The sequence below is a fragment of the Paenibacillus dendritiformis genome, from assembly GCF_015845845.1.
In the GTDB taxonomy this organism is placed as follows: domain Bacteria; phylum Bacillota; class Bacilli; order Paenibacillales; family Paenibacillaceae; genus Paenibacillus_B; species Paenibacillus_B dendritiformis_C.
The window spans coordinates 1-57671 of record NZ_LDIG01000133.1 but is presented as its reverse complement, the minus strand read 5'-3'; the positions used below and the strand labels follow the sequence as shown (position 1 = coordinate 57671).

Genomic DNA, 57671 nt, shown 5'->3' with positions numbered 1-57671 from the left:
GGCGATAAGCAGCGCACCGACGGGCATGAGCACATTCGTCACGGCGAAGTCGGCCGCGTCGAACAGGGACAGGCCGAAAATACGCGCATCCGACCAGACGCCGAACGACAAGGCGGACGGGATGCCAACGATGAAGATAAGGATGCCGAACAGCCAGCTCATCCGGGAACGCTGTTGTTCGTTTTTGGAAAATCCCGATACCAGAATCTCCAGCATGGAGAAGGCCGAGGTCAAGGCCGCGAACAGGAACAGCGCCAAAAATAACACGATAAACAAGCCGCCGAACGGCAGTTGTTCAAACAAGGCGGGCAAAGTGCCGAACAGCAGGCCCGGGCCTTCCTGTGGCTTCATGCCCAGCGCAAATAAGGCCGGGAAGATCGCAAGCCCCGCCATCAGCGAGGTCAGGACGTTCAGGCCGACGACAGAGACCGATGATTTGAGCAGCGATTCCTGGCGGCTCAGGTAGGAGCTGTAGGTCACCATGACGGATACCCCGACGCTGAGACAGAAGAACGACTGTCCCAACGCATACAGCACAGCTTGTCCCGTCAGTTTGCTGAAATCAGGCTGAAGGAAATAACGAAGCCCCTCGCCCATCCCGGGAAGAGTCAGGGAACGGATAATAAGCACGAGGAATAAAATGAACAAGCCCGGCATCAGGATGCGGCTTGCCCGTTCGATCCCCCCCTTTATTCCGCGCGCGACCACCGCGATCGTAATCAGCATGAAGACGAATTGCGCCGCTACTGCGTACCACGGATTGGCTACCGTCTCCGCGAACAGCGCATCGTAATCGCGGCCGTTGGCGAGCAAGCCGCCGACTATGCCGCGACCTGCATAGAGCACAATCCAGCCGCCAACGACACTGTAATAGGATAAGAGCAGGAAGCAGGTTCCGATTCCCAAGTATCCGATCCAGTGCCATTTCGATCGCGGCGCAATGTCCCGGTATGCGGATACGGCTCCCCGCCCGGTGCTGCGCCCGATGGCGAACTCCGCCAGGAGCAGAGGCAGTCCGATGCCCAGCGTAAATATCAGAAAAACAACAAAAAATGCGCCCCCGCCGCTTGTCGCGACGACATTGGGGAATTTCCAGATGGCCCCGAGCCCGATCGCCGATCCGGCCGAGGCCAGTATAAATCCGAGTTTCGAAGTCCACTGCTCTCGAGTTGTCATTACTGCCTCCTGTTGTCAATCTGTGTACGAATATTGCCCGCTCATACCGGCAGCCAGTTCATCCCGTGTAAAAACACGACCAGGACGATAACCGGCAAAATGAAGCGAAGCATGAAGACGTACACGGCCAAGCCTTTGTGCCAGCGGCTGCCGAGCGTGTTCCATTCCTCCTGCAGGCGCCGCCGCGGATACCGGAACCCGACGAATAGCGAGATCAGCAGGACGCCAAGCGGAAGCATGACGTTCGTCACCGCAAAGTCGGCCCAATCGAATATATTGCGCCCCAGCCACTGCAGGTGGCTGCCCACGCCAAAGGAGAGGGCCGACGGAACGCCCAAGGCGAAAACACCGCCGCCGACCAGCCAGCACATCCGCGCGCGTTGCTCAGCCTTGCCCCGGGTGAATGCGGCCACGACGATTTCCAACAGGGAGAACGCCGATGTCAGGGTCGCGAATAAGAAAAGCGCCAGGAACAGCGCGATGAACAGGCTGCCGAACGGAAGCTGCTCGAAGACGGCCGGAAGCGTGATGAAGAGCAGCCCGGCGCCTTCCTGCGGCTTCATGCCGAGGGCGAACAAAGCGGGGAATATCGCGATGCCCGCCATGAACGAGGTCAGCACGTTCAACCCGACGACCGACAGAGCCGGCTTCCCGAGGGGCTCCCCTTTGTTCAGATAGGAGCTGTACGTCACCATGCAGGAGCCGCCCACACTCAGACAGAAGAAAGATTGTCCAAGCGCATACAGCAGCGCTTGCGGCGTCAGCTTGCCGAAGTCCGGCTTCAGGAAATAGACGAGTCCTTCGCTCATCCCCGGCAGGGTGAGCGACCGCACGATCAGAACAAGGAACAGGATGAACAAGCCAGGCATCATAATGCGGCTCGCCTTCTCAATGCCCTGCTTCACTCCCCGGGCCACGATAACGATCGTGATGAGCATGAACAGCGCCTGCGCCAGCACGGCCGCCCAAGGGTTTGCGGCGGTCGATTCGAACAGTTCCCCGTAATTGCGTCCATCCTGCAGCAGCGAGCCGGTCAGGCCCTTGAGGAAATAGAGCACAATCCACCCGCCGACCACGCTGTAAAAGGACAGCAGCAAGGAGCACGTCGCCATTCCCAAATAGCCGATGCCATGCCATCTGCTCCCCGGCGCCAATTCACGGTAGGCGGATACCGCTTCCTTGCCCGTATTGCGGCCGATCATGAATTCGGCCAGCAGCAGCGGCAGGCCGATGCCGAAGGTAAAGATAATAAAGACAAGAAAAAAAGCGCCGCCACCGCTGGTAGCGACGACATTCGGGAACTTCCAGATCGCTCCGAGCCCGATGGCCGATCCGGCCGAAGCAAGCACGAAGCCGAGTCTGGAAGTCCATTGTTCTTGCTGTGTCATCCGTTCTAATCCATCCTTTTTTTTCGATTGCTGTCATCCATTATAGCATAGCAACGGAATAAAGAGTCTCCTTCCCTATATTTAGAATCTGGGCGAAATTATTTCACGATAGCAAGCGCCAGACCGTCATAGGCCGGAAGCAGCGTGCTGAGCAATCGTTCATCCTGCGCGATCGCGGCATTGAATGCCCGCATCGCCTGCACGGACGGACCCTGCTTGTCCGGATTGAGCGTTCTGCCGCGGAGCATGAGATTGTCTCCCGCGATGAGGGCCCCCGGTCTCGCGAGGCGGATCGCGTATTCGAGATAGGCCGGGTAATTTTCCTTGTCCGCGTCGATAAAGAACAGATCATAACGGGCCCCTTCCCGCTCCAACTCCGCAAGCGAATGAAGCGCCTCGCCCACACGGTATTCCACCTGTTCGCCGAAGCCGGCTTCCGTAAGATTGCGCTTCGCCAGATCGGCGTACTCTTGACGCAGCTCGAGCGAGACAAGGCGGCCTCCCGGTTCCAGCCCCCGCAAAATGCAATAACCGCTGTAGCCGCCCAGCGCGCCGATTTCCAGCGCATCCTTCGCATGCGCCAGGCGGGCCAGCATCGTCAACAGGCGCCCGTACCCTTCGGGCACGGAAATGTCCCGTATGCCATGAGCCCGGATAGCCTCCTTGATTCGCTCCACGGCCGGATCTGCCGGATATAATTGTTCCAAATAGGATTCTACTGCTTCACTCGACATTTTCCATCCTCCTTGCATTTTATGATATGATGAATGCCATACAAGTACAAGTAAGAGAAGCAGAACGGAGTGTTGTTATCGAATGAATCGACCTTGGACGTTAATCGCGACCGCCCCGATGGGACTGGAGGCTGTCGTCGCGCGCGAATTGAAGCTGCTTGGATACGAGGATACGCGGGTGGAGAACGGCCGCGTGCTGTTCTCCGGAGGGCCTGTCGACGTGTGCCGGGCCAATCTGTGGCTCCGGACCGCGGATCGGGTGCTCGTCAAGATGGGGGAATTCCGCGCCCGTACCTTCGAGGAGCTGTTCGAGGGCACCAAAGCCATCCCCTGGCCGGATTGGATCCCGATGCACGGCGAATTTCCGGTTGACGGTCGTTCTCATAAATCCCAGCTCTCCAGCGTTCCCGCCTGTCAGGGCATCGTGAAAAAGGCGGTCGTGGAGCGGATGAAGCAGCGGTACCATACCGACTGGTTCGAAGAGACCGGTCCGCTATACCGGATCGAGGTCTCCCTGCTGAATGACATGGCGACGATTACGCTGGACACGACCGGACCCGGGTTACATAAGCGCGGCTACCGCAAGTTGACCGGAGCCGCGCCGCTTAAAGAGACGATGGCTGCCGCCATCATTCTGCTGAGCCGCTGGAATCCGCAGCGTCCCCTGTATGATCCGTTCTGCGGATCGGGAACCTTCCTGATCGAAGCCGCCATGATCGGCTGGAATGTCGCTCCCGGACTCCGGCGCTCCTTTTCTGCGGAGGCATGGGGCATCATCGGGGAACAGGATTGGGAACAAGCGCGGGAGGAAGCGTTCGACGCCGTCCGCGACGACACGGAGCTTCAATTGACCGGATCGGACATCGATCCGGAAGCGATTCGTCTCGCGGAAGCGGCAGCGAAGAGCGCCGGCTTCGGCCGGGAGATCGAGTTCCTCGTCTGCCCGGCGAACAAGGCGAAGCCGCAAGGAGATTACGGCTGTCTCGTTACGAATCCGCCTTATGGCGAACGATTGAACGAGAAGGACGAAGTCGAGCGGATGGTAAGAGACCTCGGCTTCATGGCGAAGACGCTGCCGACCTGGTCGTTCTTCGCGATCAGCCCGAGCCGCCAGTTCGAGCATTACTTCGGACGACCGGCGGACAAGCGCCGCAAGCTGTTCAACGGCAATATCGAATGCCAGCTCTATCAATATTTCGGTCCGCTTCCGCCGCGCAGCAAGACGCCGGCTTCGCCTTCCGGATCCTAGTCACGCCCAACCGAACACCATCTGCCCCTACAACGGCAGGCGGTGTTCTTTTATTTTTAACATTTTATGAAAATCTGATAAGATGGGAGGTACGATTATCATTCAAGGAAGGAACATGCAATGAATCCAATTCGCCAAGCCCGGCCCGATTCCGCCGGCAGGAAAAGTTCGGCGGCCGCCCTCTTCGGGTGGCTCAGCTTCGTCTTCTTCCTCGCGGCTATGATGGGGAAGCTGATCTATTTCAATCGCACGCTGGCGATACCGAATATGGCCATGGACCGGGACGACTTTTTGGTCGCCCTGGGATCGCTGCTGATTGCCGGCAGCTGGACGTTCTGGGTGAAGGAACGATGGCGCCCCCTGCTCCTGCTGCTGCTTAACTTCACCCTGACGCTGCTCATTTTTGCCGATTTGATCTATTTCCGCTATTTTCAGGACTTTATAACGATTCCCGTCCTGCTCCAAGCCGCACAGGTCAGCTCGCTCGGAGAGAGCATCGCATCGCTAATTCACGGCAAGGATGTGCGGCTGTTCCTGGACTGGATCGTCCTCATTCCGCTTACGATCGGACATGTCCGCATTCGGACCCGGGAATACCGTTACCAGCGGGCCATGTTATCCGGCCGGAGGAACGGGGGACGCATGCTGCAGCGGGTATCGGCCGGCCTGCTTGCCATCATCGTCGGCGCCGTATTGGTAGCCGTGCCGGTGAAGCAGGCGACCAGCACATGGGCGAAAGGGCTGTTCAGCTCGGTCTGGTGGAGCGCCTCCGTCTATAACATTACGGGTTTGCTCGGCTTTCACGGCTATGATGTGTACCGGTACGTGAAGGAAAATATGATGGGAGGGGCTTCTCTCTCGGAAGCCGAGATCATGGACGCGGAAGCGTGGTTCGCCGCCCATCGCCCAGACCGTCAGGGCCCGTCGTCCTCGTTCGGGCGCTATGCCGGCAGCAATGTCATTATTGTGCAGGCCGAGGCGTTCGAAAATTTCGTCATTGGCGCCAAGGTGAACGGGAAGGAAATTACGCCGAACCTGAACGCGCTTCGCAAGGAGAGTCTTTATTTCACCCGGTTCTTCCATCAGACAGGCCAGGGCCGCACCTCCGATGCCGATTTCGGGGTGAATGCCGGACTTCATCCGCTGCCGTCCGGCTCGATCTTCATCCGCTACCCGGGCCAGACCTACGATACGCTGCCGGCGATGCTCCGCGCGCAAGGTTATCGCACCGGAGCGTTCCATGCTTATGACGCCGGGTTCTGGAACCGCTATATCATGTATCAAAATATGGGCTATGACTTTTTCATGAGCAAAAAAGACTATGTTCTGGACGAGCCCGTCGGATGGACGGTCGGGGACAAATCCTTCTTCCGCCAATCGGTCGAGCGAATGTCTTCCGAGCCGCAGCCGTTCTACAGCTTCTTAATTACGCTGGCAAGCCATCATCCGTACAAGCTGCCGAAATCGGTGCAGAAGCTCGATGTCGGCCCGTACAAGGATACGATGTTCGGCGATTATTTGCAGTCGATGCATTACGTTGACGAAGCGGTCGGGGTGATGATCGCCGATCTGAAGCAGCGCGGGCTGTGGGACAAGACGATCTGGGTATTTTACGGAGATCATGACAACTCGATCGGAGAGACGGAGCCTCTCTCCTGGCTGCTCGGCCATCCCGTCAGCAAGCTTGATATGCTGGAGATGAAGAATCAGGTCCCGCTCTTCATCCATCTCCCCGACGGGGCCCAGACCGGGACGTATGATACGGTCGCGGGCCAATTGGATGTCGCCCCGACTCTTCTTCACTGGCTCGGAATCGATACGGCCGATTCCTATATGATGGGCCATAATCTGCTGCTGCCGGATCAGCGGCTCGTCGTGCTGCGGAACGGCTCGTACACGGACGGGAGCATTTTCTATGTCCCTTCCGCCGACGGACTGTTCGAGCACGGCACCTGCTTCGATTACGCGTCGCGAGAGAAGACGGATGTCGCCCGTTGCCAGCCGTACGAGGCCGAAGCGAAGCGCCGCTTGACCGTCTCGGACCACGTGATTACGCATAATCTGATCAAGCGGTTCCGCCAATCCTCTCCTGCGGAACCGTGACAAGACAGCCGCTGTCCCCGTTGACAGCGGCTGTCTTCGCCTCTCACAGGCGCCTGCATCCTGCGTCTGCCGCACCTGCCCCGCCGATCTCCTTCTCCTGACCTACCGCTCCTGCAGGAGCTCGTCCAGCTTTCGGCGCCGCTTTTTCTCCTTCCGGCGCCGCTCCCGCTCTTCCCGGCGCAGCGCCTTGGCAAGAGACGCGCACATGCCGAGCAGGACGACCGCGAACGGCAGCGCCGTCAGGATGGAAGCGGTCTGAAGGGCGTCCAGCCCCCCGCTCAGGAGAAGAACGATTGCGATCAGCGACTGAAAGATTCCCCAGGTGAGCTTGATTGGAATGCTCGGATTCGGATTGCCGTCAGAGGACATCATGCCGAGCACGAAGGTGGCGGAATCGGCCGATGTAATGAAGAACGTCACGATGAGCAGCGTGGCCAGTACTCCGAGCACATAGCCGGCCGGCAGAGCGTCGAGCGTCACGAACAAGGCGGATGTAATATCCTGCTGCACGGCCTGGGCGAGCTTTAAGCCCTCGAACATTTCCAAGTGAAGGCCCGTTGCCCCGAATACGGAAAACCAGACGAAGCTGAAGCCGCTTGGCAGGAGCAATGTCCCGAGAATGAACTCCTTGATCGTCCGTCCCCGGGATACGCGCGCGATGAACGAACCGACGAACGGCGCCCATGCGATCCACCAGGCCCAATAAAACAAGGTCCATTTTGCAATCCAGGAATTTCCGGTGAACGGCGACAGCCGAAGACTCATCTGGATAATATTTTGCAAGTAGCCGCCCAACGTCGTCGTGAACGTATCGATGATGAAGGTTGTCGGTCCGAGCAGCAGCGTGAAGACCAGGAGGCCGAGCGCAATAAGCAGATTCGTATTGCTCAATATTCGTATCCCCTTGTCCAGGCCGGTAATGGCCGACGTCAGGAATAATACCGTGACCACAATAATAATGATGATTTGAACGGTGATGTTCGACGGGATTCCGAACGTATGCCGCAACCCGCCGTTAATCTGCATAACACCGAGCCCAAGCGACGTCGCGACACCGAAGGTAGTGGCGATAATGGCTAAAATGTCAATTACTTTGCCGATGGATCCGTCCACGCGTTCTCCAAGCAACGGGTAGAACGTCCGGCTTATCAATCCCTTATGCTCTTGGCGGAAGGTGAAATAAGCCAGAGCGAGCGACACGAGCGAATAAATCCCCCATGGATGAAGTCCCCAATGGAAAAAGGAGTAACGCATCGCTTCGCGTGCCGCATCCGGTGTCATTCCAGCCGCAGTGGGCGGATTCAGGTAATGGCTGAGCGGCTCGGCCACACCCCAGAAGACGAGACCAATGCCCATGCCTGCGCTGAACAGCATGGCGAACCAGGACAGATTCGAATATTCCGGCTCATCGTCGTCCTGGCCGAGCCGGATATGTCCATGCTTTCCGAAGGCAAGCACGAAGCAGAACAAAAGCACGATCAAGGCCGTGATCAGATAGAACCAGCCGAACCGCTCCGTCGTGAAGGTGAGCGCCGCCTCGGATTGCTGCGCCATGCTGCCGGGGGACAGCAAGCCCCAGAGGACAAAGGCCAGGATGATCACGACCGATATTCCAAATACCATACCTCCACCCCCTTGGTTGTTGCTCTTGATAGCATGTAGTATGCGCAAAAAAATCCCAGACGGGTGTCTGGGATTCCGGCATTATTTTCATGATAAAGAGCGAACTTCATTCTTCACGATTTTCCCATTGCTCGCTGGTGAGAAGAGAGCTTAACCGGTCCTGCTGCTCCTCGAGCATCGCTTCGGCCAGCTCCACCGGCTGCTGGTTCAAGCTCAGTCCGGCCTGCTCGACCGCCCGTTCGGCATGCTGCAGCGATTGCTCGGCTTGTTCGACGGACTGCTCCGACGGATGAGACATCGCCTGGGATACCGCATTGCGGGCCGTCTTGACCGCATTTTGGGCCTGGGAGATCGGATTCTGCGACTGCAGGCTGGAGTCATACTTGTTCGGCATGCTGTAAGCCTCCTTCGTCTGTGTTATTCATAAGCAACGTTAGGATGTGCTCGACAGCATTTTCTATACCGAAACCTAGTGCTTGAGGAACGCCTTTGCCTTTTCGATCGCCTCGTCCTCCGTCGGCGCCGTTACATATCTTCCGTTAATATAAATAAATACCCGCTTCAGGCAATGGCCGCAGTACGACTTGCAGCCTATTTTAATTTCCGCCTCGGGATCCAGCTTCTTCACCTTCGGCAGGAACGACTTCATGCTGATATGGCGGCATTTATCACATATACGTATATCATTAGCCATGATTGCTCACTCCATCTTAATCCCTTCATCATGATGTAAAAGAAAGTCCAATGTTGCTATAGTTATTGTAAGGGAATGGCCCAGCAGAAGCAACCGGTATGGCCACAACTTCTAACGGACGGGATCGTATTTCATGACCCGTTTGGAGAACCATGGCATCAAAATCATCGTGAACAGGATATCGTCGATCGGCATAAATGGCATGAAATCGGGCATTACCCAATACAACAGGACCAGTCCGGCAAAAATCCCTTTCTCCTTCAGCGGTACCCGGGGCGAGAACAACAGCCGCGGCGCCGCTCGGAACAGCCGGATGATCCGGCGGACAGGATGCTTGCTTCCGGCCTTGGCAGACATATGATTGCGGCCCATCCGCACACCCCCTTGCCTCTAGTGTGCGCCATCCGGCCCGCGTCATACGGCCCTCCCGAGACAGTCTATTCCTCGACTTGCCCGTTCAATGCTTCCCGCAAAATCGCCGACACTTCCTTATACATTCCGTCAAAGTCATGCAATGGCAGCGGGCTGGCGCCAAGGCCGACCTCGACCGTGAAGCCGGGCTTCCGGAATCGCTGAATGAACCAATCCTTGTATCCGGCGTCACTGCCCGACAGCTTGACGGCCCGGTAACCGCTGACCGCTTGGAACCGTTCCGCCCATGTGAGCGCTTCCGGCGGCTCATAATCACGGTAGTTCCAATAAATCTCCTGTCCTTGCGTATGGAAAGACAGGGCCAGCTCGAACGAATTCCGTTCCGTATAGGAAGCGAGCGCAGCGGCCTCGGGCTCGGACAACGGATGCTCCCCGCCGTAATTGAGCGGCCCCGGGGAACGCATTCCGCGCCGCGCCCGTTCTTCCTCCCAGTGGGCCGGGAACTGATCATTCAGGTCCACGCCGCGGATGTTCGCTTTCCACCGTTGAAAGCGCCGCGAGCCCTGATTCCATCCCATGACCGGGGAATAGAACGGATGTCGAGGCGAGATGCCTTCCTGCACCAATTCGACGCCGTCCGGATTCACCATAGGCACGATTTTCAAGGCCGTTCGCTCGTAAGCGGAACGCGCATCCCAGCCGAGCCATGGCTTTCCGCTCTCGCAAGACCGTGCGTAATCTTCGATGAACTGCATAAGCAAAGCCGAAGTTATCCACTCATTCGCATGGACACCGCCATTTGCATGAATCGGCACTGGCCCGCGCCCGATACTGACGGCCAAAATCGGCTTGCCGAGGACGCTGTGTCCGATCGTTTCCACTTGGACACAGGAATAGCGGCGGCTTAATTGCTGAAGATCTTCCATTAGTTGGAGAGGGCCGTATTCCGCTTTTTTCCGAAGTGTCTCATTCGTGCACACATAGGGAATGAACACCTTCTGCCCGACCGCCAGCCGGTCCGGCGACAAGCTTGGATTCACCGAGCGAATCAGCGCTTCCGGAACGCCATGTCTGGCGGCAAGACTGCTTAAAGTATCATTTGGCTGGACGGCATAAGTATCGTACGGACGCGCCGGTACCATGAGAACATACCCGGGAAGCGCATATTGGTCGGGATCAAGCTGCGGATTGTATGCCAAGAGCGCAGGCAGATTAATCCCATGCCGGGCGCAAATACGCAGGTAGGTATCTCCAGGCTGTATGGTATAGGGGATCTGCATCGTTCGAACCTCCTTCACTTCCTCATAGATGCATATGCCCCGTACAAAGCGGACATGACTGGAGTTGCCGCATTCCAAAAGACCAAAAAAGCATGCTCTCCGCGACAAACGCGAAAGGCATGCTCTTTGGCATAAACTATACGTATAATAGCTATAAAATCTGGGACATTCGCCACACGACGGGCACGGCGCATATTTGTTCGCCCAGCCAGGCGCGGGCAATCTTCTGGAACATTTCCGGATCTCCGCTGCAAAAAAATTGGTGAACCGGCGTTTCCAAACTATGGGCGAGCTGCCCTTTGTCATGCAAAATCGTACTGATTTCCCTTGCGGTCTCTTCGGCCGAATTGATAAGTTGAACGTCCGGGCCCATGACCAGTTGAATCGCATCGGTTAAAAAAGGATAATGCGTACAACCCAATATTAATGTATCTAATGGTAAAGAGCGCAATGGTTCCAGCGATTCCCGGACAACGCCGATGGCTTCACTGGATTGGAACAAGCCTTTTTCGACGAGAGGAGCGAAGGTCGGGCAAGCCTGGCTGACAGCCTCCACATGAGGAGATAACCGCCTGAGCGCCTGCTCGTAGGCGCCGCTTCGAATCGTCCCGTCCGTGCCGATGACGCCGATATAGCCCGTCTTCGTGGCCGATAGCGCGGCCCGGGCTCCCGGATAAATGACACCGACGACGGGAACCGGAACATAAGCGCGTATCTCTTCCAAGGCGACCGCCGTCGCGGTATTGCAGGCGATTACGATCATTTTCGGCTGAAATTGGATAAGATAGTCCACGATTTGACGCGTAAACAATCTCACTTCATCCGAGGATCGGGGACCATAAGGCGATCGGGCGGTATCGCCGAAATAAATAATTTGTTCCTGTGGAAGCTGGCGCATGACTTCTTTGACAACCGTCAAACCTCCCACACCCGAATCGAGCATTGCTATAGCTTGTTGCACGAATACACCGCTTCCTTTGTCTCTTGATTGACTGACCTGTGATACCATATGTACCGCAAAGCTAAAATGTACCTCGATCTTAACAGCAATGCAGACAAGGTTCAAGTCGGCTATCGTACCATTTTCACACAGCGCAAGAGACAACAGCTACGGGGAAACGCTCCGCGCAAAGAAGCATCCCTGCTCCCTCTTGGCAAGTGCCAAGAAGAACAGGGATGGTGTGATACAGGGATGCTGTTATACATATGGAAGGGCGGATAACCTTTATCTCCGCGTAACTTCCAATTCCTTCTCCGTCTCCTCGGAAGCGGCATCCAATGTGTCGTCAAGCACCGTCAGCTCCGCTTCGTTGTCTGCCTGACGCCATTGGTTCCAGTGCTGCTGAATGCCGGCCGCTTTCTCGCGCGCAGTTGCCAGGAGATTATCTTTTTGCTCTCCAATCTGCTTCGCCAGTTGCTGTGTCTTTTCATTCAACTGCTGAGCACCCTCCGCAATATCGGCGCGCAGCTCGCGGCCCGATTTGGGCGCCAGGAGCAATGCCGCTACCGAACCCACTACACCGCCGACGAGCGTTCCGATCCAGAACTTCTTGTTGCCATTTTCCATGCTATTGCTCTCCTCCTGTCGGCATTGCTCCGGGTTCATGCCGTTGTCGGGATGCCGGCGGGGATTCGTGCCGGGACGCGCGCCGCTGCCATTCGTCCCATCCCGCCGCAGCCCATTTCAGCCATTGGCCGGGGGGCCGACAGGAACGGGAGTCCGACTCGTCCCGTGAGCCGCCCGCCTGTTCCTCCTTGCGCCCGAACCATCGCTCGGTCCTCCGCCCCCACTCCGACAGCAGCCTGCCGGTCTGGCGAAGCGCGCCGCTCCATTCATTCAACGCGCCGATCACTTCCTCGGCGGCCTCCACGGTCCGCTCGGCCTTCTTGGACAGAGCCGACAACCGTCGAATCAACCGCTTCGCTTCATACGCACACTCCTCTGTCTTAGCCAGCGTCCGCCCCAACCGAAGCAGCACGGCTATTCCAGCACCGCACAGTGCCGTCCAGGCCACGGCAGCAAGCAGAATGCTCCATGCAATCATGGCGGCTCCTCCCTATCTCCAGCATCAACCCAGGCAAATGCCCATGTTGTAATGACAGTATAGATAGTTTGGGCTTGTCTTGACACACTTTTCACGTAAAAATTAATTGCGATTGGGTGTGATGAACCCCGTACGGTGCAACTATCATAACCGTGGCCTTCCGATCAATATCCCGGTTGGTCAGATGGCATTGCTTGTGCCTTACGGTCAATGTCCCAGCCGCTCAGATGGATTTGCTTGTGCCTTATACCAATATCCCCGACGCTCAGATATGCTTTACCTCAAATTTAACGATACAAATAGATGTGGCAAGACTGTTTATCCTGCACTACGGGGATAACAAGCATAAGAGACGGACAGGGACACCCACATCCTGTGCACGGGGATATAAAAAACCCCCGGGAGTTCTCTCCCGGCGGTTAAGTTCGCTTGCGTATCCGGTATGTGCAGCGCTTGCCCTGCTCCGCGATGCATTCGGTGCGGATCACATCCGCGTCCAGCAGTTCGCGGAAGAGCGCCAGTTCGCAAGCACAAGGCTGTTTATAATGCTGGGCCACCTGCGCAATGGGGCAATTGTACTCATGCAACAGCCAGCTTCCATCTTCTTCCCGCTCCGTCTCGACCATATATCCGTTATGATCCTGAATGGACCCGAGGGCTTTGACGCGTTCCTCCAGGCTGGATTGGCCCATATGCGGGGCATACTTCTGGATTAGCGACTGCTTGCGGCTCTCGAACAGCTTCCCAATCCCTTCTTCCTCCGGCCAGACCTCCATCTCCTTCAGCAAGTCCAGAATCAGCTGATGGTATTGCTTCGGGAACTGTTCATCCCCTTGAGTCGACAGCCGGTATGTACGCAGCGGGCGGCCCATCGGCTGGCGCACCATCTCGGTTTCCAGCAGGCCTTCTTCCTCCAGCGAATACAGATGCCTGCGCACGCCCATTTCCGTCATGTCCAGCTCCACGGCCAATTGGGCGGCCGACATCGCTCCATTCGTTTTGAGCAGCATCAGCATCTGTTGGCGGGTCGACGTTTTCGTATCAGACTGTTTCAATAGTAACCACCTTTATTTGGGTTGTCTTCGTATCGACATTGTATCTTATCCCGCCGACCGAGACTAGATCATTTCTTTGGCAATGAACTGGCGGACGCCTTCGGCGAACGGCGGCAACAGCTCCGGCAGCTCCGCCAGGGCGGGATGGAGTTCCCCTCTCTTCCAGGCAGCGTAATCCTGGACGAGCGGTTTGCGAAGCCGAACGAGGCCGAGCAGGCCGTCATGCAGCCGCTCCGGTATGGCTCCCTCTTGCGATAAAATCTCTACGATGTCTTCATAGCTGCTGGCATCCCTCATCATAAATCCGTCAATCAGCAGACTGCCTACATCGGTAATCAGCTCTATGGCGATATGTAGCGCCCGTTCTTGTGCATAGGATGCGGTCAGGCTTCCATCCCATCCGTTTCGTATCGCATTCGCGGCTTCCACGATTTCGGGAACCATATTCAAGCGTTCCTCGATCTGTGCGGTCTTCACATAATACATCGCTAGCCTCTCCCTTCTCTGTCAGACGCTGTCACAGACAGCATATCGAAGCTGGACATGATTCGCAAGCACAAAAAAAGGAGCCCGCCAGCCCCTTTTCCTGAAAAACTTGCTTATTCCACGATCAAATAAGATTTCATATCATCATGACCTGTACCACACATGACTGAACAGTGAATTAAATATTTCCCCGGCTTATCGAAAACAAAGTCCTTTTCCATCTGACCGTCTTTCAAATCAATCTTGAAATCTTCAATGGCAGCACCGTGAAAACCGGATTCATTCACCAGCTTCAGGCGGACCTTTTCCCCAGCCTTGACCTTATATTCGGCCTGATCGAACGTAAAATCATTGCTCGCTACGATCTTGACAAGCTTAACGCCTTCTGGAGCTGCTTCTTCTTGCTCTGCCTTCGGCATGTTGAAGAGCAACAATCCGATGGCGAATACGCACGCGATGCTGAACAATGTGAACATTGCCCATTTTTGCATAACAGTCATACGCCCCTTTGTCAGTTACATTCGTCACCTTTTATATTACAAAATCTTTCCTGAATCTCTCAACCCTAACTTGAAATTTTCTAAATCATTTTTGAACTTTGTGACGAATTGATGAACGAAAAGAGTATTTTCTTTATTTTTGCCGTATTTTCGAGATTTCATCCGACGGAAACGCTTCAGCTCTCTTGACATTTCCGTGAATTATTGTTTATCCTCGTTATTTTTGAGGGATGCGATGAATTTTCGAAGCTTCGGCGGAAGCGGAAGACCAAGACGGCCATAGTTTTCCACGATGGAGACGAGCTCGTTCGCAAGGTAAAAGCTGATGGCGCCTTCCCGTATCCACACGGTGCCGAAGACCGTATCCACATGATGCGCCAAAATGACGATAAATAGCATCAACCCTTTGCGGGTCAGGCCCCAGAACCCGACTTCACTGCTTAAGCCCTTGCCTTCCCGCAGCGATGCGGCGATGCCGGAGATATAATCAATAGCGATAGCGATGATAAAAAGCGATAACAACGGGTTCCAGGTGCCGAACAGGAAAGCGACAATTCCCCCGAAGAGCCCGCTTAAGCTGTTCAGAGCAAGCTGTCTCATAGGACCAACCTCCTCTTGCTGCGTGATACATTATCGTATGCAAGGTCTTGTCCATCCCGCCACGGCAAGATTCCGTCCTGACAAAAAAATACGGACCGCCCTCCGCCAGGAGACACGGCCCGTATCGGCATAGATGTGATTATTATTTGAAAAATTGCGGCAAATACGCTCGATTCGCTTCCAGCATCTCATTCAGAAGCGCCTTCGCCACGCGGACGGAAGGGACAAGCGGATGATGAACCATTGCTTGCAGCGCAATTCCTCGATCTCCGGTGACTGCCGCTTCAATCGTCAACTGCTCATAGGTCTTCACCGCATGCAGCAGGCCTTTGATATGTTCCGGAACCCAGCGCGGCGGCAGCGGAATCGGGCCTTGCTTCGTGACGACGCAATTCACCTCGATGCTCGCGTCTGCCGGCAGGAAATCGTAAATGTTTCCGTTTAGCACGTTCAATGTCTGGATATCGTGCCTGTCATTGTAGATGGAGTTCATCAGATTGACTGCGGCTTCCGAATAATAAGCGCCGCCGCGTTGCTCCAACTGCTTCGGCTTCTCCCGGAGGGATTCATCCTTGTACAGCTCGAACAATTCCGTCTCGACGCGGCTGACGACGTCGGCGCGAGTTCCGTTCTTCGCCAGCGATTCCTTCATTTCCTCGAACATTTCGTCTGTCTGGTAGTAATATTTCAAATAATACGTTGGAATCGCTCCCAGGGAGACCAGGAATTCCGGATCCCAGCCCGTTGTCGGCACGTTCTTCGCATTATACGCTTTCCCTCCGGCCAACAGCTCCGGAAGCTTCTCCTCTCCCTTGACGGCAGCCGAAGTAACCCAATGAAGATGGTTGATCCCGACGAATTCCGGCAGCACCTCGGCTTCGGACACTCCATATTCCGCAGAAAGGAATTTCTTGACGTGAATCGGCGAGTTGCATAATCCGATCGAACGGACCCGGCTATGCTTCGCCACCGCTTCGGTCACGATGCCTGCCGGGTTGGTGAAGTTGAGCATCCAGGCATTGGGCGCCAACCGTTCAATGTCACGGCAGATCTCCAACAGGACGGGAATGGTTCGCAGCGCCTTCATCATCCCCCCTGGGCCTGTCGTCTCCTGACCGATAACCCCATGCTGAATCGGAATATGCTCGTCCCGCTTCCGGGCTTCGAGCAGACCGACTCGCATTTGCGTCGTGACGAAATCGGCTCCTTCAATCGCGCGCTCCCGGTCCAGCGTAAGATGGACATCAATTGGGCAGCCCGATTCCTCGACCATACGCTTTGCCAGATTGCCGACAATATCCAGCTTATGCTTGCCTTGTTCGATATCGACCAGCCACAATTCGCGGATCGGCATTTGCGCATAGTTGCGAATGAAACCTTCCACGATCTCCGGTGTATACGAAGAGCCCCCGCCAATTACTGCAATTTTCAACCCGTTGTTGTGTCCCATGTGGGTACCTCCTTCATTTTGAAAAGCAAATCGCTTTAACTTATGATCGAAGCTTATCCGGGAAAAGTGAACGACTTGAGACGTGCGTCCAGCTCCGGGCTGATGATGACTCCCGCTTCATCCATCGCGCTCAGCACCGCTCCCACGACCGGATCCGATTGCAGCCGGACGCAACGGGCCTTGGGCGCCACCCGGCTCACTTCCCGGGCGACCGCATCTTGAAGAAAAGAGCCTTTGCCCCGCATTAACACGCTCCCGATAAGGACGACATCAAATTCGTCATCCGTCATATTCAACCGGCGAATCAGCGCATTGACCGCATTGCCAAGCTCTGTTCCTTCCTCCTCCAAAATGCGCCGCGCGACGGCATCGCCCTGAGCTGCCGCTTCGAACAAGCATTTGACCAGATCCCGCGGCACGGGCACGCCATTATCGAGCACATCGGTATACATAGCCTCCACGGTTCTGTAATTCATTTCCTTAAGAACAAGCGGCGTGAGTCCCGTCTTGTCCCCCCGGCCGTCCCACTCTCGAATGACCGCCCGGAACGCCAATACCGCCAGGCTTGATCCTGCGCCGAATCCGTCGCCGAACAGATGGCCAAAGCCTCCATACTGCAATTCCTCGCCTTGGCGGTTGCGAGCGGCGCTGTTGAAGCCCGTACCGCTAATAATAACGCCGCCATATGGACGATCCGTGCCTGCTCGCATGCCGATCATCGTGTCGCAGGCAATCGCGTGCTTGGCGAAGCCCAACTCCGCAATCATCGGCCGCAGGATGACGTAATCCGGCTCGCGATCGGCCCCGGCCAACCCGAAGTAGGCATAGGTTACATCCTCATGCCTCAATCCGGCCGATGCAAGCGCAGCTTCACAAGCGGCGCGAATATTGCGGGCAGCCCCGTCCCGGTCAATCTGATGGTTTCCGTTGCCGGATAGGCCTGTGCCCAGCACATTCCCCTCCGCATCGACCAGCAGGGCGTGCGTCTTGCTCCCTCCTGCGTCGACTCCCAAGTAGATGCTCATCGAGTTCTCTCCCATTCATCTGCATATGCACCCCTCCGCACCTTCATGTGCGAATACATCATTTGTGCTATATCCCTACTTTACAATTTGATTTCCCCCATTAACTACTACTAATCTCGTGTAAACTAATATGATTTTACTGTTTTTTCTTTGTTCGCTGGTTGCGAATTTCACTTGGCGACACACCAAATAGCTGCCGGAACAGACGGTTGAAATTCGATAAATTGCGAAATCCGCATTCTGATGCAATATCAATAATTTTCTCATCCGACGATTCCAATAAATGAACCGCTTGGGTCAGCCGGAGTTGGATAAGATAATCAAGCGGCGACGTACCGACGGCCTGCTGGAACAAGGCGCTGAACCGGGACGGACTCAAATGGGTCAGCTCGGCCAATTCCTTCAGTGTCCACGGGTATGCCAGATTGAGCTCCATCGTTACAATCAGCTCCTTCAGCGCATGAATTCCGCGGTGCTTCACCGGAGCCGGCTCCCCTTCCGAGATAGCGCCGTGGCGGTTCACGAGCGCGAGAAAGCGCGTCAATTGCGCCCGGATGACCGAGGCGTAAGACGGAGCCCTCATATCCATCTCCTCCTTCATATTGAGGAGAATCGCAATCAATTCATCATATACAGGCATGTCCCGGTTGAGCAGATTGGTGAACTGTACGCCCTGTTCCCGGAACGGGCGGAGCAAATCATGGTCATAGCGCATCTCCATGGCCAGCATCCCGGGATCGAACATATGAACGTCGATGACCAGATGATCCGTCTCGAAGGCGCGATGCAGGTCCTGTCCATTAATGAGGATAATATCTCCTGCTTGAAGCTGATATTTGACGCCATTGATCACATAAAATCCTGTTCCGCCCCGGATATAATTAATCTCCAGTTCCCGATGCCAATGGAGCCGTTGAAAGCCCGGACTCACGCCTTCCGTCGTCGACACGAGGTACGGCATCGCCGTAGGCCAAATGATCGGATCCGGCATTATGGCCTTCGGCTTTTCCCGGGGTTCGGTATGTACATTCCGATCCATTCAAGCTTCACCTCCGCAATGGAAACGTTCTCCCTCTATTACAGCAAAAAAATCCAGTTCCGCAAAGAAAAACATTTCGCGTGCTGTACACAAATAAATTGACAAAGGCAATAAAAAGACATTAAGATGTAAAATGCAAAAAAAACTAAAGGGAGCAGGTGACCTACCCGTGAACTACCAACCGATTGTAAAGGAAAAGACGTTAATTGAGCGCAATGATGAAGACAACCTGTATCAAGTCAAAGTGAAATTGCAGGATGGCACTCAATGCCGCGTCATCTACAATAAAGGAGCAATTACGATCAGCCGCTTGCTCTCCATTCCTTGTCCCGTATGCAGAAAAGACTTCATTTGCTCATGTCTGAACCGCTTCGCGGAACAAATTGACAGCCAAGTTCATTTATCCGACATGCTCGCCGAATAATTGAATAAATCCTGTTGCAATCGAGGCATGTCTGTGGTACAATGTAACAGGTAACGGGGCATTAGTTCAGGGGGAGAACGCTTCACTGGCAGTGAAGAGGTCAGCGGTTCGAATCCGCTATGCTCCACCATCATAGCTACACTCGAGAACATCTGGATGAAGATGTTCTTTTTGTTATGTCTACAAGAAAGAACCCGCAAGGGTTCTAAGATGCGGGTTTTTCATGAATGCTCCCCTAAAGAATTTTTGGACAGCAAGTGGGTAAGTTCCTTCATAAACATATTGATATCCTTGAACTGGCGGTATACGGAAGCAAATCGGACATAGGCCACTTCATCGACCGGATACAATTGCTCCATCACCCGCTCGCCGATAATGCGGCTCTCTACTTCGGCATGAGCCGTATTGCGGAGCTGCTTCTCCACTTCCGACGCTATCATCTCCAGCCGCTCCACCGAGACCGGCCTTTTCTCACAAGCCCGGATCAGGCCTCGCAGCATCTTGTCGCGGCTGAACTCCTCTCGGCTTCCATCCTTCTTAATGACAATCAGCGGCGTCTCTTCAACCATTTCAAAGGTCGTGAACCGCCGGCTGCACAGCTCGCATTCCCTTCTCCTCCGGATGGACTTGTTATCATTGGCAGGCCGGGAATCCAGCACTTTCGTTCCAAGATGGTCACAAAAAGGACATTTCAAATGGTGTTCCTCCCTTCTTCCCGATCAACTCGGTTGTTATCGAAAATACCAGTCGTTACCTGTAATGAACTTAGCGAGAATGCACACAATACAATTACCAACCATAAGGAGGTGAATAGATATGGCCCAAAACAACCGTTCCAGCAACAACCTGGTTGTACCTCAAGCAACTGCAGCTCTCGAGCAAATGAAGTTCGAGATCGCTCAAGAATTGGGCATTGCCATTCCGCAAGACGGATATTATGGCAACATGGCAACCCGCGACACCGGTTCGATCGGGGGATACATCACGAAGCGCCTGGTTCAAATCGCGGAGCAACAACTAGCAGGACAATTCAAATAAGGCATTACGAGCATCGGAGCAAGCCGGTAACCCTCGGCTTGTCCGATGCTTATTCATTTCCCACCATAGACGTCCTGATACTTATCATAATAATGGATTACGCGCTGTACGTACAGCTTCGTTTCCCCATAAGGAATCTGCTGCTTCACGGTCTCGTATCGCCCGTCCCATGTCTTGTTGCGGAGCCATTTGCTTACATTGCCCGGACCGGCGTTATACGCCGCGATCGCCGCAATCCAATTGCCATTGAACTGCTTATGCAGCGATTGCAAATACCAGGTGCCGATATGAATGTTCGGGTCGATCTCGTACTTCAATTCCTCCATCGTCCATTGCGTATCCAGATCGAGCTGCTCCATCGCCCACGAGGCGGTCTCCGGCATCAACTGCATCACGCCGATGGCGCCCTTCCGGGATTCCTGCCCAGCCTGATAATTCGTCTCTACCCGAATGATCGCCGCTACGAGCAGCGGATCAATCTTATACTTGGCTGCATGCTTCCGAATCTCTTCCTCATATGGAATCGGATACATCCAGCGGCCCAGCCATTGCGATTGTACGAATAATATAAATAGAAACCCGAGAAAGAGAACGAGCAAAAAACGCTTCTTCCGCATCAGATTCATGATTCGGCTCATAGCAAGCCTTTCTGAAGCAAGAACTGTTCCACCTGCTGCCGAGTCTCTTCTATTCCCTTGCTGTTGTCGATGACGTAATCCGCCCGTTCCCGCTTCATCTCAATGTCCCACTGAGAGCGAAGCCGTTCGGACGCTTCCGCTTCGGTTAACCCGTCCCGCCGCATCAAGCGCTCCAATTGAATCTCTTTCGGGACGTAGACGACGACGATCTCCTCGAAGCGATCGGTCAAGCCGGACTCGTACAGCAGCGGCACGTCCACGACAACAAGGGATTGCGGATGCTCTTCCTCCAGCCGGCGCATCTGCGTCATCATCTCCTGCCGGATGGCCGGATGGGTAATCTCTTCAAGCGCTTTCCGCTCGGCTGCATTGGCAAATACAACGTTTCCAAGCCGTTTGCGGTCAAGCGAGCCGTCCGGCAGCAGCATGTCCGCTCCGAACCGTTCCGCGATCTGATCTAACGCGGGACTGCCAGGAAGCACGATCTCCCTGGCAATCCGGTCAGCATCAACAAGGAGAGCGCCCCGTTCCACGAGCAGACGGGAGACGGTGCTTTTCCCCGACGCAATGCCGCCGGTTAATCCGATGTTCATGCCTTCACCTCATTTATTTGCCTGCTTACATTAGGTTATCAATTTTAGCATCCCCATCAACATTAACAACAAACCTGGCAGAAATGATATTCTCTGAATCCAGCGCTGATGCGAGAACCTCATTCCCAGATGCATGCCTGCCCGCAAGAAAGCGCCGCTGAATAAAGCGATCACAAGCGCCGTCAGCAACGACGGATAGCCAAGCAGGGATGCCCCGATCCCTGCGCCGAACGCATCAAGCGACAGCGCGGCTCCGAGCCATGCCGCTTCGGCGGCGCTGATGCTTCCCGAGCGATCGATATCGGCAGCGGAAGGCGTCTTCAATATTTGAATGACTAAGCCGAGACGGCGCAGCTGGATGCGGATGAGCGGCTTCGATTCCGCCCGGCCGATCCATTTCTTCAGCTCCTGGGGAGGAATCGGCTTCATGCCGCCGCCCCGGCATCGGCCGGCTTCCGGCGGATCCTCCTTTTTGCGAAGGAGTTGGATGATCGCCCAGGCCCCGATCGCTATCAGGATAACCGATCCGGTCCACTGCGCGGCGACCGGAGATACGTACCGCACCAGGAGCCCTCCGGCCTGCATCGACAGCCAGATGAACATTCCGGAGCATATCGAAATGATTACGATCGAAAATATCGGAATACGCACGCGGCGCAGACCGTAAGTCATTCCGACTCCGAAGCTGTCAAGGCTCAACGCAAAAGCCAAGACGAACATGGACGCTGCTTGGATTAGCATCGCATTTCCCTCCCTGCTCGGCGAGAACCGGCCGCGCCAAGGCGCGGGCTTCCCGCCGGTATATCCCATCATATGGGCAACAGCGGAGAGGGGTGAATGCTAATTGGAGCGTTGGGTATGCTTCTGGCAGCGCGGGCAATAATGCGTGCCTCTGCCGCCGACGACGCTTTTTTCAATAATCTGGCCGCAGCGGATGCACGGCTCGCCTTGACGCCCGTACATTTGAAGCTGATGCTGGAACATGCCCATCTCGCCCTGTCCGTTCACATAGGATTTGATCGAGGAACCTCCGGCCTCGACCGCCTCGGTCAACGTTGCGACAATCGCTTCGTGCAAGCGGACGCATTCCGCGTCGGTCAGCTCGTCCGCCGGCCGCTGCGGATGAATGCCTGCCCGGAACAACGCTTCATCCACATAGATATTCCCGATGCCTGCCACGACATGCTGATTGAGAAGCACCGGTTTAATAAAGCTGCGGCGCTTGCGCAGCAAAGCGGTCAGCACTTCGGGCGTGAACTGATCCGAGAGCGGCTCCACTCCCAGCTTCTGCAGCGGCGGCATGCCCCATTCCTCCTCGCGCCGGAACAGATGCATCGTGCCGAACTGGCGCACGTCCTTGTACCGCAGTTCGCTGCCGTCCGTCAGATGGAAGATGACGTGGGTATGCTTCTCCACCGACTCTCCTGCCTGGAACAGGCCATAGCGCCCTTCCATCCGCAGATGGGACACCAGCGTCAGCCCGTTCAGCAAAATGCGGAGAAACTTGCCCCGCCGCTCCACTTGTTCAATCGTATGTCCGCTCAATGCGTCGCAGAACTCTTCTATATTCGCAGGACGCTGGATGATGCGGGGGAGCGTAACGGTCACCCGCTCGATCGTCTTTCCCGCCACCAGCGTATTTAATGTCCTTTTGACAGTCTCCACTTCCGGCAATTCCGGCATGTCAATCACCTCTCGTTGTCCATTATACCGAATATTGTCCTCCTGCGGAGTACTGGTCTCGATTTACTTCGCTTCGTACCAATTGCTCCCGGAGCTGACATCGGCGCGAAGCGGCACATCGAGCTTCAAAGCCGCTTCCATGACTTCCGGCACCAGCTTCTTCATCGTGTCCACTTCATCCTCCGGCACCTCGAACACCAATTCGTCATGCACCTGAAGCAGCATCCGGCTCTTCAAGCCGAGCTCCTTCATCTTGGCATCCATCTGCACCATCGCCAGCTTGATAATATCCGCGGCAGTTCCCTGGATCGGCGTATTCATCGCCGTCCGTTCCGCGAACGAACGAAGATTGTAGTTCGATGCGTTGATATCTTTGAGATATCGTCTGCGCTCGAGCAGCGTCGTGACGTAGCCGTCCTGGCGCGCCTGCTTGACGATATCGTCCATATATTGGCGCACGCCGCGGAACACATGGAAGTATTGATCGATGAACGCGGCGGCTTCCTTCCGCGTAATATGCAGGTTCTGGGATAGCCCGTAGTCGCTGATGCCGTAGACGATGCCAAAGTTGACGGCCTTCGCCTGACGGCGCATATTGGAGTCGACCTGGTCGGCGGAGACGCCGAATACGTCCATCGCCGTCTTCGTATGAATGTCCATATCGTGGATGAACGCTTCTTTCAGCTTGTCGTCGCCAGAGATATGGGCCAGGACCCGAAGCTCGATCTGAGAATAGTCGGCCGCGACAATGTGCCAGCCCGGCTCCGAAGGCACGAATGCCTGGCGGATTTGCCGCCCTTCCTCGAGGCGGATCGGAATATTCTGAAGATTCGGATACTGGCTGCTCAGACGCCCCGTCGCCGCAATCGTCTGACGGTAATACGTATGCACCTTGCCTGTGCTCTCGCGCACTTCCTTCAGCAGCCCTTCAATGTAGGTAGACTGCAGCTTGGTCATCTGCCGGTAGAGCAAGATCAGCGGAATGATGTCATGGTACGGCTCGAGCTTTTCCAGCACCTCGGCATCGGTCGAATATCCCGTCTTCGTCTTCTTGACGACCGGCAAGCCCAGCTTATCGAACAGAATCTCGCCCAACTGCTTCGGCGATCCGATGTTGAATTCCGTACCGGCCAGCTCGTAGATTCGCGCCATCGTTTCCTCGATCTGCTGCTTGAAGTTCGTGCCCAAGTCGTGAAGACTCTGCTTGTTCACCCGAATGCCCGTCTTCTCCATCTGTGCCAATACCTTGGATAGCGGCAGCTCGAGATCATAGAAGAGCCGATTCATCTCCTGCTCTTCCAGCGCCTTCTCCATCACCGGCTTCAGCAGCCGGACGAGCTTCGCCTTGCGCGCCGCATGCTGCGCGACGACCGTCTTCTCCGGCACCTTGAATTTGGCGCCTTTGCCGTATACGGCGTCATTATCCTGGGAGGACGGCAGGCCGTACTTCACCGCCACGGACTGCAGCGTAGCCGAAGCATCCTCCGGATTAAGGAGATAGGCTGCAAGATGGACGTCGAAGACGGCTCCTTCCAGCGGAACTCCCGCCCAATGAAGCACCAGCTCGTTATAGTGGAGATCATAGCCGCTTTTTGGACGCTGAACGTCTCCAAGCCACGCACGCAGCTCGGCCGCCTCTTCGCTCTGCAGTTCATCTGCCGTCACATACCAGCTCTCTTCCTCTGTCCCGACGAGCAGGCCGATGAGCTCCGCCTGATGCGGATTATCGCCATGGGCTTCCACAATCAGCACGTCAGCCGCGGCGAGCGTCTCATTTAGCCCGTCCCATCCGCTTTCTCCGGCCAGACGGACATTGAGACGCTCCGCAGAGAGCGATTCATCGACGGCCGCAGGCTTCGCTTCCCCGCCGACACCGGCTTTTTCAAGCCGCTCGATAACGGACCTGAACTCAAGCTTGCGGAGAGCCGGCAGCGTCTCGGCCTTCAAGCCGTCGAACTTCATCTGCTCCGGCGGCAGATCAAGCGGAACCTCCCGGAAAATGGTGGCCAGCCTCTTGCTCATCCGGGCATCTTCCGCATGGTTGACCAGATTCTCCTTCATCTTGCCCTTCAGCTCGTCCACATGCTCCAGCACGCTCTCGACGCTCGCATACTGATGCAGCAGCTTCAACGCCGTCTTCTCTCCAATCCCCGGAACGCCCGGGATATTATCAGAGGTGTCTCCCATCAATCCTTTCAGATCGATAATCTGTTCCGGCCTCAACCCGTACTTCTCCTCTATCTCGGCCGGAGTATACTTCTCTACCTCCGTCACGCCCTTCCGCGTAAGCAGCACGGACACGTGCCCGGAAGCGAGCTGAAGCATGTCCTTGTCGCCGGTGACGACATACATCGTCTGTCCCGCTTCATCCGCCTGGCGGGTCATCGTGCCGATGATATCATCCGCCTCGTACCCCTCCAGCTCAAAATGAGCGATGCCCATCGCCGTCAACAGCTCCTTCAGAAGCGGAAACTGCTCGGACAGCTCCGGCGGCGTCTTTTCGCGGCCGCCCTTGTACTCCTGATAGTCTCCGTGACGGAACGTCTCCTTGCCCGCGTCAAACGCGACCAGCATATGAGTCGGCTGCTCCTCCTCCAAAATGCGAAGCAGCATCTGCGTAAAGCCGAATACGGCATTGGTATGCAAACCTAGTGAGTTCGACAATGGCGGCATCGCAAAAAAAGCACGGTAAATAATGCTGTTGCCGTCGATTACGATCCATTTTTCCTTCATTAATAAACACCTCAATCCCGTCTCATGTTTTCATGATAGCATAGCGCGAACCCGAATAGGAAATCGAATATGAACGCGGCCCGAAGATCGGAAGCCAAATGGGATTCACTTACATTAACTTCCGATCTTTATAGGTCAGGTTGGCTTGCCAACGCCTTATGGCCAATCTCCCAGCGGCTCAGGTCCGTCTATTCACCCATTAACCCCCTTTTAACCATTCCGCCATTAAGCAAGTCTTCTGTTCCAGTTATTCTTAATCTCCCTCACCTGCGGTATGGGGATACTGGGCATAAGACGGTACAGATGCGAACTCGGCACGATTTCCTGCGCCGTGAGGATAATGATAATGAGTAGAGAACGGGACTGATGCAGGTTCGATTCAGTTTCCTGAGCCGAAGGATTAACGAGCGTAAGGTGCGGCAGATATGGATTCGGTTTGCTTTCATGGGCTGATGGGATAATGTGTATAGCGCACGGCAGAGACCATTCGGCTTGCTTTCCTGCGCGGTTGGGATAATGTGCATAGGGCGCTACAGATACGGATTCGACCGGGCTTTCTGCGCCGAAGGGATAACGAGAAAAAGGCGATTCAAGCACGATTTTCTGAGCCGCGAGGATGATCTGCATAAGACGGAGCACATAGAAAAACCGCCCGGATTCAGCTCCGGACGGTTCCAGCAAGAGGGCATCAACTATTCAGATCGGGACGTTCGTTGGTGACGAGATAGACGACCGACTCGCCGATATTGGTGGCATGGTCGGCAATCCGTTCGATATAGCGGCCGACGAAGGTGAGCAGCATCGCCTGGGAGGCATTGTGCGGATTTTCAAGCACGTAGCTGAGCAGTTCGCGGAAGATTTGGCTGTACAGCTGATCGACTTGATCATCGTCCTTCGCCATTTTGTAGGCCAGATCGATGTCTTCCTGGACGTAAGCCCGAATCGAATCGGTAATCATCTGCTGGACAATCTCCGCCATGCGCGGAAGGTCGATAAGCGGCTTCATCAGCGTCTGGCCTTCCATCCGCAGCACGACCTTGGCGATGTCGATCGACAGATCCCCCATCCGCTCCAGATCGCTGGAGATGCGGAAGGCGACAAGGATGCGCCGCAGATCTTTGGCGACCGGCTGCTGCGTCAAAATCAGCTTCGAGCCCAGCTCGATAATATCATCCTCCATCCGGTTCAGAGCCGGATCCTCGTTAATGATTGCCCGGGCGCGCTCCGCGTCCATCGTCTTCAACGATTCTATCGATTCGAACAGCGCGCGCTCCACATGACTGCCCATTTGTTCGAGCAGACGGCTGAGCTCATCCAGCCCCAGATCGAATTCCCTGCGCTTAATCATCCTGGTATCCTCTCCTTTTTAGCCGAATCGTCCCGTAATATAATCTTCCGTCCGCTTGTCGCTCGGATTGGAGAACAGCGTCTCCGTCTGATCGAACTCCACTACTTCCCCATTGAGGAAAAAGACGGTCTGATCCGATACGCGGGCGGCTTGGTGCATATTGTGCGTAACCATGACAATCGTATATTGATGCTTCAGTTCCTGTACCAGCTCTTCGATCTTCAGCGTCGAGATCGGATCCAGCGCGGATGTCGCTTCATCCATCAGCAGAATCTCGGGGTTGACCGCCAACGCGCGCGCGATGCAGAGGCGCTGCTGCTGCCCCCCGGACAGACTGAATGCCGACCGCTTCAAATAGTCCTTCACTTCATCCCACAGCACGGCGGAACGCAGGCTCTGCTCGACGATCTCATCCAGCTTCGCCTTGTTGCGAATGCCATGGAGCCGCGGGCCGTATGCAATATTGTCATATATCGATTTCGGAAAAGGGTTCGGCTGCTGGAAGACCATGCCCACTTTTTTGCGCAGCGTCTCCACATCGACTTCATTGCTGTAAATATTAGTCCCGGCAATCTCTACCCGACCCTCGATGCGCGTGCCGGCTATCATGTCATTCATCCGGTTCAGCGTCCGGAGCAGCGTCGACTTGCCGCAGCCGGAAGGGCCGATGAACGCGGTGACCGCCTTCTCGGGAATCGTCATCGATACGTTCTTGAGCGCGTGGTAGGTGCCGTAATACAAGTTCAGGCTGTCGATATTAATGATAGGCTTCAGATCCGTTACGGTTGTTGCCGGATTCTTCGTTATCGCCGCCGTCGTCATACGATCGTCTCCTTATCTGTTATTCTGATATTTGTTGCGGAGCAGCACGGCTGACAGGTTCATCACGATGAGCAGCGCCAGCAGCACGATGATGCCCGCTGCGGCCAACTCATGGAACGCCAGCTGCGGCCGCGATACCCAGTTGAAAATCTGGATCGGCATAACGGTGAACTGATCCAAAATGCTGTTCGGAAGAAAGGCCACGAACGTCAGGGCGCCGATCATCACGAGCGGCGCAGTCTCGCCGATTGCCCGGGACAATGCCAGGATAACCCCGGTCAGTATGCCGGAGATGGCCGATGGCATGACCGAACGGGAGACCGTCTGCCATTTGGTCGCGCCAAGCGCGAACGAAGCGTCGCGCCGCGTCTTCGGAACCGCGCGAATCGCTTCTTGGGCGGATACGATAATGATCGGCAGCACGAGCAAGGTCATCGTGAGCGCTCCGGAGAGCAGGCTGCGGTCAAGCGCCATGCCGCGCACGAAAATCGTAAGCCCGAGAATCCCGTACACGATGGACGGAACCCCCGCCAATGTGCTGATATTCAACTGGATGAACCGGGTAAGAGCGTTCTTTTTCGCGTATTCTTCCAGATAGATTGCCGCTCCTACGCCAAGAATGAATGAGATGGGCGCCATGATGAGCACCATATAAATCGATCCGACGATCGCCGACTTCATCCCCGCGGCGGCAGGCCGGCGGGACGGGTAGTTCGTGAACAAATCGGCATTGAGCCGCGACAAACCGTCCATCATAATGTTTACGAGCAGCGCCATCAGCGCCACGATTCCGATCAAGGTAGCAATAACAAAAAGAATGTGCAGGCAAAAATCGATTTTCCGCCGGGTGCTGATCTGCTTGCGGTTCGCGTCTTGTAACATCGCCATCTGTCAATACTCCTCCCTAAACCGGCGTGCAACCCAAAGCGCCAATATATTAAGCAGAAACGTAATGATGAACAGCGTCATGCCGACAGCGAAAATCGTGCCGTATTCAATGGATCCATGCGGCGTGTCGCCCAAGCTGACCTGCACGATATACGCCGTCATCGTCTGAATGCTCTCCAGCGGATTGAACGTCAGCTGCGGGGTCGCCCCTGCGGCTACCGTCACGATCATCGTCTCGCCGATGGCCCGCGAGAAGGCCAGCACGGCGGAGGAGACGATGCCGGATAATGCGGCCGGCACGACAATCTTCAGCGCCACCTCGAAGCGCGTGGCCCCGAGGGCGTAAGCCCCGTGACGCAGGCTGCGCGGCACCGCCGTCATCGCGTCCTCGCTCAGGGAGGAGACCATCGGGATAATCATGATGCCGACGACGATTCCGGCGCTGAGCGCATTGAACACGCCTGTGCTCGGGAAGATCTCCCGGATGATCGGCGTGACGAAGGTGAGGGCGAAATAGCCGTATACAATGGTTGGCACGCCAGCCAACACTTCCAGAACCGGCTTGACGATCTTGCGGACGCGATCCGGCGCGTATTCGCTCAGATAGATGGCGCTAGCCAGTCCGATCGGGATAGCGACCAGACAAGCGATGAGCGTAACCAGCAGCGTCCCTCCGATAAGCGGCAGAATGCCGAACTCCTTCGGCTGAATGAGCGGGCTCCATCGGGTGCCGAACAGGAAGTCGGCGATGTTGACGCGGGAGAAGAAGTTCCATGTCTCCGAGAATAACGTATAGACGATGCCTATCGTCGTCAGAACCGAGACGGCCGCGCACAGGAACAGCAGCACCGGCACGATTTTGTCCGACAAATGCATTCTGCGGTTACGGAACGTCAGCTTCGCTTCTTGTTGCGGGACATTCGCCTGCATATGCTTAACCTCACTTTTAGCTTCATTTACAATTCGTTAACAATCACGCTATGAAAATGTGATGTCCCTAATTCATGAGGAGAAGAGACATCACACGTTCATCATCGTGTATGACTGCTGCGTCCGAATTCCTGCGATTACTTCAACTGGTTCAACTGCTCGTCATATTTCTCTTGCGGCAGCGGCACATATCCGACTTCCTCGGCGATGCTGCCTGCCGTCTGCAGGTAGTACTCGACATAAGCCTTCACTTCCGGCTTCTCCAAATGCTTCTTGCTTACGTAAATAAGGAGCGGACGGGACAATGGCGAGTAGCTTCCGTCTTTAATCGTCTCCAGCGTAGGAGCGACTGTCGCCGTTCCGTTATCGACAGGAACGAGCTTCAGTTTGTCTTGATTCTCCTCGAAGAAGGAGTATCCGAAGTAGCCGATCGCATTTTTGTCTCCGGCTACGCCTTGCACGATGGCGTTGGTGTCCGCGCTGAACGTAATCTGGCCGTCGTTGCGGCTTTCTTGCGCCTTGCCGTTAATCTCTTCCGTGAAATAGTCGAATGTTCCATGATCGGCTCCCGGAGAGTAGATTTTGATCTCCTCGTTCGGCCAGCCTTCCCGCACGTCGGCCCACGTTTTGACCTTGGAGTTCGGCTCATAGATTTTTTTCAGCTCGTCGAGCGTGATTTTGTCGACCCAAGTATTGTCTTTGTTCACGACGATGGACAAGCCGTCATATGCTACCGTCAATTCCAAATACTCGATGCCGTTCGCCTTCGCGTCTTCCGCTTCCTTGTCCTTGATTGGGCGGGATGCGTTGCTGATGGCCGTCTCGCCGGCGATGAACCGCTTGAAGCCGCCGCCCGTGCCGGACGTTCCTACGGAGACGCGGACATCGCCATGCTCCTTGCCGAATTCTTCCGCAATTGCCTCAGTCATCGGATAGACCGTGCTGGAACCGTCGATCTCAATCGTGCCGGACAATTTGTCCTCGCTGCCTTGATTTTCCGTATTGTTAGCGGTGTTCGTCTGCGTTGATTCTGTTCCCGTATTGCCGGCCGCGTTCGAGGTATCTTCTTTTTTGCCGCCGCATGCCGCCAGCGCGAATGCCATCACTGCCACCAAAGTAAGCAGCAGGATTTGTTTGCCCCACTTTTTCAAGTGAATTCACTCCTTTGAATTGGTTCTCTCATTTTCCGATAAGTTCGCTTGCTGCCTTACAATCTGAATCTTACAGCTTGTTTGTTAAGCCTGATTTGGAAGTATGTTAACGGAGTGTAAAAATTCAAGGCTGATACGAGCCGCCGCGGATAAAATAGTTCAGCAACGTCCTCCAACGGATCCGCCAATCCGCTGCCTGAAAGGCATGACTAGGCTCGACATGCTTCGTGGCGACAGTTGAAAAATGAACCTGTCAAAGACAGACCGTGTGCTCTGTATTTCCATGAAAATTTAAAATATCCCCTTAATAAGAGAAAAAGCAGTAAGTCACATTTTTCTGCAGTATGTTATAGTGTCATAGAAATTCCCAATATTGTTGATTTGCAAAGTCATTTTTTAGGATGAAAATCAATTTTACCGGGGCATCAGAGGATTTTTAATAATGAAATAAGGTGAGATTATGGAAGAAGTTACGCTTCAAGAATTTAAATCAGAAATTTCAAATAGGGAAAATATTAAAGTGATTTTAGAAAGTATTTTTTAAGCACGAGGTCCCATAGAGTAGTCAACCTGTACTTCCAGTTTGGCAAAATTATAATAAACGACTGGGAAATCGATATTAAAAAGTGCAGGTTTTTTTGGAAAAGAAGAAAGCCTTTTTGATAAAGGATTGGGAAATCAATGCCAAGAAATGCAAAGTTTTTTAGAAAAAAAAGAGTACGTGATCGCAAGCACGGACTCCAAGACGAAACTGATTCTATACTCGGGAAAATTAATATTAAGCGGTATTGTAGTAATAATAAAGTCAATGTCCATGCTTTTTATATCGCCTTCAATCATTTTTCTATCCACTTCACCTATAATCTCCAGTTTTCCCTCGAACTTTTTATTAAGCCAGCTCTTCATGTATAATTCCCAGATTTTTCCTTCATCTGTAACCAGCAGCACTTTTTTCTTATTCATAATTTTTAGCCGCCCGGTTGCCGCTATCCGCATCGTTACTTTTGCGGCTTCTTCATCGGGCACATCGATGATTCCCAGTTTCTTTGCCCATTCGTTGTATGCTTTCTTCACGGAGAGAAAAGTTTTTTTATAAGTCTTCTTTATATACTTGCAAGTCTCCTTTTCCGGCATTATGATTTTCGGGAGAAACTTTAATTTATAAAAGGTTTGCCTGCAGTAATCAACCATGCCGTACACAAAATCTTCGTCGCTTGCTAAATCGATTTTCACTTCTCTTTCCAATATGTGAATAAACTCACTTATATAGGTATAAGCTTGTATTTTTCCCTCGTTCGTAAAAAATATAATGCCCAGTTTTTTCTCGATATCGGAAACACGAAGAGCTAAAAAAGTTAGGGATTTTTTTAGATAAATTGGATATGACTTCGCATATTGTTTGATCTTGGGGTATACGTAATTTTATCCCTTTCCCCTTTTTCGAATAGATAGAAGCGTTTTGCGGCAGTAAATCATTGAGAACTGAGATATCCTTGCGAATGGTTTTACTGGAACAATCCAGTTTTTGTTCAAGTTCAGAGAGAACAAACCACTTCTTGTCCTCAGCAAGAATCTTTAGCAATTTGATTTTGCGGCTAATATCCTTTTCCATCCTTATTCACCTTCAGCGATTTCGTCCCGCCGTCTGTCGAATCTGCCCTTCAAGGCCAGTTGCTCGAACAGTCCGGTTTGGATGAGTGCAACATTTCGTTCAGAATGAATGTTCCTCCGACCGTCAATCTATGACCTCAGCCCTACGGTACATTCTCCTCCTTTATCGTAACATACTTCCCATGCTCCAGCGACGTTTTTTCACAGGGCACCGCCTTCAATCCCGCTCCGCCATTCGCTTCAATTCCGCATGGGCTGCCTGCGCCCGCTGCTCCACGCGCTGCGCGCAGGCGTCAATCTGCGCCAGCTGCTCCTGATTATGCGCGATAGCCCGCAGCAGCTGCTCGAACCGCCCGCATGCCGCTTCTACCCCCGTTGCGGTCATTCCGACCTGTTCCCGAGTGCGCTCCCCCGTATGTAGCGCCTGATTCAATGCTTGAATCATCTGGCCCAGCGTCTCCTCGATCTGCCCGGTAGCCGCCTTCGTCAGCATCGCCAGCTTGCGCACCTCGGCGGCCACGACCTGGAAGCCCAGCCCGTATTCGCCGGCGCGGGCCGCTTCAATCGACGCGTTCAGCGCCAGCATCTGACAGGAATCGGACCAGCCGCGGATGACGCCGATAGAATCGGCTACGGCATGGGTATATTGCCGCAGATGCTCCATTTCCGCCGCCTGATCGTTCACCTGCTCCAATACTTGCTGAAAGGAGGAGGATACATGGTCGAGCGAAGTTTTGCCGGCCAGCGTCTTGTCCATCATCGCGGACGCGTGCATCTTGCCTTCTTCCGCCGCCTGCCTGACATATCCGGTCTCGCCCTGAATCGAATCGAACGCTTGGAGCGTCGATTGCAATACCGCCCTCTCCTTGCGCTCCGCATTGCGGCGCACGCGGCTGGAGAGCTCGGACAGCTGCTTGGCGGACAGCACGCCGGCATACTGCCCTCCGCTTGTCATAATGAGGCTGTCATACATCCGCTCCTCCGGACGGGACCCCGCCAGTTCAAGCAGTTGGGCCGCATCCGTCCCCCATTCCGCACAGGCCATGTCCCGATCCATCAGGCGGGATACGGGCTTCTCATGATAGAGCGCCGGGGAGAACCGCTTGCTCATCCGCTCATGGAACCGTTCGCGCATCACTATCCCGACCGGCTGCCGCGCCTCGTCCACCACAATAAGACAGCGCAGCGAGGAATCGGACAGGAACATTTCCTCGACGTCCTCGATCGGAATCTGCGGATCAATCGCCGGTGCGTCATGAACCAAATCGTCGTACTCCCGGGCGGCGGCACGATGTTCGTTCATCGAGAAACCCGTGTTCATGATAGATAATATAGGCATTGTCATATAGCAGCACCCTTTGCGTTAAATTTGTAAATCTGCATCTTTAGTCCCAATGTAGCACGGGATTGTAAACGGTTTGCCCTGGCGGTGTAAAGAGTTTGTAAAGAGAGGGGGAGATGTGAAGAGAATGGGGAAGGCGGGAAAGGCTTGGCACTCAACTGGATCGGATTAAGCCTGCCAAAAACAGGAACGTGGAGAGGTTTTCGTCGAGAAGCAACACGAAAAGCAGGCATAACGGAAGGCATTGTTCATGGATGAATGATGGGGACTTCTTTCATTGGAAAGGACAAATAAGCCATAAAGGGATGCATTCGACTGATATGAAGAGCAGGATATGGACGCTATGTTACACGAATAGAACCAACATCTGCACGCTGAATTCGATAGATTCATGAAAAAAAGATTGTTTCTATTCGTGCCCCTAACCTTCAGATTTAGAAGAAATTTTTCATTTCTTCTAAATCTGTTTATTATTGCTGCGACTTCTTATGATGGACCAATTTATAGCCGACGCCCCGAATCGAATCGATCTGGACGGAGCGCTGGTTCATCTCCAGCTTCTTGCGCAGCGAGCTGACATGGACATCGACCGTCCGCTGTCCGCCGATGTAATCGAAGCCCCATACCGCGTTCATCAGGTCGTCGCGGGTAATGACCATGCCCGGGCGCTGGACGAGATAGAGCAATACTTCAAATTCCTTCGGCCGCAGCGGGATCAGCTCATGATGCAGCGTCACTTCATACTTCTCCGGATAAATGCGAAGATCGCCAATCGCAATAACTTTATCATCCGCTTTCTCCGCCTCCGGCTCGTCGCTCGATGCGCGGCGCAGCACGGCGCCGACGCGAGCCAGCAGCTCAGCGACGCCGAACGGCTTCGTAATGTAGTCGTCCGCTCCGCGCTTCAAGCCCTGCACGACTTCTTCCTCCGCATTGCGCGCCGTCAAAATAATGACGGGCGTGCGGATGCCGGCTTGTCTCAGCTTGGACAGCACTTCGAAGCCGTTCATCCCAGGCAGCATAATATCCAGTATGATGAGATCGAACTTGCGGTGCAGCGCCACCTGCAGCCCTTGGGAGCCGTGGTCGATCACTGTCGTATCGTACCCTTCCAAGGTCAGATTATATGACAATAACCTCGCCAATGTCGGTTCGTCTTCGATGACTAATACTTTTCGTTCAGACATGATTATCCTCCGAAAGTCAATTCCTATCCCTTGTACCCAGACCGATTCACGCTTATATTCGCAATCCTATCGTAACATACTTCCCCTTGGCGCGGCGACGATTTTTTTGCGGCGTCCCGCCGGTACGGCGGGCATGACAGGTCATGGCCCGCGCTTATTGCTCTGTCCCGCCCGGCGACCACTCCTGAAGCACGGGAAGCTCGATCGTGAACGTCGTGCCAACGCCCAACTCGCTCTCCACCCGTATCGTTCCGCCATGCGCATCGACAAGATGCTTCACGATCGACAGCCCGAGCCCGGTTCCGCCCGATACGCGGGAGCGAGCCTTGTCTACCCGGTAGAAACGCTCGAAGATGCGCGGCAGATCCTTCTTCGGAATGCCGATGCCCGTATCGGCGATCGTCAGCCGGATCCGCTCCTCCTGATCCGGGGCATGCAGCGCCACAGCCCCTATCTTCACCTGTCCGCCCTCCGGCGTATAATTAATCGCGTTGGAGAGCAAATTGAGCATAATCTGGCGCAGCCGGTCCTCGTCCGCCTCGACATACAAGTCCGGCTCGGTATCCAGCCGGACCTCGATGCGCTTGCTGGCCGCCTCCTTGCGCAGCATCTCCACCGTCTGCTCCAGGAAGGTCCCGAGCTCCACCGGCGAAAATTGCAGCACCGCCCGCTTCGCCTCGATCTTCGACAATTCGAGAATGTCGCCGATAAGCCGGTTCAAGCGCTCGCTCTCCTCCTGAATAATCTGCAGGAAGGACTTCGCAATCTCCGGATCATGCATCGCTCCGTTCAGAAGCGTCTCGGCGAAGCCCTTGACCGCGGCGATCGGGGTCTTGAGCTCGTGAGATACATTCGCCACGAATTCGGTCCGCATCCGCTCAAGCCGGCGAATCTCCGAGACGTCCTGCAGCACCAGCAGAATGCCCGCCCATTCCTGATCGGTAAAATATACCGGGACGACGGTAACATCCAGCAGTCGCTCCTCCGGGTAGTAAATTGTCAACTCCTCATGACGCAGCAGCTTCTTCTCCTCGACTTCGGCCATCATCTGCTGCATCTCATATGGAGCCCTCACGTCGCTGAACGGGCGCCCGAGCCATTCCCGGCTGCGGATACCGAGTATTTGCTCGGCCTTCCGGTTCAGCAGCGCCACCTTGCCTTCCGCATCGACCATCACGATCGCATTGATCATATGCTCCATGACCGTCTGCAGCCGGCTCTCGTTCTCGCGGATTTGCGACATCTGAACCTGGAGGCTTTCCGCCATCGCATTGATGGCGGTACCCAGCTGCCCGATCTCGTCCTTCCCCACAGCCTGGGCCCTCGCCTTGTAGTCCATCTGGGCGATGCGCATTGCGACGCGAGTCATATTCTCGATCGGGCGCGTCAGATTGAAAGCAATCCGGTAGCTGACGATCCCGGCGATAACGAATAATGCCGCCAGACCAAGCGCCAAATACGCCCACAGCGCCCTGACGCTGCTCTCGACATGCTCCAGACTCATCGCCAAACGGATATACCCGTCAAAATTGAGCGTGTGAACGGGACTGGCAACATAGAGCATATTTTGTCCCAGCGTCTCGCTGTAACGGATATTCGAGCCGATCCCTTCCTGCCCCGCCATCACAATCTCCTCGCGCGACAGGTGATTGTCCATCTCGGTGGCCCTATGATCGGAATCGCCGACGACCGTGCCGTCAGCCAGAATAAAGGTGACGCGGGCGTCCGCGCTGTCATGAAGCTTCCGCGCCCAGCCGCTGTAATACGCAATCATGTCGTCCAGGCTGCCCGGCTTAACCCAGGCGAGCGTCTGCTCGATAAGCATGATTTCCCGGGACATATTCTGCTCCAGCTGACGGATATGATTGTGCTTGAAGGTGGACGCCATATAAATGCCGGCTGCCGTCACGGATATCCCGATCAGCAGCACAAAGATCAAAGTCAAACGCGTGCGAAACCGCGACATGCGCATCTCTCCACTTCATTCTCGAGGTTGTAGGTCTATGTTCCATCCTACCGACGGTTGCGCCGTTTGGCTAGACCGTCTAATGTAAAGGTTTTGTAAACCTTCGCCCCGAAAGGCAGCGCGTTCTCCCTATTCTTCCCTTCCGGTGAACATTATCATTCCGGCCGGCCCAGAGCAGGTCCGGCGCCAAAATCTTCTTCCCGCGAAACGCACATGCTTCCACTCCGCAATGACGATAAACAAATAAATCCCCGGTCCGCGACCGGGGATAAACGAATCATTGCTTATCCAAAGACAGGCTCCTTGAACTGAGCCAGCTTCTCGAACGAGCTGCGCTCGACGTCGGCGTGCAGGCTGTTGCCGTGCGCATCCATCGTGACAATCGCCGCGAACCCTTCCACCTCGAGATGCCACATCGCTTCCGGAATGCCGAATTCGAGGAAATCGACTCCGTTCACTTGCTTCATGCATTCCGCATAATATTGAGCCGCTCCGCCAATCGCATTCAAATAAACGGCGCCATGCTCCTGCAGCGCGGCCAGCGTCTTCGCTCCCATGCCGCCTTTGCCGATGACGGCGCGGATGCCGAATTTCTTAATGATATCGCCCTGGTACGGCTCCTCGCGGATGCTCGTGGTCGGTCCGGCTGCCTTGACATGCCAGCCTTCCTCATCCTTCAGCATGACTGGGCCGCAATGATAGATGACCGCCCCGTTCAGATCGACCGGCGCATCGTGATCCATCAAATATTTGTGCAGGGCGTCGCGTCCCGTATGCATCTCTCCGTTGATTACAACGACGTCTCCCACCTTCAAGGATCGAATCTGCTCCTCGGAGATCGGCGTGTTCAGCACGATGCGGCGGCTCTCGCTCTTCGCTGGCGCTTCTTCGGCCGCTCCTGCCGCCTCATCGGCCGCGCTGTCCATCGGGAGCTCGCTGCCCCGCTCGTACACCCATTCCTTGATCTCTCCGCTCGCGCTATCGAGCAGGACACCCTGGCGCCGGTAGGCCCAGCAGTTGTAAGCGACCGATACGAAGAAGCTGGCCGGCAGCCGGTTCATGACTCCGATCTTGCAGCCAAGCAGGGTGACTTCGCCGCCGAAGCCCATCGTGCCGATGCCCAACCGATTCGCCTTATCCATAATATATTCTTCCAATTGGCGCAGCTCGTCGATCGGATTCGTATCATCGACGCGGCGGAACAACTGCTGCTTCGCCAACTCGTAGCCCGTCGTCCGATCGCCGCCGATGCCGACGCCGATGAAGCCCGCGCTGCAGCCCTGCCCCTGCGCCTGATAGACCGCATGCAGAATGCACTTGCGGATGCCGTCGAGATCGCGGCCCGCCTTGCCCAAGCCCTCCAGCTCCGTCGGCAGGCTGTACTGGACGTTCTTGTTCTCGCAGCCGCCGCCTTTCAAAATAAGGCGCACCTTGATATCATCGCGCTCCCACTGCTCGAAATGGATGACCGGCGTTCCCGGGCCGAGGTTGTCTCCGCTGTTCGCGCCCGTCAGCGAATCGACGGAATTGGTGCGGAGCTTGCCTTCCTTCGTCGCGCGGCTGACCGCCTCCTGAATATCCCGCTTCATGACAATCTGATTCGCGCCAACCGGGGTATGCACGATGAACGTCGGCATGCCGGTATCCTGGCAGATGGGGGATACCTTCGTCTCCGCCATCGCAATGTTGCGGGCGATCGTGCCCAGGGACAATCCGGCGCGCGTAGCGGCGTCCTCGCGCGCTTGCGCTTCCCGGATCGCCTTGCGCACATCGCCGGGCAGATTGGTTGATGTCTCCACGATCAAATCATATACGCTCTGCAAAAACGATTTCATAAGCAAACCCAAGCCCCTCTCTTCGAATATCCCGCTGTCTCTCTGCAATGATCTGGCTGTATGTCGGGTTCCTCTCTATCTTCTTTGCTTCGGCCGATTCGAGATGCCGCATGCGGCGTGAATCCGCTTCCTATAGTAATATAATAGCATAATAGAAGCGTCTGTCGAAGACTTCCGGACGAAGTTATCCGAAGCTCGACGTGATGCCGGAAAGGATGAGAACCTATGGATCCAACCAAGGACGAGGCCCAACCCGGGCGCCCGCGCGGACATCATTTTTTTGCCTACATGTATCGCTTGAAGCATATCGAGCGCTGGAGCCTGATGCGCAATACGACGAAGGAAAATGTGGCCGAGCACAGCTTCCACGTCGCGATGACGACCCATATGCTGTGCACGATCGGGAATGAGGTGTACGGCAAAGCGCTGGATACGGGCCGGGCCGTCATGATGGCGCTGTTCCACGACGCGACGGAAGTGTTCACGGGCGATATTCCGACGCCGGTCAAGCATCACAATACGCGCATTCTGGCCAACTTCCGCGAGATCGAGCAATTGGCTGCCGAGCGGCTTATCGGCATGATTCCGGCCGAGCTGCAGGCGGCCTACGCGCCGCTCATCGATCAGACGCTCGATGAGGATCTGAAGCGCTATGTGAAGGCTGCCGATCTGCTCGACGCCTACTTCAAATGCGGAAGCGAAGCGGCGGCGGGCAACCGGGAGTTCGATGTAGCCCGCCGGCAGACCGAACACAAATTGCGGGAGCTCGGTCTGGAGGAAGTCGACTATGTCCTTGCCCATCTCGCGCCAAGCTTCGACATGACGCTGGACGAAATGTCGCTGTCCGACAGCTAGGCTCCCGTAGTTCCTTCTTCCTATCCCACGGACTGTTAGGGTTTTGGAAATCATCCCGCGGTCTGTTAAAATTAAGGTAAAAATACAGCGAACATTGTCGCCGTTGGATAGGAAGAAAGGAAGAACATCATGCCATTATTCAATGTCACACTCGTTCATCGCATTTTTCGCGGCCTATGGGTAACCATCGTTGCGCTTGGGGCGATTTTGCTATTCTATTATGGCTTCCCGATTATTTATCCGTTCTTGATCGCCTGGCTGCTGGCCTATATGATGAACCCGCTCGTACGGTTTTTGGAGCGGAGATGGAGGTTCCCGCGCTGGACCGCCGTAGCCTCTTCCATACTGCTGTTCGGATCGATTATCGCGTTCGCGATATTCGTCTTCACGACCAAAATCGTGTCGGAATCCTGGCATATCGTCGGTCTCGTGCAGGAACAGATCGCGGAGTGGAAGGATTGGCTGAATGACTACTATCATTCTCCTGAATTCCAGGCGCTTCTGACCGATCTGAATGCTACGCTGACATCGATCGACCTGCAGTCGTCCCTCTCGAAATATACAAGCACGATCGCGACGACCGGCTCGGCCCTCGTCGCCTATTTATTCAACTTTATTAAAGCGACCGTGCTGTTCCTGCCCAAGCTGGCGGTCATCACTGTCATTATTATGGTCGCAACCTATCTGATCAGCAGACAGTGGAATTCGCTGGCGGCGGCGAGCAAGCAGATGGTGCCCGAACGGGTGCGCGCCTCCCTCGGCGTCGTCATCGGCGATCTGCAGCATGCCATTTTCGGATACGTGAAGGGGCATATTATTTTATCCAGCATTACCGCACTTGTCTTTTTCCTCGGTCTGCTTGTTCTTGGCGTCGAGTACGCCTTCACGATCGCCATTATCGGGGGCATCGTCGATCTGATACCGCTTATCGGCATCCCCGCCATTGTCGTCCCATGGGCGGTGTTCTCCTTCTTCGAAGGCAACCTGTTCCTGGGGACCGGTCTTCTGGTGCTGTGGCCGATTATCCTCGTGACGCGGCACGCCCTGGAACCGAAAGTGTATGGATCCAGCATCGGACTGAACCCGCTCCTGCTGTTAATCTTTTTGTTCGCGGGACTTCATCTGTTCGGGGTGATCGGCATTTTCGTCGGCATCATCGCCCTCGTCATATTGACGGCGCTGCAGCGGGCTCATGTATTCCGCGATGTCTGGCGGTATATTATGACCGGTTCCTTCTTCCCGGCCGCGCCCCCGGCCCCCAAATAAGCAGCGCAGCAAGGAAAAGAGAGCGCCATTCCCCTGGAATGCGCTCTCTTTGCTTGGCACGATCGCCGCATCTCTTCAAGCCCCGTCTTACCGGAATCTTACCGGAAGGACGTGACCAGTCCATTCAGCAGCGTTCTAATATCATATTGATACTCGTTAATCGGGGCGATTGGCTTGTTCATGCCCAGCAGCGTATACACGGCGATTCTTGCGGATCGGACCGAATATTCTTCCGTAAAGACGACATCGTCCGGAATCTCGCAGAATTGCCCGACGAAGGCCAAATTCGTGGAGCCATGCGGGACGACCTGCGGGCGGTCGCCGATCGAGCGCGGCATGAATTGCGCCGTAATATACGGCATCATGCACGGAATGCAGTTGGCGGTCTTAATAATCGCCTCCATATCCTCATGGAAATGAAGATGATTCAGCAGCTCCGTCAATATCTCCTCTCCGGTGCAGTCCGACATTTTTTTCTTCACATCGTCGCCGACATTATCCGGGAACAGACCGTAGCCCCAGAACACGCGGACATGCTCCGGCTCGTCGAACGTGGAAGGATTGCCCAATCCGGGCTTCTTCGCGGCGATCCGATCCCACAGCTTCCACGAGCTTCCCTTGCCGTTCAGGCTCGGAGCGGCCGTCATCGAGCCGAGGCTGTAGCCCTCCGTCATCGATCCGTTTGTCACGATGACAAGATCGCCCTCATGGAGTTCTATCGTTCCCGGAGCTCCTTCTCTGACATAATGAATTTTCGTTACCGTAATGCCGCTGCCTTCTTTGAAATCCAGATCGGTCACCGTGCATTTCATATTGAAATCGACGCCGTGCTGCGCCAAATAATTGTGGAGCGGAACCGTAAGGGAATCATACTGATTGTATGGAGTTCTCGTCACCCCTTCCAGCGTATGAATTCGAGGGAATTCATGCATGAAGCGGATCATGTACCGTTTGAGCTCGGCGACGCTATGCCAAGGCTGGAATGCGAACGTGGTCGCCCACATATACCAGAAGTTCGTCTCGAAGAAATGCGGGCCGAACCAATCCCGGATCCGTGCCGTGCCCAGCTTCTCTTCCGGCGTCATAATAAGCTTGGACATCGCGATTCGATCCGCCATGTCGAAGCCCATCGACGTCACGTCCTGGACCTCGCCGCGCTTGTTGACAAGCCGCGCATTCGAATGCGTCGGATGAGCCGTATCGAACTCGACAATTTCTTCTCTCACCGATTTGGCGGGATCGTCGATAGAAGGGATCGAGCTTAACAGATCCCAGGTGTTCTCATAGGTTTCGTCATTCAGCATGCGGCCCCCGCGAATGACATATCCTTGTTCGCCATTGCCGGAACCGTCGTTGCTGCCGCCGAGTATTTTCATTTCTTCCAAGATATGAATGCGGAAACCGGGGAAATCACAGTCTCGAACCAGGAAAGCCGCGCCTGCGAGTGACGCGATGCCGCCGCCAACAAAATAGACTTGCTTGTTGTTGTATTCCGTGCTCATAACCGTCGCCTTCATTGGGGATGATTGCTTGTGTTCCTCAGCAACCTAACTGTATTACACCAAGGCGGCCCGGAAAATCATCAATATGCGGCGGCTGTATGATTTTTAGTCATTCGCAAGAAATTGTATAGATTTCTGGCAAGAGGGATCGCCGATTAGCGGGGCTTGTGCTCATAGCGATGCAGCGCCTTGGAGAAATTCCCCTCCAGCAGATCGCTCAATTTTTTGATCAGCCGGTCCGGATTCTCGTCCATTCCTTTCTCCATCCCGCTGCTCATCGGGTGCGGCCTGGCGGTATCGGGCCTCATCCTGCAGGGATTGTCGCGCAATGCGCTGGCCGATCCGGGGATTCTCGGAATTAACGCCGGGGCCGGGCTGGCGGTCGTGCTTTTCATGTATTTGGTGTTCGAGACGAAGGAGATCAAGAGCGTATTGCCGGCAATGACGATTCCGCTGTTCGCGTTGGTCGGCGCCGGGGCAACGTGCGTGCTTATCTTTACGCTGGCCTGGAAGCAAGGCATCACTCCGATCCGGTTGATTCTCGTCGGAATCGCGGTATCTGCCGGCCTCGGTGCGGTCAATACGTTCTTATCGTTGAAATTAGCCAACGCCAACTTCATGTATGCCACGGTCTGGCTGGCGGGCAGCCTGTGGGGAACGAGCTGGGCGTTCGTCCTTGCGGTTCTGCCCTGGATATTGGTCCTCGTCCCCTACTCGATGTGGAAGGCGCGTTATCTCAATGTGCTCCAGCTCGGAGACCCGTTGGCTACGGGCGTCGGCTTGCGCGTCGAGCGGGAGCGCGGCAAGTTGATTTTCGCCAGCGCCGGATTGGCGGGAGCCTGTGTGGCCGCGGGCGGCGGCATCGGCTTCATCGGCCTGATCGCCCCTCATATCGCCCGCAAGCTGGTCGGGCCCAAGCATCAGCTCCTGATTCCGACCGCGACCTTGGTCGGGGCGCTGCTGCTGTTGGCGGCGGATTTATTGTCGCGCAATGTCCTCAGCCGGACGGAGATTCCCGTCGGCATTGTTATCTCCGTGCTGGGAGCGCCCTACTTTCTTTACCTTTTAATGAAGACCAGAACATAGGCCATAAACGCCTGGCCGATTCCACACCGGCAGGGAACTTATTAACGCTTCGAGATTGCCATACATGCCAAAGGGGGTGATGCCTTGGAAAATGAGCAACATCATCATCATGGAACGGCAAAATGGGGCCACGAAATAAAAATAGAGATGAAATGAGGAAATCCGATATGATGAAACGATTGATGAGCGTAACATTGGTGTTCGTGTTGGCACTTATGTTTACAGGATGCGGGCAAAAGGAAGGCGCCCAGGCAACGGGCAGCCAAGAAAGCGCAGCTCCGCAAAATGAAAAGGCGGCAGAGGGGGAAAAGACAGAGACCAAAAAGCGGGATCTACGCAGAAAGACGGCTTCAAGGTGGTCAAAACATCGCGCGGTGAAGTGAAAATCCCGGTAAACCCTCAACGCGTTGTGGACCTTGCCTATGCAACGGAAGAATTATTGATTATGGGCATCAAGCCGATTATGTCGTCAGCCGGCCCGGATCTGCCCGATTACTTGAAGGACAAGCTGGAAGGGGTAACCTTGGTGGATGCCGGCTCCGTGAAGGTGGAAGACGTGATGGCGCTGAACCCGGATTTGATTATTACGAGCGGCCGTACGGAGAAGCTGTATGATCAGCTCACGCAAATTGCGCCGACGGTCCAGTTGGAGGGCGATTTTTACACATGGCGCGAACGCTTCCCGGAGATGGCCGGCATCCTGGGCAAAGAAAAGGAAATGAATGAATGGCTTGCCCAATATGAAGAGAAAGCCAAGAAAATCGGCGATGAAATTAAAGCCGTCACCGGAGATGCCACATTTGCCCTGTACGTGACGAATGCGTCGCAATACCGGATTTACGGAAAAGCTTTGCTCGGCGACGTCTTGTTCTCCGACTTGAAGCTGCCGATGGCCGAAGGAGCGTCGACGGAGTCAAGCGTGGAAATTGTTTCTCTTGAAAATCTGTTCAAATTCGATCCGGACTATATTTTCTTGGGGCTGTACGGAAACAACCTGGCCGCGGCACAAAAAAAGCTGGATGACATGCAAAAATCCGAGCTGTGGGGCAAGCTGAAGGCAGCCAAAAACGGCCACGTCTATATGCTGGACAATCCGACATGGTCGTTGGGCACCTTCCCGCTCGGCAAAGAAAAAGCGCTTGAAATGGTGCGCGATATGGTATTGAAACAATAGAACATTCGGCACGAAAAAAAGGCCGTCCCGTACGTCATGCAGCATGACATACAGGACGGCCTTGCCTGTTCCGCGCAGGATTAAATATAGCGGTAGACCATCAAAATAACCATGATGATAAACAGGATGAAGACGAGCGTAGCGAACATCTGCATCTTGTCAATCGCTGCCGCATTGCTCTGGCCAGCCTTCGCCGACTGCAGCGCAACCTTGATCTGCTTGCCCATAATTCCGCCCAGCGCGGCAATGGCAAGGAACACCGCCATCGTCAAAATAATCCACAACAAGGAATAGCTGCCTTTGCTAATCAAGTAGCCGCCGGTCAGAAATTGCGCGATCAGCGCGTACTGGGCTATCCGGTTCGCGGAATGCACGCCAAGCAGCAGCCCCTCCTGTCCCGATGCCGATACAAGCTTCAGCTTATTAACGACAAACGGGATGACCGCGTATATCCCCATGGCGACCGCCCCAAGGATATGCAAGAGTAAAAGAGCCATGGTCATAAGGAACATTCCCTCCATAGTCATGTTAAGTATGTAATATTGGTTCCTATTATACTAGACTCTTCCTCTGAACACAAAGAAAGATGGCCCTTTTCGGGCCATCTTTCTGCATATCGCTATAATATTTGTCACAATTTCGATTTATCCGGCAACAACTTTGATAACATTCCGTACGGATTCGGCTGATTTGTCCAATGCCGCCCGCTCTTCCGGCGTCAAGTCAATCTCGATCACTCTCTCGATGCCGTCGCCGCCCAGTACGGCCAATACGCCCATGAAGAGCTGGTCGTATCCATACTCGCCTTCCAGGTAAGCGATGACCGGGAGAATGCGCTTCTTGTCCTTCAGAATCGCTTCGGTCATCTGTACCAGCGAAGCCGCCGGCGCATAGTAGGCACTGCCGTTGCCAAGCAGGTTCACGATCTCGCCGCCGCCGACGCGGGTCCGCTGCACGATCGCATCAATGCGCTCCTTCGGAATCAACTTCTCGATCGGCACGCCGCCGACATTCGTGTACCGAACGAGCGGCACCATATCGTCGCCATGTCCACCCAGCACGACCCCGCGGACATCTTCCACCGACACGTTCAATTCCTGCGCGATGAACGTGCAGTAACGTGCCGTATCAAGCACGCCGGATTGGCCGATGACACGGTTCTTCGGGAAGCCGAGCGCCTTGAATGCGGCGTAGGTCATCGCATCGACCGGGTTGCTCAAAATGATGACGTAAGCATTGGGGCAATACTTTTTCACATTTTCACAAACGGACTTGACGATGCCGGCATTCGTGTTGACGAGATCGTCCCGGCTCATGCCCGGCTTGCGCGCAACGCCCGCCGTAATGATGACGATATCCGAATCCTTCGTATCTTCATAGTTGGAGGTGCCTGTAATCTGGCTGTCGAACCCTTGTACCGGGCTTGCCTCCAGCATGTCAAGCGCCTTCCCCTTGGTTGGATTCTCGAGTTGGGGGATATCCACCAACACAACGTCTCCAAGCTCCTTTTGGGCAAGCATCAAGGCAGTGGTAGCGCCCGTGAATCCCGCACCTACTACCGTAATCTTGCTGCGCCGAATAGCCATTCCGGTCGACCCCCTATTTCATATGGTTAATGATATGATCAGCGAATTGCGAGCATTTCACTTCCGTTGCGTCGTCCATCAGACGGGCGAAGTCATAGGTTACGGTCTTATTGTTAATGGCTGTCTCCATGCCTTTGTAGATCAGGTCGGCAGCTTCCTGCCAGCCGAGATGCTCCAGCAGCATGACGCCGGACAGAATAACGGAGCCTGGATTAACGACATCGAGATCCGCGTACTTCGGCGCGGTTCCGTGAGTCGCTTCGAAAATGGCATGTCCGGTCACATAGTTGATGTTCGCGCCAGGCGCAATGCCGATGCCGCCAACTTGCGCAGCCAGCGCGTCGGACAAGTAGTCGCCGTTCAGGTTCAGCGTAGCGATGACGTCGAAATCCTTCGGACGCGTCAGCACTTGCTGCAGCGCGATATCGGCGATGGCGTCCTTGATGATGATCTTGCCCGCGGCTTCCGCTTCCGCTTGGGCCTTGTTCGCCGCGTCTACGCCTTCCGCTTCCTTGATGCGGTCGTATTGGCCCCAAGTGAACGTCTGCTCTGGGAATTCCTGCTCGGCCACTTCGTAGCCCCAGTTCTTGAACGCGCCTTCCGTGAACTTCATAATGTTGCCTTTGTGAACCAGCGTCACGCTCTTGCGCTTATGTTTGATCGCGTATTCGATCGCCGCGCGCACGAGGCGCTTCGAGCCTTCGGAAGAGACCGGCTTGATGCCGATGCCGGACGTCTCAGGGAAGCGGATTTTCTTCACGCCCATCTCCTGCTGCAGGAAGGCAATCACTTTCTTCACTTCTTCCGTTCCGGAAGCGTACTCGATGCCAGCGTAAATATCCTCGGTATTTTCGCGGAAAATAACCATGTCAACCAATTCCGGACGCTTGACCGGAGATGGAACGCCGTTGAAATAGCGGACAGGCCGCAAGCAGGTGTACAGATCCAGCTCTTGGCGAAGCGCGACGTTCAGGGAACGGATGCCGCCGCCGATTGGCGTCGTCAATGGTCCCTTGATCGCGACGATATATTCACGAATCGCTGTCAGCGTATCATTCGGCAGCCATTCGCCGTATGTGGTGTAGGCCTTCTCGCCCGCGAACACCTCGTACCAAGCCAGCTTGCGCTCGCCCTTGTACGCCTTCTCGACCGCGGCATCGAGCACCCGCTTCGACGCGCGCCAAATATCGCGGCCCGTTCCGTCGCCTTCGATGAACGGGATAATCGGATTGTTAGGCACTTGCAGCTTGCCGTCTTGAATTGTAATTTTCTCGCCTTCAGTAGGTAACTCGAACTTTTCCAATTGAACCATGGACGTTCCTCCTTAAGTAAATTGCCGCACCACCACGCGATGCGGCCTCAATCTGCCATACGATCGGCGGGAGCCACAACTCCATTGTAGCAACCCGCCGTCTGGTAGCACAAGCCAATTCGATTATGCGGCTCCGCCTCGTATCCGGCGATTATCGATCCGCAAGCGGAACGTAGCGCCGGACGGCCGGGCCGGTATACTCGGCGCGCGGACGAATAATCCGGTTGTTCTCGTACTGCTCCAAAATATGAGCCGTCCATCCGGATACCCGGCTTACCGCGAAGATCGGAGTAAACAGATCGCGCGGAATGCCAAGCAGCGTGTACACCGATGCCGAATAGAAATCGACGTTCGGCTTCAGCCCCTTCTGACCGGTCACAATCTCTTCGATGCGCACCGACATGTTATACAGCTCGAGATTGCCGCTCTTGCTGCCAAGCTCGCGAGACATCGCCTGAAGATGCTTCGCGCGCGGATCTCCGTTCTTGTAGACGCGGTGTCCGAAGCCCATGATCTTTTCTTTGCGGTTGAGCTTTTCTTGGATGTAATCCTCCACGCGGTCGAGCGATCCGATCTCTTCAAGCATCTTCATAACGGCTTCGTTGGCTCCGCCATGAAGAGGTCCCTTCAAGGCTCCAATAGCCGACACGACGCCGGAATAAATGTCGGACAGCGTCGCCACCGTGACGCGAGCGGCGAACGTGGAAGCGTTTAACTCATGATCTGCGTGAAGGACGAGCGCTTTGTCCATCGCCTTCACTGCGCTTATCTCCGGATCTTCCCCGGTCAGCATATACAGGAAATTGTATGCGATAGAACGGCCGGCTTGCGGAGCCACCGGCTCCTTGCCCGCGCGAAGCCGCGCATAAGCGGCGACCACGGTAGGCAGCTTCGCCTGCAGCTTGACCGCCTTTGCGATATTCGCCTCCCGGCTCATATCGTCTGCCAACTCGTCATACAGAGCCAGGGCGGAAATCGCGGAGCGGAGAACAGCCATCGTATTGGCGTTCGACGGATACAATCTCATTTGATCGATGACGGCAGGAGAAATTGCCGCATTCTCATCGAATTGCTTCTGTAATGCAGATAATTCGTCACGGTTCGGCAGCTTGCCATGCCAGAGCAAGTACACGATCTCTTCAAAGGTTGCGTAATCAGCCAAATCGTCGATATTGTAACCGCGGTAGGTCAGCGTGCCGTCGATAATCGAGCTGATCGACGATTCCGCTGCAACAATACCTTCCAAACCTTTCGTCGCTGTCATCTGTCCTCTCTCCTTTGCATTACTAACCTATATCAATCCCAGCTTCCCTTTTCTCTGCCAATCCTGATGTTCCCTGACTATTTGGAAATAGGCAGGTTCTTTCTACTTTAAATCATAAAGGATTTTGTCGGAACTGTGAACGGTTTCATTACAGAATGTGGATAGAAATGCTTTATCACGTCTATAAATGCTTTTTGTGAAAATAAAAATGAAAGTCTTGTGATTTTAAGCATAGCATTACATATAGAGGTCTGTCCCACGTTCGGATCCGGGAAGCAGGAATCCCGGTCACCCAAGCCGGAAAGGAGACGGGAAAATGAATCACATACTGTTGAAACGGCTGTGGAGAGGAAGCCTTGTCCTGGGAGGATCCATCCTTGTCTGTGCTGCTTGCTACGTTCTCTTGCCCGTGATGTACCCGTTCTTGATCGCATGGCTGATCGCGCTCCTCCTGAACCCGATCGTCGATTGGATGAGCGAATCGCTCCGCTTTCCCCGCTGGCTCAGCGTCACGGTGTCGCTGCTGCTGTTCCTGCTCGGAATGATGACGATTGCGGCCGCCGTCATTACGCGCATCGTCAAGGAAATATATACGGTATCGTTAACGATGGATTATACGCTCAACCAATGGCGGGAACTGTTCATCCGTTTTTTCGACAGCGGGGAGGTGCAGCAGTTCATCCACTTGATCAGCTCGCTCTACAAAGACAATCCCAATGTCCAGGATTCGATCAACCGCAATCTGGCCGATACCGCGCAGACCGTAACAACCGCGATTACGAATCTGATTACGCTCTTCCTGGACGGCATCGTCCGGCTGCTGACCAGCCTGCCTAACGTCGCGACCATCGCAATCGTTGTCCTGCTTGCCGCCTTTTTCATCAGCAAGGATTGGCTGCGTTGGCGGCGCGTGGTGCTCTCCTGGGTGCAGGAGCCGCTTCGGACGCCGGCCGGCACCATCTGGCATGATCTGAAGGGGGCCCTGTTCGGCTACTGCCGGGCTCAGTTCCTGCTCATCTCCATGACGATGGTCTTCGTTACGATCGGCCTTATTCTGCTCCGAGTCGACTACGCGATCACGATCGGGCTGCTGGTCGGACTCGTCGACCTTCTCCCTTACCTGGGCGTCGGAGCGGTCATGGTGCCTTGGATAATATACAGCTTCGCGATCGGGAATACCTCCTTCGGCATTGGACTTGCCGTCCTCTATGCGATTGTCCTCGTCGCCCGCCAGGTGATGGAACCGAAAGTGCTCGCCTCCAGCCTTGGGCTCGATCCGCTTATCATGCTTATGGCCACCTTTGCCGGTCTCAAGCTGCTCGGCGTGCTCGGACTGATCGCCGGGCCCGTCGCCGTCGTTATCATCGCCGCGCTGCACCGGGCCGGAATCTTCACGGACTTGCGCAACTACATCATGGCCGGAAGGCATTGAGAAGCCGTGGCAAGAATGGCGCACACCCGCGAGAGGGGGAGAAATCCTCCTCATTTTTCCGTTCCTGGAGCTTCGGTCCCGTGATATCGACGTATAGTTATCTATTATTGCTGCGGGGACTATTCAAAATATGACATAGGGCTGTCAGGTTCGATCTAGTAGAATAAAAAGAAAACCTGAAAAGGAGCGCCGCCATGGCAAGCTACGAATACGCCTCAAAAAAAGAACTAAAGGAAGCCATTCATGCCGCTTATCTGCTGCTGGATGGCGAGTTCGATGGGATTGACGATAATCAAAAGGACTGCAGAGTTCCGGAAGCCGATCGAACTCCCGCCGAAGTCATTGCCTACCAGCTCGGTTGGCTGAACCTTGTTATGGGCTGGGACAAAGATGAGCTGGCAGGTAAACCCGTTATCATGCCGGCGCCGGGTTATAAATGGAACCAGCTCGGCCCTCTGTACCAATCGTTCTACGCTGCTTACGCCGATCATTCCTTGACCGAGCTCCGGGAGTTGTTCCGGCACACCGAACGCGAGTGGCTGGACTGGATCGACAGCTTGAGCGAGGAAGAGCTGTTCATACAATCTGTCCGCAAATGGACCGGGGACAAGCCGAACTGGCCCATGGCCCGGTGGATCCACATCAATTCCGCCGCTCCCTTCAAAACATTCCGGACCAAGATCAGGAAATGGAAAAAACTTCAGGGACAAGCATAGTTCAACATGTGTGTGTCTGCCCCGTCGATATAGCTCCTGGAACCTGGAAGGGAGGGAATGCGCCCCGCCAAGCCTTCGCACATAGTGGCTTATGATGGAAAGTGTCGGGTACGCTAGATATTTCTTGTGACTAGAGCTTGTTTCTGTGCCAGTTTGTGACTAGAGCCTGTCCCTGTGCTAGTGTTTGTTTTTGTGCTAATGTGCTTGTTCTTGTGAAGTGGGCTTTGTCGAATGGAAATGTACTATCGGGAAGCTCTTATAGCCAATATCCCAACGAGTCAGAGGACGCAGCCTGCCAACCAAAAAGACTGGGTAGGTAGGGCGTAAAGCCGCTTGCCCTTCGCGCTCACCTGTCCTGATAGAATGGGATAACGCTTATATAAGTCGCTGATGCGTACTTATCCGCCCTGACGGAATGGGATATCGTATATAAGGCGCTCATACTTGCCAACGGGTCCTGACATAGTGGGATATCGTCCATAAGGGTATGCTATGCTCACTTGACCTGATACTATGGGATATCGTCCATAAGGGCTCATACACGCCTCCCTGTCCTGACCGATGGGGGGTAACGCTCATGTGCGGCCGGAACGGAACAACGACATGATGCACGCATCATGTCGTTGTCTGCTCAGGCAGACCTTCATCAATATCGGCGATAGTAGATGAAGCTGCCATCCTTCATTTTCTTTTCAATCCATTTAAGCAAGTAATGCCTGTATAGGGGCCGGGTCAGCGGAAACACGAGCGTGAAGCCCAATATATCCGTGAAAAACCCGGGGGTCAGCAGCAGCACGCCGCCCGCCAATATACAGAGACCGTCAATGACCGCCCGTCCCGGAACCTGTCTCGCTTGAAGCTGCTTCTGGGCATCTCCCCATACTTGGGCCGCCTCGTAGCGCGCGATGATCGCGCCGATCACACTGGTCAGGAGGATCAGGAGGAATGTGTTCCACCCTCCTATCCAGCCGCTGACGAGGAGGAAGCCGTAGATCTCCAAGGCCGGAATTAAGGTCAATACGATAAGTATGCCTATCATGATCGGGTTCATGCTCGCATCTCCTTCCCACTGAAGTTCATGCTGCCGCCACGAAGCCTAGGCTTGCGCGAGCGCAGCTTGCCACATTATTTCCCTTGCTCATCGCCGATGGCCGAGCGGTCATCCGATCCGCGACGCGAACATCCGCCGATACGGAGCAGCCTTGGAAGGAGCGTCAAGGGCATGCCTGCTTCAACAGCTCCCATACATCAGGCGCTTCCCGCTCAATCCGGGCCGGCCTCCAGTCCGCGTTCAGCCATGCCAGCGTCGTCTCGCCTTCGACGAGGCGCTCCCCCTCCGGCTCGGCATACCAGCCGGCTTCGGCAACCCCCTCGCCTGCGCGGCAGATGCAGGAGGCGAAGGTAAGGCGCAGAGCCGTCCGTTGGATGAGCTTCGTGAACACGACAACCGTGTCGTCGTATACTGCCGGACGCATAAAATGCAGGTGCAGATCAACGACCGGCAGCAGCAATCCCCGCGCTTCCAGTTCACGGTAGGTTAAACCTTGGGCCCGAATCCATTCCGTGCGGCCGACCTCGAACCAGGTAACGTAATTGCCGTGGAAGACAACGTCCATCCGGTCGGTCTCCTGATATCGGACGCGCAACGGGAATCCATGCCACGCAGCTTGCGGGCTGATTCTGGAATCGCTCATTCCCATTCCCCCCTATTGTATCCTATGGAGCCTCCGCTCACAAATGCAACAGAAGCAATGGCGGTTGCACCATTGCTTCTGCTTGTTTTTATAGAATCGTGTATCCGTGTCAAAATCTTTCGATTAAGAAAGGCGGTTTTGACCGATTTGGCTAATCTTGATCAAGTTCGTGGAACCAGCGCAGCCGGTAGGCACGCCAGCAGTAATGACAACGAGGTCGCCTTCAGATACGATCCCCGTCTTCACGCCGCCGCGAACCGCTTCATCGAACATTTCGTCTGTCGAATTCGCCGCTTCGCTCTTGACCGTAACGACGCCCCAGGACAGGCACAGCCCGCGCATCACTTGCTCCGATGGAGTGACGGCGATGATTGGCGCCTTCGGACGGTATTTGGATACCATCCGTGCCGTATAGCCTGTCTGCGTAGAGCTGATAATCGCCTTCGCATCCAGCTCCAATGCAGAGTTCGCTACCGCTTGGCTGATAGCGTCGGTTACGGTAGCCTGCTGCTTCGAGCTTTGCTTCGCCAGAATCTCATGGTATTCGAGCGCAGACTCGGCCTTCTCCGCAATGCGGGACATCGTCAGCACCGACTCTACCGGATATTTACCTGCAGCCGTCTCGCCGGACAGCATGATTGCATCCGTTCCATCGAAGATGGCGTTCGCCACGTCGCTCGCTTCGGCGCGGGTCGGACGCGGGTTGCGCTGCATGGAATCAAGCATTTGCGTTGCGGTAATGACCGGCTTGCCGGCCAGGTTGCACTTCTCAATCATTCGCTTCTGAACGAGCGGCACTTCTTCCGCCGGAATCTCGACGCCGAGGTCTCCGCGCGCAACCATCAGGCCGTCGGACACTTCCAGAATCTCGTCGAGGTTGTCCACGCCTTCTTGGTTCTCGATTTTCGAGATGATCTGGATATGGCCTGCCTTGTTCTCTTCGAGCAGGTTGCGGATCTCCATGACGTCGCTCGCTTTACGCACAAAAGAAGCCGCAATGAAATCGATACCCTGTTCAATCCCGAAGCGGATATCATTTGCGTCTTTCTCCGTAATGCCCGGCAGGGAAATCTTCACGCCTGGAACGTTTACGCCTTTTTTGCTCTTAATCGTTCCGCCGTTAACGATTTTACATTTGATCTCCGTGCCTTGAATATCAACGACAGACAGCCCGATCAGACCGTCGTCGATTAGAATCGTCGAACCGACTTCCACATCTTGCGGCAATTCTTTATATGTAACCGAGATGCGGTCCTTGTCTCCCAAAATTTCTTCCGTCGTCAATGTAACATATTCGTCCTGAACGAGGTCAATCGGCTCTACGGCCAATTTTCCCGTACGGATTTCAGGGCCTTTGGTATCGAGCAAGATAGCAACTGTCTTGTTCAGTTCGGCACAAGCCTGGCGAATATTTTTGATGCGGTTGCCGTGCTCTTCGAAGTCGCCGTGCGAGAAGTTCAGACGGGCGACGTTCATGCCGGCCATAATCAATTTCTTGATGTTTTCCAAGGATTCGCTGGAAGGACCGATCGTACAGACAATTTTCGTTTTACGCATATGAGTTTCCTCCAATGTTGTGCTCTCTTTTTATGTCTACTTTTGCATATCTTGCGTATGCTCTCATCTATCTAATTTACTATAAATCGGCAAGTTTGTATATGAAGATTATCATAATATTTAGTTTTGCCAGCATATACCGTTTTTATGATTCGGCACTTCCGACCTTGGTTTGTTCTTCAAAAACCCCGATGCGGCGGAATTTCTCGTAACGGTCCTCCCGCAGTTCCTCGGCGCTCATCGCCAGCAGCTCTGACAGATGGCGGACAAGCGCTTCTTTGACTTCGGCTGAAGCGGCCTCCACGTCTTTGTGGGCCCCGCCCTGAGGTTCGGGAATGATCTCCTCGATGACGTCCATTTCCTTCAGATCGTCTGCCGTAATCTTCATCGCTTCCGCCGCCTGATCGGCCTTCGATGCATCCTTCCACAGAATGGAGGCCGCCCCGTTCGGGGAGATAGCGGAATAGATCGCATTTTCAAGCATCAGCACACGGTTGCCCACGCCCAACGCCAAGGCTCCGCCGCTGCCGCCCTCGCCGATAACGACACATATGACCGGAACGCGGAGCAGCATCATATCCCGCAGATTGCGGGCGATCGCCTCGGATTGACCGCGCTCTTCCGCGGTATTGCCCGGATAAGCGCCCTTCGTGTCGATGAACGTAATGATCGGGCGCTTGAACTTGTCCGCTTGCTGCATCAGGCGCAGCGCCTTGCGGAAGCCTTCCGGATGGGGGCTCCCGAAAAAGCGGGCAATATTGTCCTTCGTATCCTTCCCGCGCTGATGGCCGATGACCGTGACGGGAATGCCGTTCAGACGCGCCAATCCGCCGACGATCGCGAGATCGTCGCCGAACAGGCGGTCGCCGTGCAGTTCGATGAAATCGGTAAAAATATGCTGAATGAAATCAAGCGCGGTCGGACGTTGATGATGCCGTGCCAAGTGCATTTTCTGGGACGGACTAATCGTGGTGTAAATGTCCTCGGCCAGCTTGGCGTAACGCTGCTCCAACCGGGCGATCTCTTCAGTAAAGTCTATGTTTTTTTCTTCGCCGAACCGCTTAAGCTCGTCAATTTTCTTCTTCAACTCTACCAAAGGCTGCTCGAACGGAAGCTCACCCGCCATGCGTCACCTCTCCTTTCACGGTATGCAGATCAATCAGCTTGATCAATGTTTGGCGCATGTCCTTGCGCGGGACGACCAGATCGATCTGTCCGTGCTTCAAGTTAAATTCCGCCGTCTGGAACTCGTCCGGCAGCTTCTGGCGAATCGTCTGCTCGATGACAATCCGCCCGGCAAAGCCGATTCTAGCGCCTGGCTCCGCGAGAATAATGTCGCCAAGCATCGCGAAGCTGGCCGATACGCCGCCCATCGTCGGATCGGTGAAGACGGAAATGTACAAACCGCCGGCCTCGTGGAACTTGGCCAGAGCCGCGCTCGTCTTCGCCATCTGCATCAAGCTCAGGATGCTCTCCTGCATCCGCGCTCCCCCGGAGGTGGAGAAGATGATCAGAGGATATTGCTTCTGCTGCGCCGTCTCGATCGCGCGCGTCACCTTCTCGCCGACGACCGAACCCATGCTTCCCGTGAAGAACTCAAAGCTCATGACGGCAACCACAACCGGAAAACCGCCAATGGTGCCTTCGCCGGTAACTACAGCTTCTTTCAGACCCGTCTTTGCTTTTTGAAGATTCAGCTTCTCCATATAATCCGGGAACTGAAGCGGGTCGACCGAATCCATTTCCGCGTCATATTCAAAGAAACGGCCTTCATCCAAGGTCATTTCGATGCGTTCCCACGCATTCAATCGCAGATGATGATTGCACTCCGAGCATACCTTCAGGTTTTTTTGCAATTCTTTATGATACTGAATCGTGCCGCATTTCGGGCATTTGTTCATCAACCCTTCGGGTATTTCACGCTTAGGACGATCATCGTTCATTATCGGCGAAGGTACTGTTGCGTACTTTTTCTTTTGAAATAAGTCTTTAAACACCCGTTACACCTCTTTAGGCGTGATTTCTCAGCAAGGAGCAGCGTTGCGGCTCCCCGGAGATTGTCCTAACCGCAGGCAATAAAAATCGGCTGTCTGAACAACCTAGCGTTCATCCATCAGCCGTCTCATGCATGCAAAATCGAATTGAGCACCTCTTGAACTTCCTCGACTTCCCCGGAAGGTACCAGGATTTCAAATTGTTGTTTGGAGAGATGGACAGGTCGAACCTGAACGAGAAATCCTTCCTCTGTCAATCTGATCCGGATCTTCTCTGCTAAATTGGCAGTCGGAGCGATGTAGATGACTGTCCACATGCGCGTATGACCCCCCTAACGTCCCAAGTACGGCTCATATAATGCCATAATGATAACATAATTGACATTTTCACCGCAACCAAATCCGGTGTAATCGTTCGCCGTCATGTATGTCAGGGGAGTCTTCGGAGCATTCGCTCAAGCTACAACGCCTCATCTGCCGGATTATAGCTGCGCGCGTCCCGGTTCCGGTGAGCGATGCGGGCGGAAGCCGCCGCCGCTAATCCGGCGACGATATCGTCAAGAAAGACGTGCACCTGATCCCGGTTATCGTTGAGTTCGCGGATGACGCCGCTCTTCGCTTTGTCCAAATAGCCGAAGCTCGTTAATCCAATCATGCCGTATACGTTCGTAATCCCCATCGCGAGCGTCTCGTCCACGCCGTACAAGGATTCATCCGCCTCCATAATCGATTGCAGCGGCTCGGGCAGCCGCTTCTGCTCCGCCAGCTCATCCAGGGCAATGCCTGTGATGAGCGTATACTGCACTTCCCGCTTGCGGATTACCGTCCGCACGCTCTCCAGGCACGCGTCCATCGTCAGCGACGCATTGTAAGGCGACTGAAGCTGATACACGATGTCCGCGATGCTGTCCAGGGTGACACCCCGCCGGTTGAGCCACTGCTCGGCCATATCGGTCGGCATGGCGATCCCCTCCCTTCCCAGTCCTCCGTTCGGACTTGTCTCCTGCATTTGAGACGTATCTAAAATGTATGCGGAAGGGCGGGGAAATGTTCACCGCTCTATCATTATTTTACGCGTACGCTTCCTTCGCCGAACAGCGCCTCGATGCGCTTGAACAGCTCCGGCGAAGGCTTGAGCGCGTACGAGTCGTTCAACGCGAGAAGCTGCTGCTCGCGTTCGTAGAACAGCACGGTCGGCAGCGGGCCGGGCTGCGTCCGGAGGAGC

At 54.8% G+C, this 57671-nt stretch carries 59 protein-coding genes and 1 tRNA gene (1 of these 60 running past the window's edge); 12 read left to right on the top strand and 48 right to left on the bottom strand.

The genetic code is table 11. From position 1 onward, the window contains the following. The 3 genes from ABD76_RS12640 to ABD76_RS12630 all read right to left on the bottom strand — a co-directional run. Positions 1-1176, bottom strand: partial view of a sodium-dependent transporter gene (locus ABD76_RS12640; protein WP_197257347.1) — the 5' portion only. The gene continues 168 nt to the left of window position 1, outside the view; the window shows 1176 of its 1344 coding nt (coding positions 1-1176); it begins with the start codon at positions 1174-1176; its stop codon lies off the left edge, out of view. Positions 1177-1217: 41 nt separating this feature from the next. Continuing rightward, entirely contained in the window at positions 1218-2564 is a 1347-nt protein-coding gene (locus tag ABD76_RS12635) for a sodium-dependent transporter (RefSeq protein ID WP_197257336.1), read from the bottom strand. Between the two features lie 98 nt (positions 2565-2662). After that, positions 2663-3298: an O-methyltransferase gene (locus tag ABD76_RS12630; RefSeq protein WP_197257333.1), complete on the bottom strand. Its 636-nt coding sequence runs from the start codon at positions 3296-3298 to the stop codon at positions 2663-2665. Between the two features lie 82 nt (positions 3299-3380). Between ABD76_RS12630 and ABD76_RS12625 the strand changes: the two genes are divergently transcribed. Both ABD76_RS12625 and ABD76_RS12620 read left to right on the top strand, forming a co-directional pair. Beyond that, positions 3381-4547 (top strand): THUMP domain-containing class I SAM-dependent RNA methyltransferase, encoded by a 1167-nt coding sequence (locus tag ABD76_RS12625; protein ID WP_197257332.1) that lies wholly within the window; start codon positions 3381-3383, stop codon positions 4545-4547. A gap of 120 nt (positions 4548-4667) precedes the next feature. Then, a complete protein-coding gene (locus ABD76_RS12620; protein WP_197257330.1) occupies positions 4668-6650 on the top strand; it encodes an LTA synthase family protein in 1983 nt (660 codons plus the stop codon). Positions 6651-6752: 102 nt separating this feature from the next. Here the strand turns inward: ABD76_RS12620 and ABD76_RS12615 are convergent, their stop codons facing one another. The 15 genes from ABD76_RS12615 to ABD76_RS12545 form a co-directional block, all read right to left on the bottom strand. Then, positions 6753-8273, bottom strand: coding sequence for a glycine betaine uptake BCCT transporter (locus ABD76_RS12615; RefSeq protein ID WP_197257328.1), 1521 nt, complete (start codon positions 8271-8273; stop codon positions 6753-6755). Positions 8274-8379: 106 nt separating this feature from the next. Beyond that, positions 8380-8667 (bottom strand): hypothetical protein, encoded by a 288-nt coding sequence (locus tag ABD76_RS12610; RefSeq protein ID WP_197257326.1) that lies wholly within the window; start codon positions 8665-8667, stop codon positions 8380-8382. A gap of 75 nt (positions 8668-8742) precedes the next feature. Continuing rightward, positions 8743-8967: a YuzB family protein gene (locus ABD76_RS12605; protein ID WP_197257324.1), complete on the bottom strand. Its 225-nt coding sequence runs from the start codon at positions 8965-8967 to the stop codon at positions 8743-8745. Positions 8968-9078: 111 nt separating this feature from the next. Next, entirely contained in the window at positions 9079-9339 is a 261-nt protein-coding gene (locus ABD76_RS12600) for a hypothetical protein (protein ID WP_197257322.1), read from the bottom strand. Positions 9340-9404: 65 nt separating this feature from the next. Next, the gene (locus ABD76_RS12595; protein WP_197257320.1) at positions 9405-10619 is read right to left on the bottom strand and encodes a M14 family metallopeptidase; all 1215 of its coding nucleotides are present in this window, start codon (positions 10617-10619) and stop codon (positions 9405-9407) included. Positions 10620-10770: 151 nt separating this feature from the next. Further along, a complete protein-coding gene (racE, locus tag ABD76_RS12590) occupies positions 10771-11580 on the bottom strand; it encodes a glutamate racemase (protein ID WP_338125110.1) in 810 nt (269 codons plus the stop codon). Positions 11581-11844: 264 nt separating this feature from the next. Further along, on the bottom strand, positions 11845-12186 hold the full coding sequence (locus ABD76_RS12585) for a YtxH domain-containing protein (RefSeq protein ID WP_197257318.1): 342 nt from the start codon (positions 12184-12186) through the stop codon (positions 11845-11847). A gap of 1 nt (position 12187) precedes the next feature. Then, positions 12188-12664, bottom strand: a complete 477-nt coding sequence (locus tag ABD76_RS12580; RefSeq protein ID WP_197257316.1) for a DUF948 domain-containing protein — start codon at positions 12662-12664, stop codon at positions 12188-12190. 419 nt (positions 12665-13083) lie between these two features. Continuing rightward, positions 13084-13719 (bottom strand): helix-turn-helix transcriptional regulator, encoded by a 636-nt coding sequence (locus ABD76_RS12575; RefSeq protein ID WP_197257314.1) that lies wholly within the window; start codon positions 13717-13719, stop codon positions 13084-13086. Between the two features lie 63 nt (positions 13720-13782). Then, complete coding sequence (locus tag ABD76_RS12570) at positions 13783-14205, bottom strand: DUF86 domain-containing protein (RefSeq protein WP_197257312.1); 423 nt, start codon at positions 14203-14205, stop codon at positions 13783-13785. Between the two features lie 113 nt (positions 14206-14318). Further along, a complete protein-coding gene (locus tag ABD76_RS12565; protein WP_006679238.1) occupies positions 14319-14696 on the bottom strand; it encodes a cupredoxin domain-containing protein in 378 nt (125 codons plus the stop codon). A 210-nt stretch (positions 14697-14906) separates the two neighbouring features. Further along, positions 14907-15305, bottom strand: coding sequence for a phage holin family protein (locus ABD76_RS12560; RefSeq protein WP_197257309.1), 399 nt, complete (start codon positions 15303-15305; stop codon positions 14907-14909). 142 nt (positions 15306-15447) lie between these two features. Further along, positions 15448-16755 carry a 6-phospho-beta-glucosidase gene (locus ABD76_RS12555; protein WP_197257308.1) on the bottom strand — a complete coding sequence of 436 codons (1308 nt, stop codon included), beginning with the start codon at positions 16753-16755 and terminating at the stop codon, positions 15448-15450. Between the two features lie 53 nt (positions 16756-16808). Further along, complete coding sequence (locus ABD76_RS12550) at positions 16809-17780, bottom strand: N-acetylglucosamine kinase (protein WP_197257307.1); 972 nt, start codon at positions 17778-17780, stop codon at positions 16809-16811. A 136-nt stretch (positions 17781-17916) separates the two neighbouring features. Further along, entirely contained in the window at positions 17917-18819 is a 903-nt protein-coding gene (locus tag ABD76_RS12545) for an AraC family transcriptional regulator (protein WP_197257306.1), read from the bottom strand. Positions 18820-18988: 169 nt separating this feature from the next. Here ABD76_RS12545 and ABD76_RS12540 point away from each other — a divergent pair, with 169 nt between their 5' ends. Together ABD76_RS12540 and ABD76_RS12535 are read left to right on the top strand one after the other, a co-directional pair. After that, positions 18989-19243 (top strand): hypothetical protein, encoded by a 255-nt coding sequence (locus ABD76_RS12540; protein WP_006679243.1) that lies wholly within the window; start codon positions 18989-18991, stop codon positions 19241-19243. Between the two features lie 55 nt (positions 19244-19298). After that, positions 19299-19373, top strand: a tRNA-Ala gene (locus tag ABD76_RS12535). Between the two features lie 91 nt (positions 19374-19464). Here ABD76_RS12535 and nrdR read toward each other — a convergent pair. Next, positions 19465-19938 carry a transcriptional regulator NrdR gene (nrdR, locus tag ABD76_RS12530; protein WP_040733970.1) on the bottom strand — a complete coding sequence of 158 codons (474 nt, stop codon included), beginning with the start codon at positions 19936-19938 and terminating at the stop codon, positions 19465-19467. Between the two features lie 121 nt (positions 19939-20059). Between nrdR and ABD76_RS12525 the strand changes: the two genes are divergently transcribed. Further along, the gene (locus ABD76_RS12525; RefSeq protein WP_006679245.1) at positions 20060-20281 is read left to right on the top strand and encodes an alpha/beta-type small acid-soluble spore protein; all 222 of its coding nucleotides are present in this window, start codon (positions 20060-20062) and stop codon (positions 20279-20281) included. 53 nt (positions 20282-20334) lie between these two features. Here the strand turns inward: ABD76_RS12525 and ABD76_RS12520 are convergent, their stop codons facing one another. The 17 genes from ABD76_RS12520 to ABD76_RS12445 form a co-directional block, all read right to left on the bottom strand. Continuing rightward, positions 20335-20919, bottom strand: coding sequence for a lytic transglycosylase domain-containing protein (locus tag ABD76_RS12520; RefSeq protein WP_197257305.1), 585 nt, complete (start codon positions 20917-20919; stop codon positions 20335-20337). Continuing rightward, a complete protein-coding gene (coaE, locus tag ABD76_RS12515) occupies positions 20916-21512 on the bottom strand; it encodes a dephospho-CoA kinase (RefSeq protein WP_197257304.1) in 597 nt (198 codons plus the stop codon). The genes ABD76_RS12520 and coaE overlap by 4 nt, the downstream gene beginning before the upstream one ends. 30 nt (positions 21513-21542) lie before the next feature. Next, positions 21543-22253 carry an MntP/YtaF family protein gene (locus ABD76_RS12510; RefSeq protein WP_197257303.1) on the bottom strand — a complete coding sequence of 237 codons (711 nt, stop codon included), beginning with the start codon at positions 22251-22253 and terminating at the stop codon, positions 21543-21545. A gap of 99 nt (positions 22254-22352) precedes the next feature. Then, complete coding sequence (gene mutM / locus ABD76_RS12505; RefSeq protein ID WP_197257301.1) at positions 22353-23195, bottom strand: DNA-formamidopyrimidine glycosylase; 843 nt, start codon at positions 23193-23195, stop codon at positions 22353-22355. A gap of 63 nt (positions 23196-23258) precedes the next feature. Further along, complete coding sequence (polA, locus tag ABD76_RS12500; RefSeq protein ID WP_197257299.1) at positions 23259-25928, bottom strand: DNA polymerase I; 2670 nt, start codon at positions 25926-25928, stop codon at positions 23259-23261. Positions 25929-26153: 225 nt separating this feature from the next. Continuing rightward, complete coding sequence (locus tag ABD76_RS12495) at positions 26154-26609, bottom strand: hypothetical protein (RefSeq protein WP_197257298.1); 456 nt, start codon at positions 26607-26609, stop codon at positions 26154-26156. Positions 26610-26616: 7 nt separating this feature from the next. Next, positions 26617-27276, bottom strand: a complete 660-nt coding sequence (gene phoU, locus ABD76_RS12490) for a phosphate signaling complex protein PhoU (protein ID WP_197257296.1) — start codon at positions 27274-27276, stop codon at positions 26617-26619. 18 nt (positions 27277-27294) lie between these two features. Next, a complete protein-coding gene (gene pstB / locus ABD76_RS12485; RefSeq protein WP_168180708.1) occupies positions 27295-28098 on the bottom strand; it encodes a phosphate ABC transporter ATP-binding protein PstB in 804 nt (267 codons plus the stop codon). A 12-nt stretch (positions 28099-28110) separates the two neighbouring features. After that, positions 28111-28986, bottom strand: a complete 876-nt coding sequence (gene pstA / locus ABD76_RS12480; protein ID WP_197257294.1) for a phosphate ABC transporter permease PstA — start codon at positions 28984-28986, stop codon at positions 28111-28113. Between the two features lie 3 nt (positions 28987-28989). After that, positions 28990-29916: a phosphate ABC transporter permease subunit PstC gene (gene pstC / locus ABD76_RS12475; RefSeq protein ID WP_197257292.1), complete on the bottom strand. Its 927-nt coding sequence runs from the start codon at positions 29914-29916 to the stop codon at positions 28990-28992. A 137-nt stretch (positions 29917-30053) separates the two neighbouring features. After that, positions 30054-31067: a PstS family phosphate ABC transporter substrate-binding protein gene (locus ABD76_RS12470; protein WP_197257290.1), complete on the bottom strand. Its 1014-nt coding sequence runs from the start codon at positions 31065-31067 to the stop codon at positions 30054-30056. Between the two features lie 678 nt (positions 31068-31745). Continuing rightward, positions 31746-32312 (bottom strand): PRD domain-containing protein, encoded by a 567-nt coding sequence (locus ABD76_RS29525; RefSeq protein WP_242069544.1) that lies wholly within the window; start codon positions 32310-32312, stop codon positions 31746-31748. Positions 32313-32325: 13 nt separating this feature from the next. Then, positions 32326-32679 (bottom strand): helix-turn-helix domain-containing protein, encoded by a 354-nt coding sequence (locus tag ABD76_RS29520; protein WP_242069543.1) that lies wholly within the window; start codon positions 32677-32679, stop codon positions 32326-32328. A gap of 216 nt (positions 32680-32895) precedes the next feature. Then, entirely contained in the window at positions 32896-33981 is a 1086-nt protein-coding gene (locus ABD76_RS12460) for a methyl-accepting chemotaxis protein (RefSeq protein ID WP_242069542.1), read from the bottom strand. A gap of 509 nt (positions 33982-34490) precedes the next feature. Beyond that, positions 34491-35207: a response regulator transcription factor gene (locus ABD76_RS12455; RefSeq protein ID WP_197257287.1), complete on the bottom strand. Its 717-nt coding sequence runs from the start codon at positions 35205-35207 to the stop codon at positions 34491-34493. Positions 35208-35361: 154 nt separating this feature from the next. Next, on the bottom strand, positions 35362-37173 hold the full coding sequence (pnpS, locus tag ABD76_RS12450) for a two-component system histidine kinase PnpS (RefSeq protein WP_197257286.1): 1812 nt from the start codon (positions 37171-37173) through the stop codon (positions 35362-35364). A 284-nt stretch (positions 37174-37457) separates the two neighbouring features. After that, entirely contained in the window at positions 37458-39008 is a 1551-nt protein-coding gene (locus ABD76_RS12445) for a fumarate hydratase (RefSeq protein ID WP_197257284.1), read from the bottom strand. A gap of 225 nt (positions 39009-39233) precedes the next feature. Here ABD76_RS12445 and yfbR point away from each other — a divergent pair, with 225 nt between their 5' ends. After that, the gene (gene yfbR / locus ABD76_RS12440; protein WP_197257282.1) at positions 39234-39863 is read left to right on the top strand and encodes a 5'-deoxynucleotidase; all 630 of its coding nucleotides are present in this window, start codon (positions 39234-39236) and stop codon (positions 39861-39863) included. A gap of 129 nt (positions 39864-39992) precedes the next feature. Beyond that, positions 39993-41129 (top strand): sporulation integral membrane protein YtvI, encoded by a 1137-nt coding sequence (gene ytvI / locus ABD76_RS12435; RefSeq protein ID WP_197257280.1) that lies wholly within the window; start codon positions 39993-39995, stop codon positions 41127-41129. Positions 41130-41227: 98 nt separating this feature from the next. On the opposite strand, the gene ABD76_RS12430 is transcribed toward ytvI (ABD76_RS12435), so the two are convergent. After that, the gene (locus tag ABD76_RS12430) at positions 41228-42631 is read right to left on the bottom strand and encodes an oleate hydratase (protein ID WP_197257278.1); all 1404 of its coding nucleotides are present in this window, start codon (positions 42629-42631) and stop codon (positions 41228-41230) included. Between the two features lie 225 nt (positions 42632-42856). Between ABD76_RS12430 and ABD76_RS12425 the strand changes: the two genes are divergently transcribed. The 3 genes from ABD76_RS12425 to ABD76_RS12420 all read left to right on the top strand — a co-directional run bounded on the left by ABD76_RS12425 (position 42857) and on the right by ABD76_RS12420 (position 44891). Next, positions 42857-43717 (top strand): FecCD family ABC transporter permease, encoded by an 861-nt coding sequence (locus ABD76_RS12425; protein ID WP_242069541.1) that lies wholly within the window; start codon positions 42857-42859, stop codon positions 43715-43717. 167 nt (positions 43718-43884) lie between these two features. Next, positions 43885-44100, top strand: a complete 216-nt coding sequence (locus ABD76_RS29515; protein ID WP_242069540.1) for a hypothetical protein — start codon at positions 43885-43887, stop codon at positions 44098-44100. A 62-nt stretch (positions 44101-44162) separates the two neighbouring features. Continuing rightward, the gene (locus ABD76_RS12420; RefSeq protein WP_242069539.1) at positions 44163-44891 is read left to right on the top strand and encodes an ABC transporter substrate-binding protein; all 729 of its coding nucleotides are present in this window, start codon (positions 44163-44165) and stop codon (positions 44889-44891) included. Between the two features lie 80 nt (positions 44892-44971). On the opposite strand, the gene ABD76_RS12415 is transcribed toward ABD76_RS12420, so the two are convergent. From ABD76_RS12415 to citZ, 4 genes are all read right to left on the bottom strand, one after another. Further along, entirely contained in the window at positions 44972-45349 is a 378-nt protein-coding gene (locus tag ABD76_RS12415) for a hypothetical protein (RefSeq protein WP_242069538.1), read from the bottom strand. A gap of 186 nt (positions 45350-45535) precedes the next feature. Continuing rightward, positions 45536-46477 (bottom strand): malate dehydrogenase, encoded by a 942-nt coding sequence (gene mdh / locus ABD76_RS12410; RefSeq protein ID WP_197257274.1) that lies wholly within the window; start codon positions 46475-46477, stop codon positions 45536-45538. A 13-nt stretch (positions 46478-46490) separates the two neighbouring features. After that, complete coding sequence (gene icd / locus ABD76_RS12405) at positions 46491-47789, bottom strand: NADP-dependent isocitrate dehydrogenase (RefSeq protein WP_197257272.1); 1299 nt, start codon at positions 47787-47789, stop codon at positions 46491-46493. 151 nt (positions 47790-47940) lie between these two features. After that, complete coding sequence (gene citZ / locus ABD76_RS12400) at positions 47941-49053, bottom strand: citrate synthase (RefSeq protein WP_197257270.1); 1113 nt, start codon at positions 49051-49053, stop codon at positions 47941-47943. 316 nt (positions 49054-49369) lie between these two features. On the opposite strand from citZ, the gene ytvI (ABD76_RS12395) reads away from it, so the two are divergent. Beyond that, a complete protein-coding gene (ytvI, locus tag ABD76_RS12395; RefSeq protein ID WP_197257268.1) occupies positions 49370-50485 on the top strand; it encodes a sporulation integral membrane protein YtvI in 1116 nt (371 codons plus the stop codon). Between the two features lie 194 nt (positions 50486-50679). Beyond that, on the top strand, positions 50680-51201 hold the full coding sequence (locus ABD76_RS12390; protein ID WP_197257266.1) for a ClbS/DfsB family four-helix bundle protein: 522 nt from the start codon (positions 50680-50682) through the stop codon (positions 51199-51201). A gap of 646 nt (positions 51202-51847) precedes the next feature. On the opposite strand, the gene ABD76_RS12385 is transcribed toward ABD76_RS12390, so the two are convergent. The 7 genes from ABD76_RS12385 to ABD76_RS12355 form a co-directional block, all read right to left on the bottom strand. After that, positions 51848-52252 (bottom strand): FxsA family protein, encoded by a 405-nt coding sequence (locus ABD76_RS12385; protein ID WP_197257264.1) that lies wholly within the window; start codon positions 52250-52252, stop codon positions 51848-51850. A gap of 163 nt (positions 52253-52415) precedes the next feature. Next, positions 52416-52895 carry an acyl-CoA thioesterase gene (locus tag ABD76_RS12380; RefSeq protein WP_197257262.1) on the bottom strand — a complete coding sequence of 160 codons (480 nt, stop codon included), beginning with the start codon at positions 52893-52895 and terminating at the stop codon, positions 52416-52418. A 123-nt stretch (positions 52896-53018) separates the two neighbouring features. After that, positions 53019-54452, bottom strand: a complete 1434-nt coding sequence (gene pyk / locus ABD76_RS12375; protein ID WP_197257260.1) for a pyruvate kinase — start codon at positions 54450-54452, stop codon at positions 53019-53021. A gap of 145 nt (positions 54453-54597) precedes the next feature. Next, positions 54598-55578, bottom strand: coding sequence for an acetyl-CoA carboxylase carboxyl transferase subunit alpha (locus ABD76_RS12370; RefSeq protein WP_197257258.1), 981 nt, complete (start codon positions 55576-55578; stop codon positions 54598-54600). Next, positions 55568-56449 (bottom strand): acetyl-CoA carboxylase, carboxyltransferase subunit beta, encoded by an 882-nt coding sequence (gene accD / locus ABD76_RS12365; RefSeq protein WP_168181691.1) that lies wholly within the window; start codon positions 56447-56449, stop codon positions 55568-55570. The genes ABD76_RS12370 and accD overlap by 11 nt, the downstream gene beginning before the upstream one ends. Before the next feature lie 125 nt (positions 56450-56574). Next, complete coding sequence (locus tag ABD76_RS12360; protein WP_087445247.1) at positions 56575-56763, bottom strand: glutamate decarboxylase; 189 nt, start codon at positions 56761-56763, stop codon at positions 56575-56577. Between the two features lie 143 nt (positions 56764-56906). Next, positions 56907-57407 (bottom strand): phosphatidylglycerophosphatase A family protein, encoded by a 501-nt coding sequence (locus tag ABD76_RS12355; protein WP_197257256.1) that lies wholly within the window; start codon positions 57405-57407, stop codon positions 56907-56909. Positions 57408-57671: the final 264 nt, after the last annotated feature.

What these genes read in the sequence shown, in the direction of transcription:
- ABD76_RS12430 (WP_197257278.1), bottom strand. Translation starts at nt 42,631, where the DNA reads ATGAGCACGGAATACAACAACAAGCAAGTCTATTTTGTTGGCGGCGGC.
- ABD76_RS12370 (WP_197257258.1), bottom strand. Translation starts at nt 55,578, where the DNA reads ATGGCGGGTGAGCTTCCGTTCGAGCAGCCTTTGGTAGAGTTGAAGAAG.
- ABD76_RS12555 (WP_197257308.1), bottom strand. Translation starts at nt 16,755, where the DNA reads ATGGGACACAACAACGGGTTGAAAATTGCAGTAATTGGCGGGGGCTCT.
- pnpS (WP_197257286.1), bottom strand. Translation starts at nt 37,173, where the DNA reads ATGTCGCGGTTTCGCACGCGTTTGACTTTGATCTTTGTGCTGCTGATC.
- ABD76_RS12360 (WP_087445247.1), bottom strand. Translation starts at nt 56,763, where the DNA reads ATGTGGACAGTCATCTACATCGCTCCGACTGCCAATTTAGCAGAGAAG.
- ABD76_RS12420 (WP_242069539.1), top strand. Translation starts at nt 44,163, where the DNA reads ATGGGCATCAAGCCGATTATGTCGTCAGCCGGCCCGGATCTGCCCGAT.
- ABD76_RS29515 (WP_242069540.1), top strand. Translation starts at nt 43,885, where the DNA reads ATGATGAAACGATTGATGAGCGTAACATTGGTGTTCGTGTTGGCACTT.
- ytvI (WP_197257268.1), top strand. Translation starts at nt 49,370, where the DNA reads ATGAATCACATACTGTTGAAACGGCTGTGGAGAGGAAGCCTTGTCCTG.
- ABD76_RS12510 (WP_197257303.1), bottom strand. Translation starts at nt 22,253, where the DNA reads ATGCTAATCCAAGCAGCGTCCATGTTCGTCTTGGCTTTTGCGTTGAGC.
- ABD76_RS12550 (WP_197257307.1), bottom strand. Translation starts at nt 17,780, where the DNA reads ATGAGCATCTACTTGGGAGTCGACGCAGGAGGGAGCAAGACGCACGCC.
- ABD76_RS12570 (WP_197257312.1), bottom strand. Translation starts at nt 14,205, where the DNA reads ATGTATTATGTGAAGACCGCACAGATCGAGGAACGCTTGAATATGGTT.
- ABD76_RS12390 (WP_197257266.1), top strand. Translation starts at nt 50,680, where the DNA reads ATGGCAAGCTACGAATACGCCTCAAAAAAAGAACTAAAGGAAGCCATT.
- ABD76_RS12600 (WP_197257322.1), bottom strand. Translation starts at nt 9,339, where the DNA reads ATGGGCCGCAATCATATGTCTGCCAAGGCCGGAAGCAAGCATCCTGTC.
- ABD76_RS12355 (WP_197257256.1), bottom strand. Translation starts at nt 57,407, where the DNA reads ATGCCGACCGATATGGCCGAGCAGTGGCTCAACCGGCGGGGTGTCACC.
- ABD76_RS12415 (WP_242069538.1), bottom strand. Translation starts at nt 45,349, where the DNA reads ATGGGGATATACGCGGTCATCCCGTTTGTCGTTAATAAGCTGAAGCTT.
- ABD76_RS12615 (WP_197257328.1), bottom strand. Translation starts at nt 8,273, where the DNA reads ATGGTATTTGGAATATCGGTCGTGATCATCCTGGCCTTTGTCCTCTGG.
- ABD76_RS12525 (WP_006679245.1), top strand. Translation starts at nt 20,060, where the DNA reads ATGGCCCAAAACAACCGTTCCAGCAACAACCTGGTTGTACCTCAAGCA.
- ABD76_RS12580 (WP_197257316.1), bottom strand. Translation starts at nt 12,664, where the DNA reads ATGATTGCATGGAGCATTCTGCTTGCTGCCGTGGCCTGGACGGCACTG.
- ABD76_RS12635 (WP_197257336.1), bottom strand. Translation starts at nt 2,564, where the DNA reads ATGACACAGCAAGAACAATGGACTTCCAGACTCGGCTTCGTGCTTGCT.
- pstA (WP_197257294.1), bottom strand. Translation starts at nt 28,986, where the DNA reads ATGGCGATGTTACAAGACGCGAACCGCAAGCAGATCAGCACCCGGCGG.
- ABD76_RS12560 (WP_197257309.1), bottom strand. Translation starts at nt 15,305, where the DNA reads ATGAGACAGCTTGCTCTGAACAGCTTAAGCGGGCTCTTCGGGGGAATT.
- icd (WP_197257272.1), bottom strand. Translation starts at nt 47,789, where the DNA reads ATGGTTCAATTGGAAAAGTTCGAGTTACCTACTGAAGGCGAGAAAATT.
- ABD76_RS12565 (WP_006679238.1), bottom strand. Translation starts at nt 14,696, where the DNA reads ATGCAAAAATGGGCAATGTTCACATTGTTCAGCATCGCGTGCGTATTC.
- mutM (WP_197257301.1), bottom strand. Translation starts at nt 23,195, where the DNA reads ATGCCGGAATTGCCGGAAGTGGAGACTGTCAAAAGGACATTAAATACG.
- ABD76_RS12625 (WP_197257332.1), top strand. Translation starts at nt 3,381, where the DNA reads ATGAATCGACCTTGGACGTTAATCGCGACCGCCCCGATGGGACTGGAG.
- ABD76_RS12520 (WP_197257305.1), bottom strand. Translation starts at nt 20,919, where the DNA reads ATGAGCCGAATCATGAATCTGATGCGGAAGAAGCGTTTTTTGCTCGTT.
- ABD76_RS12610 (WP_197257326.1), bottom strand. Translation starts at nt 8,667, where the DNA reads ATGCCGAACAAGTATGACTCCAGCCTGCAGTCGCAGAATCCGATCTCC.
- pyk (WP_197257260.1), bottom strand. Translation starts at nt 54,452, where the DNA reads ATGCGTAAAACGAAAATTGTCTGTACGATCGGTCCTTCCAGCGAATCC.
- ABD76_RS12630 (WP_197257333.1), bottom strand. Translation starts at nt 3,298, where the DNA reads ATGTCGAGTGAAGCAGTAGAATCCTATTTGGAACAATTATATCCGGCA.
- pstC (WP_197257292.1), bottom strand. Translation starts at nt 29,916, where the DNA reads ATGCAGGCGAATGTCCCGCAACAAGAAGCGAAGCTGACGTTCCGTAAC.
- ABD76_RS12620 (WP_197257330.1), top strand. Translation starts at nt 4,668, where the DNA reads ATGAATCCAATTCGCCAAGCCCGGCCCGATTCCGCCGGCAGGAAAAGT.
- yfbR (WP_197257282.1), top strand. Translation starts at nt 39,234, where the DNA reads ATGGATCCAACCAAGGACGAGGCCCAACCCGGGCGCCCGCGCGGACAT.
- ABD76_RS12380 (WP_197257262.1), bottom strand. Translation starts at nt 52,895, where the DNA reads ATGAGCGATTCCAGAATCAGCCCGCAAGCTGCGTGGCATGGATTCCCG.
- ABD76_RS12545 (WP_197257306.1), bottom strand. Translation starts at nt 18,819, where the DNA reads ATGGATCGGAATGTACATACCGAACCCCGGGAAAAGCCGAAGGCCATA.
- ABD76_RS12585 (WP_197257318.1), bottom strand. Translation starts at nt 12,186, where the DNA reads ATGGAAAATGGCAACAAGAAGTTCTGGATCGGAACGCTCGTCGGCGGT.
- ABD76_RS29520 (WP_242069543.1), bottom strand. Translation starts at nt 32,679, where the DNA reads ATGGAAAAGGATATTAGCCGCAAAATCAAATTGCTAAAGATTCTTGCT.
- ABD76_RS12445 (WP_197257284.1), bottom strand. Translation starts at nt 39,008, where the DNA reads ATGAAATCGTTTTTGCAGAGCGTATATGATTTGATCGTGGAGACATCA.
- phoU (WP_197257296.1), bottom strand. Translation starts at nt 27,276, where the DNA reads ATGATTAAGCGCAGGGAATTCGATCTGGGGCTGGATGAGCTCAGCCGT.
- ABD76_RS12605 (WP_197257324.1), bottom strand. Translation starts at nt 8,967, where the DNA reads ATGGCTAATGATATACGTATATGTGATAAATGCCGCCATATCAGCATG.
- polA (WP_197257299.1), bottom strand. Translation starts at nt 25,928, where the DNA reads ATGAAGGAAAAATGGATCGTAATCGACGGCAACAGCATTATTTACCGT.
- ABD76_RS12595 (WP_197257320.1), bottom strand. Translation starts at nt 10,619, where the DNA reads ATGCAGATCCCCTATACCATACAGCCTGGAGATACCTACCTGCGTATT.
- ABD76_RS12460 (WP_242069542.1), bottom strand. Translation starts at nt 33,981, where the DNA reads ATGAACGAACATCGTGCCGCCGCCCGGGAGTACGACGATTTGGTTCAT.
- ABD76_RS12385 (WP_197257264.1), bottom strand. Translation starts at nt 52,252, where the DNA reads ATGAACCCGATCATGATAGGCATACTTATCGTATTGACCTTAATTCCG.
- pstB (WP_168180708.1), bottom strand. Translation starts at nt 28,098, where the DNA reads ATGACGACGGCGGCGATAACGAAGAATCCGGCAACAACCGTAACGGAT.
- ytvI (WP_197257280.1), top strand. Translation starts at nt 39,993, where the DNA reads ATGCCATTATTCAATGTCACACTCGTTCATCGCATTTTTCGCGGCCTA.
- ABD76_RS12455 (WP_197257287.1), bottom strand. Translation starts at nt 35,207, where the DNA reads ATGTCTGAACGAAAAGTATTAGTCATCGAAGACGAACCGACATTGGCG.
- mdh (WP_197257274.1), bottom strand. Translation starts at nt 46,477, where the DNA reads ATGGCTATTCGGCGCAGCAAGATTACGGTAGTAGGTGCGGGATTCACG.
- citZ (WP_197257270.1), bottom strand. Translation starts at nt 49,053, where the DNA reads ATGACAGCGACGAAAGGTTTGGAAGGTATTGTTGCAGCGGAATCGTCG.
- coaE (WP_197257304.1), bottom strand. Translation starts at nt 21,512, where the DNA reads ATGAACATCGGATTAACCGGCGGCATTGCGTCGGGGAAAAGCACCGTC.